Source organism: Streptococcus sp. HMSC34B10 (assembly GCF_001839505.1).
Lineage (GTDB): Bacteria > Bacillota > Bacilli > Lactobacillales > Streptococcaceae > Streptococcus > Streptococcus peroris.
Window position 1 is genome coordinate 251,546 of sequence record NZ_KV841556.1, and the last position, 57,671, is coordinate 309,216.

The 57,671-nt window shown below is 39.1% G+C and carries 58 protein-coding genes (2 of these 58 running past the window's edge); 54 read left to right on the top strand and 4 right to left on the bottom strand.

Going from position 1 to position 57,671, the window contains the following annotated elements; translation table 11 throughout:
• On the bottom strand, positions 1–128 hold the start of the coding sequence (locus HMPREF3237_RS06825; RefSeq protein ID WP_070889286.1) for an NAD(P)/FAD-dependent oxidoreductase. It extends 841 nt beyond the left edge of the window; 128 of the gene's 969 nt are visible here — the first part of the coding sequence; the start codon lies at positions 126–128; its stop codon lies off the left edge, out of view.
• A 134-nt stretch (positions 129–262) separates the two neighbouring features.
• Here HMPREF3237_RS06825 and cdaA point away from each other — a divergent pair, with 134 nt between their 5' ends.
• The 12 genes from cdaA (at position 263) to HMPREF3237_RS06885 (ending at position 11,491) form a co-directional block, all read left to right on the top strand.
• The gene (gene cdaA, locus HMPREF3237_RS06830) at positions 263–1,120 is read left to right on the top strand and encodes a diadenylate cyclase CdaA (protein WP_070889287.1); all 858 of its coding nucleotides are present in this window, start codon (positions 263–265) and stop codon (positions 1,118–1,120) included.
• A complete protein-coding gene (locus HMPREF3237_RS06835) occupies positions 1,107–1,892 on the top strand; it encodes a CdaR family protein (protein ID WP_070889288.1) in 786 nt (261 codons plus the stop codon). Before cdaA ends, HMPREF3237_RS06835 begins: the two co-directional genes overlap by 14 nt.
• Positions 1,893–1,912: 20 nt before the next feature.
• Entirely contained in the window at positions 1,913–3,262 is a 1,350-nt protein-coding gene (glmM, locus tag HMPREF3237_RS06840) for a phosphoglucosamine mutase (RefSeq protein ID WP_070889289.1), read from the top strand.
• A gap of 66 nt (positions 3,263–3,328) precedes the next feature.
• On the top strand, positions 3,329–3,703 hold the full coding sequence (locus tag HMPREF3237_RS06845) for a DUF1149 family protein (RefSeq protein ID WP_025168627.1): 375 nt from the start codon (positions 3,329–3,331) through the stop codon (positions 3,701–3,703).
• Positions 3,704–3,706: 3 nt separating this feature from the next.
• Positions 3,707–4,555: a DegV family protein gene (locus HMPREF3237_RS06850; RefSeq protein WP_070889290.1), complete on the top strand. Its 849-nt coding sequence runs from the start codon at positions 3,707–3,709 to the stop codon at positions 4,553–4,555.
• A 39-nt stretch (positions 4,556–4,594) separates the two neighbouring features.
• Positions 4,595–5,362 carry a 4-hydroxy-tetrahydrodipicolinate reductase gene (dapB, locus tag HMPREF3237_RS06855; protein WP_006145166.1) on the top strand — a complete coding sequence of 256 codons (768 nt, stop codon included), beginning with the start codon at positions 4,595–4,597 and terminating at the stop codon, positions 5,360–5,362.
• Complete coding sequence (locus HMPREF3237_RS06860) at positions 5,359–6,558, top strand: CCA tRNA nucleotidyltransferase (protein WP_083327689.1); 1,200 nt, start codon at positions 5,359–5,361, stop codon at positions 6,556–6,558. The genes dapB and HMPREF3237_RS06860 overlap by 4 nt, the downstream gene beginning before the upstream one ends.
• Entirely contained in the window at positions 6,555–8,423 is a 1,869-nt protein-coding gene (locus HMPREF3237_RS06865; protein ID WP_070889292.1) for an ABC-F family ATP-binding cassette domain-containing protein, read from the top strand. The genes HMPREF3237_RS06860 and HMPREF3237_RS06865 overlap by 4 nt, the downstream gene beginning before the upstream one ends.
• Positions 8,423–9,016: a hypothetical protein gene (locus tag HMPREF3237_RS06870; protein WP_070889293.1), complete on the top strand. Its 594-nt coding sequence runs from the start codon at positions 8,423–8,425 to the stop codon at positions 9,014–9,016. Before HMPREF3237_RS06865 ends, HMPREF3237_RS06870 begins: the two co-directional genes overlap by 1 nt.
• A gap of 141 nt (positions 9,017–9,157) precedes the next feature.
• Complete coding sequence (locus tag HMPREF3237_RS06875; protein ID WP_070889294.1) at positions 9,158–9,670, top strand: adenine phosphoribosyltransferase; 513 nt, start codon at positions 9,158–9,160, stop codon at positions 9,668–9,670.
• 193 nt (positions 9,671–9,863) lie between these two features.
• Positions 9,864–10,808: a homoserine O-acetyltransferase MetA gene (metA, locus tag HMPREF3237_RS06880; protein ID WP_070889295.1), complete on the top strand. Its 945-nt coding sequence runs from the start codon at positions 9,864–9,866 to the stop codon at positions 10,806–10,808.
• 8 nt (positions 10,809–10,816) lie between these two features.
• Positions 10,817–11,491 carry a DnaD domain-containing protein gene (locus HMPREF3237_RS06885; protein WP_070889296.1) on the top strand — a complete coding sequence of 225 codons (675 nt, stop codon included), beginning with the start codon at positions 10,817–10,819 and terminating at the stop codon, positions 11,489–11,491.
• A gap of 44 nt (positions 11,492–11,535) precedes the next feature.
• Here HMPREF3237_RS06885 and HMPREF3237_RS06890 read toward each other — a convergent pair whose 3' ends face one another.
• The gene (locus HMPREF3237_RS06890) at positions 11,536–12,987 is read right to left on the bottom strand and encodes an alpha-amylase (RefSeq protein ID WP_070889297.1); all 1,452 of its coding nucleotides are present in this window, start codon (positions 12,985–12,987) and stop codon (positions 11,536–11,538) included.
• Positions 12,988–13,232: 245 nt separating this feature from the next.
• On the opposite strand from HMPREF3237_RS06890, the gene HMPREF3237_RS06895 reads away from it, so the two are divergent.
• From HMPREF3237_RS06895 to HMPREF3237_RS06975, 17 genes are all read left to right on the top strand, one after another.
• Positions 13,233–14,396 (top strand): class I SAM-dependent rRNA methyltransferase, encoded by a 1,164-nt coding sequence (locus tag HMPREF3237_RS06895; protein ID WP_070889298.1) that lies wholly within the window; start codon positions 13,233–13,235, stop codon positions 14,394–14,396.
• Complete coding sequence (gene aroD / locus HMPREF3237_RS06900; protein WP_006145175.1) at positions 14,393–15,070, top strand: type I 3-dehydroquinate dehydratase; 678 nt, start codon at positions 14,393–14,395, stop codon at positions 15,068–15,070. Before HMPREF3237_RS06895 ends, aroD begins: the two co-directional genes overlap by 4 nt.
• Positions 15,060–15,914 carry a shikimate dehydrogenase gene (locus HMPREF3237_RS06905; protein WP_070889299.1) on the top strand — a complete coding sequence of 285 codons (855 nt, stop codon included), beginning with the start codon at positions 15,060–15,062 and terminating at the stop codon, positions 15,912–15,914. The genes aroD and HMPREF3237_RS06905 overlap by 11 nt, the downstream gene beginning before the upstream one ends.
• 16 nt (positions 15,915–15,930) lie before the next feature.
• On the top strand, positions 15,931–16,998 hold the full coding sequence (aroB, locus tag HMPREF3237_RS06910; RefSeq protein ID WP_070889300.1) for a 3-dehydroquinate synthase: 1,068 nt from the start codon (positions 15,931–15,933) through the stop codon (positions 16,996–16,998).
• Positions 16,999–17,007: 9 nt separating this feature from the next.
• A complete protein-coding gene (gene aroC / locus HMPREF3237_RS06915; RefSeq protein WP_070889301.1) occupies positions 17,008–18,174 on the top strand; it encodes a chorismate synthase in 1,167 nt (388 codons plus the stop codon).
• 9 nt (positions 18,175–18,183) lie between these two features.
• Positions 18,184–19,287, top strand: coding sequence for a prephenate dehydrogenase (locus HMPREF3237_RS06920; protein ID WP_070889302.1), 1,104 nt, complete (start codon positions 18,184–18,186; stop codon positions 19,285–19,287).
• 11 nt (positions 19,288–19,298) lie between these two features.
• Positions 19,299–19,904, top strand: a complete 606-nt coding sequence (locus HMPREF3237_RS06925) for a hypothetical protein (protein ID WP_006148060.1) — start codon at positions 19,299–19,301, stop codon at positions 19,902–19,904.
• A 51-nt stretch (positions 19,905–19,955) separates the two neighbouring features.
• The gene (locus HMPREF3237_RS06930; RefSeq protein WP_006145180.1) at positions 19,956–20,294 is read left to right on the top strand and encodes a YlbF/YmcA family competence regulator; all 339 of its coding nucleotides are present in this window, start codon (positions 19,956–19,958) and stop codon (positions 20,292–20,294) included.
• 89 nt (positions 20,295–20,383) lie between these two features.
• A complete protein-coding gene (aroA, locus tag HMPREF3237_RS06935; RefSeq protein ID WP_070889303.1) occupies positions 20,384–21,667 on the top strand; it encodes a 3-phosphoshikimate 1-carboxyvinyltransferase in 1,284 nt (427 codons plus the stop codon).
• Positions 21,660–22,136: a shikimate kinase gene (locus HMPREF3237_RS06940; RefSeq protein WP_006145182.1), complete on the top strand. Its 477-nt coding sequence runs from the start codon at positions 21,660–21,662 to the stop codon at positions 22,134–22,136. Before aroA ends, HMPREF3237_RS06940 begins: the two co-directional genes overlap by 8 nt.
• Positions 22,133–22,984 (top strand): prephenate dehydratase, encoded by an 852-nt coding sequence (pheA, locus tag HMPREF3237_RS06945; RefSeq protein WP_070889304.1) that lies wholly within the window; start codon positions 22,133–22,135, stop codon positions 22,982–22,984. The genes HMPREF3237_RS06940 and pheA overlap by 4 nt, the downstream gene beginning before the upstream one ends.
• The gene (locus HMPREF3237_RS06950; protein ID WP_070889305.1) at positions 22,977–24,296 is read left to right on the top strand and encodes an LCP family protein; all 1,320 of its coding nucleotides are present in this window, start codon (positions 22,977–22,979) and stop codon (positions 24,294–24,296) included. Before pheA ends, HMPREF3237_RS06950 begins: the two co-directional genes overlap by 8 nt.
• 140 nt (positions 24,297–24,436) lie before the next feature.
• Positions 24,437–25,273, top strand: coding sequence for a LicD family protein (locus HMPREF3237_RS06955; RefSeq protein WP_070889306.1), 837 nt, complete (start codon positions 24,437–24,439; stop codon positions 25,271–25,273).
• Entirely contained in the window at positions 25,270–26,241 is a 972-nt protein-coding gene (locus HMPREF3237_RS06960; RefSeq protein ID WP_070889307.1) for a glycosyltransferase family 2 protein, read from the top strand. Before HMPREF3237_RS06955 ends, HMPREF3237_RS06960 begins: the two co-directional genes overlap by 4 nt.
• A 20-nt stretch (positions 26,242–26,261) precedes the next feature.
• Entirely contained in the window at positions 26,262–28,415 is a 2,154-nt protein-coding gene (locus tag HMPREF3237_RS06965) for a LicD family protein (RefSeq protein WP_070889308.1), read from the top strand.
• 48 nt (positions 28,416–28,463) lie between these two features.
• Positions 28,464–29,276 carry a LicD family protein gene (locus HMPREF3237_RS06970; protein WP_070889309.1) on the top strand — a complete coding sequence of 271 codons (813 nt, stop codon included), beginning with the start codon at positions 28,464–28,466 and terminating at the stop codon, positions 29,274–29,276.
• A 36-nt stretch (positions 29,277–29,312) separates the two neighbouring features.
• Positions 29,313–31,862 carry an MBL fold metallo-hydrolase gene (locus HMPREF3237_RS06975; protein WP_070889310.1) on the top strand — a complete coding sequence of 850 codons (2,550 nt, stop codon included), beginning with the start codon at positions 29,313–29,315 and terminating at the stop codon, positions 31,860–31,862.
• 60 nt (positions 31,863–31,922) lie between these two features.
• Here HMPREF3237_RS06975 and HMPREF3237_RS06980 read toward each other — a convergent pair whose 3' ends face one another.
• The gene (locus HMPREF3237_RS06980) at positions 31,923–33,401 is read right to left on the bottom strand and encodes an oligosaccharide flippase family protein (RefSeq protein WP_070889311.1); all 1,479 of its coding nucleotides are present in this window, start codon (positions 33,399–33,401) and stop codon (positions 31,923–31,925) included.
• 124 nt (positions 33,402–33,525) lie between these two features.
• On the opposite strand from HMPREF3237_RS06980, the gene mecA reads away from it, so the two are divergent.
• From mecA to HMPREF3237_RS07020, 8 genes are all read left to right on the top strand, one after another.
• Positions 33,526–34,263: an adaptor protein MecA gene (gene mecA / locus HMPREF3237_RS06985; RefSeq protein WP_070889312.1), complete on the top strand. Its 738-nt coding sequence runs from the start codon at positions 33,526–33,528 to the stop codon at positions 34,261–34,263.
• Between the two features lie 145 nt (positions 34,264–34,408).
• A complete protein-coding gene (locus HMPREF3237_RS06990) occupies positions 34,409–34,972 on the top strand; it encodes a TIGR01440 family protein (RefSeq protein ID WP_070889313.1) in 564 nt (187 codons plus the stop codon).
• Positions 34,973–35,135: 163 nt separating this feature from the next.
• A complete protein-coding gene (locus HMPREF3237_RS06995; protein ID WP_070889314.1) occupies positions 35,136–35,696 on the top strand; it encodes a redoxin family protein in 561 nt (186 codons plus the stop codon).
• Positions 35,697–35,705: 9 nt separating this feature from the next.
• Positions 35,706–36,821, top strand: coding sequence for a peptide-methionine (R)-S-oxide reductase MsrB (msrB, locus tag HMPREF3237_RS07000; protein WP_070889315.1), 1,116 nt, complete (start codon positions 35,706–35,708; stop codon positions 36,819–36,821).
• 134 nt (positions 36,822–36,955) lie between these two features.
• Positions 36,956–37,573, top strand: coding sequence for an alpha/beta fold hydrolase (locus HMPREF3237_RS07005; RefSeq protein ID WP_070889316.1), 618 nt, complete (start codon positions 36,956–36,958; stop codon positions 37,571–37,573).
• 49 nt (positions 37,574–37,622) lie between these two features.
• Complete coding sequence (locus HMPREF3237_RS07010; RefSeq protein WP_083327691.1) at positions 37,623–38,435, top strand: excalibur calcium-binding domain-containing protein; 813 nt, start codon at positions 37,623–37,625, stop codon at positions 38,433–38,435.
• 102 nt (positions 38,436–38,537) lie between these two features.
• Positions 38,538–39,497: an ROK family glucokinase gene (locus HMPREF3237_RS07015; protein WP_070889317.1), complete on the top strand. Its 960-nt coding sequence runs from the start codon at positions 38,538–38,540 to the stop codon at positions 39,495–39,497.
• A 99-nt stretch (positions 39,498–39,596) separates the two neighbouring features.
• Entirely contained in the window at positions 39,597–40,436 is an 840-nt protein-coding gene (locus HMPREF3237_RS07020) for a thymidylate synthase (RefSeq protein ID WP_070889318.1), read from the top strand.
• Positions 40,437–40,479: 43 nt separating this feature from the next.
• On the opposite strand, the gene HMPREF3237_RS07025 is transcribed toward HMPREF3237_RS07020, so the two are convergent.
• Entirely contained in the window at positions 40,480–40,650 is a 171-nt protein-coding gene (locus HMPREF3237_RS07025) for a DUF3042 family protein (RefSeq protein ID WP_070889319.1), read from the bottom strand.
• Between the two features lie 123 nt (positions 40,651–40,773).
• On the opposite strand from HMPREF3237_RS07025, the gene miaA reads away from it, so the two are divergent.
• From miaA to HMPREF3237_RS07110, 17 genes are all read left to right on the top strand, one after another.
• Positions 40,774–41,658, top strand: coding sequence for a tRNA (adenosine(37)-N6)-dimethylallyltransferase MiaA (gene miaA, locus HMPREF3237_RS07030; RefSeq protein WP_070889320.1), 885 nt, complete (start codon positions 40,774–40,776; stop codon positions 41,656–41,658).
• Complete coding sequence (hflX, locus tag HMPREF3237_RS07035; RefSeq protein ID WP_070889321.1) at positions 41,651–42,889, top strand: GTPase HflX; 1,239 nt, start codon at positions 41,651–41,653, stop codon at positions 42,887–42,889. Before miaA ends, hflX begins: the two co-directional genes overlap by 8 nt.
• Entirely contained in the window at positions 42,882–43,505 is a 624-nt protein-coding gene (locus tag HMPREF3237_RS07040; RefSeq protein WP_070889322.1) for a cystathionine beta-lyase, read from the top strand. The genes hflX and HMPREF3237_RS07040 overlap by 8 nt, the downstream gene beginning before the upstream one ends.
• Positions 43,506–43,519: 14 nt before the next feature.
• Complete coding sequence (rnz, locus tag HMPREF3237_RS07045; protein WP_070889323.1) at positions 43,520–44,449, top strand: ribonuclease Z; 930 nt, start codon at positions 43,520–43,522, stop codon at positions 44,447–44,449.
• Positions 44,450–44,469: 20 nt separating this feature from the next.
• Positions 44,470–45,225 (top strand): SDR family NAD(P)-dependent oxidoreductase, encoded by a 756-nt coding sequence (locus HMPREF3237_RS07050; RefSeq protein WP_070889324.1) that lies wholly within the window; start codon positions 44,470–44,472, stop codon positions 45,223–45,225.
• 397 nt (positions 45,226–45,622) lie between these two features.
• Positions 45,623–45,952 carry a hypothetical protein gene (locus HMPREF3237_RS07055; RefSeq protein WP_006148097.1) on the top strand — a complete coding sequence of 110 codons (330 nt, stop codon included), beginning with the start codon at positions 45,623–45,625 and terminating at the stop codon, positions 45,950–45,952.
• A gap of 6 nt (positions 45,953–45,958) precedes the next feature.
• Positions 45,959–46,153 carry a helix-turn-helix transcriptional regulator gene (locus tag HMPREF3237_RS07060; protein ID WP_006150191.1) on the top strand — a complete coding sequence of 65 codons (195 nt, stop codon included), beginning with the start codon at positions 45,959–45,961 and terminating at the stop codon, positions 46,151–46,153.
• Positions 46,154–46,395: 242 nt separating this feature from the next.
• Positions 46,396–48,147 carry a glycoside hydrolase family 13 protein gene (locus HMPREF3237_RS07065; RefSeq protein ID WP_070889325.1) on the top strand — a complete coding sequence of 584 codons (1,752 nt, stop codon included), beginning with the start codon at positions 46,396–46,398 and terminating at the stop codon, positions 48,145–48,147.
• Between the two features lie 166 nt (positions 48,148–48,313).
• Positions 48,314–49,666: a UDP-N-acetylmuramoyl-L-alanine--D-glutamate ligase gene (gene murD, locus HMPREF3237_RS07070; RefSeq protein WP_070889326.1), complete on the top strand. Its 1,353-nt coding sequence runs from the start codon at positions 48,314–48,316 to the stop codon at positions 49,664–49,666.
• Position 49,667: 1 nt separating this feature from the next.
• On the top strand, positions 49,668–50,726 hold the full coding sequence (locus HMPREF3237_RS07075; protein ID WP_006145211.1) for a UDP-N-acetylglucosamine--N-acetylmuramyl-(pentapeptide) pyrophosphoryl-undecaprenol N-acetylglucosamine transferase: 1,059 nt from the start codon (positions 49,668–49,670) through the stop codon (positions 50,724–50,726).
• 9 nt (positions 50,727–50,735) lie between these two features.
• Positions 50,736–52,052 (top strand): cell division protein FtsQ/DivIB, encoded by a 1,317-nt coding sequence (locus HMPREF3237_RS07080; protein WP_070889327.1) that lies wholly within the window; start codon positions 50,736–50,738, stop codon positions 52,050–52,052.
• Between the two features lie 241 nt (positions 52,053–52,293).
• Complete coding sequence (pyrF, locus tag HMPREF3237_RS07085) at positions 52,294–52,989, top strand: orotidine-5'-phosphate decarboxylase (protein ID WP_070889328.1); 696 nt, start codon at positions 52,294–52,296, stop codon at positions 52,987–52,989.
• Positions 52,990–53,028: 39 nt separating this feature from the next.
• Positions 53,029–53,661, top strand: coding sequence for an orotate phosphoribosyltransferase (gene pyrE, locus HMPREF3237_RS07090; RefSeq protein ID WP_070889329.1), 633 nt, complete (start codon positions 53,029–53,031; stop codon positions 53,659–53,661).
• 351 nt (positions 53,662–54,012) lie between these two features.
• Positions 54,013–55,149, top strand: a complete 1,137-nt coding sequence (gene lctO, locus HMPREF3237_RS07095; RefSeq protein ID WP_070889330.1) for an L-lactate oxidase — start codon at positions 54,013–54,015, stop codon at positions 55,147–55,149.
• Between the two features lie 349 nt (positions 55,150–55,498).
• A complete protein-coding gene (locus tag HMPREF3237_RS07100) occupies positions 55,499–55,894 on the top strand; it encodes a CopY/TcrY family copper transport repressor (protein WP_024056337.1) in 396 nt (131 codons plus the stop codon).
• An 18-nt stretch (positions 55,895–55,912) separates the two neighbouring features.
• A complete protein-coding gene (locus HMPREF3237_RS07105) occupies positions 55,913–56,284 on the top strand; it encodes a cupredoxin domain-containing protein (RefSeq protein ID WP_024056338.1) in 372 nt (123 codons plus the stop codon).
• Between the two features lie 10 nt (positions 56,285–56,294).
• On the top strand, positions 56,295–57,671 hold the 5' portion of the coding sequence (locus HMPREF3237_RS07110) for a heavy metal translocating P-type ATPase (RefSeq protein ID WP_070889331.1). 846 nt of this gene lie beyond the right edge of the window; the window shows 1,377 of its 2,223 coding nt (coding positions 1–1,377); its start codon is at positions 56,295–56,297; its stop codon lies beyond the right edge, outside the window.

Here is a 57,671-nt window from a genome sequence, read left to right on the forward strand (position 1 = left end):
GGTTGACCGCCTAGTTGAGGGAGAGAATCAATGATTTGTACCTTTGCTTGACGAAGGTGAGCGTAAAAGGCTGCGAAAAGACCAACAGGTCCACCACCTACAATGGTGATATCATATAGTTCAGACATGGCTTCTCCTTAATTCATTTCTACCTTTTTATTCTATCATATTTTCTAGCAATTTAAAATCAAGTAGGGGAAGAAAAATTTCATAGAAAATGGTATAATGAAAAGAAGCATGTTTTATGGAGAGGAGTCTCGGGATGAATTTTCAGCAATTATCGAATCTTCAATATTGGTCTAGTTTATTTTCCAGTCCTTGGAGTATTGTGATAAATTTGATTGATATTCTAATCGTTACCTATATCTTATATCAATTTACAAAATCTATTGCAGGAACCAAGATTATGATTTTGGTTCGGGGCGTTTTAGTTTTTATTTTAGCTCAGATAGCAGCTAACTTTTTAGGGCTAACAACTATTTCTTGGTTGATTAATCAGTTAATTACATATGGAGTGATTGCAGCGGTTGTTATTTTCTCTCCAGAAATTCGGACAGGTTTGGAACGATTAGGTCGAGCAACTGATTTCTTCTCCACTACGCCAATGAGTTCAGAAGAACAGATGATACAGGCTTTTGTCAAATCGGTTGAGTATATGAGCCCTCGTAAAATTGGAGCGTTAGTGTCTGTCGAGCGTGTAAGAACACTGCAGGAGTACATCGTAACAGGAATTCCTTTGGACGCCAAGATTTCTGCCGAGCTATTGATTAATATCTTTATCCCGAATACTCCTCTTCATGACGGTGCAGTTATTATCAGTGGAGATCGGATAGCCGTAACCTCCGCCTATCTGCCACTGACTGAAAATACAGGGATTTCTAAAGAATTCGGGACTCGTCACCGTGCAGCCATTGGGCTATCCGAAGTTTCGGATGCCTTTACCTTCGTTGTATCAGAAGAGACAGGTGGCATTTCCATTACCTACAATGGTGTCTTTAAACATGATTTGAGTTTGGAAGAATTCGAGGATGAGTTACGTCGCATCCTGATACCAGTGGATTCACCAGAGCCAACGTTAAGAGAACGTATATTAGGAGGATGGAAAAATGAAAAGAAATAGTCTTTATATTATCTCCTCTTTCCTATTTGCATGCCTACTATTTGTCTATGCAACATCAATCAATTATCAAAATAATAATAGTGCTAGATCAACTAAAACAGAAACCTATACAAATACAGTAGTTAATGTACCAATTGATATTCAGTATGATAGTAACCAGTATTTCATAAGTGGTTTTAGTTCAGAAGTAACAGTATTTTTAACGGGTTCAAATCGGGTAGCCTTGGCCAGTGAAATGCAGGAAAGTACTCGTAAATTTAAAGTCAAAGCAGATTTGACGCAGGCTACAGAAGGAACGGTTGAAGTTCCTTTGACGATTGAAAATCTGCCGAGTGGTTTGACAGCTGTAGTATCACCACAAAAGATTAAAATAAAAATTGGTAAGAAGGTTACTAAAGATAATGTACCAGTTGTTCCTCAAATTGACTCTAGTCAAATTGATGAGCGAATTTTAATCGACCGTATTACTGTTTCCGATGGACGAGTTTCAGTAACCAGTGATACAGATACTCTATCTAAAATTGATCGCATTGTTGCAGTTTTACCAACCAGCGAAAAAATAAATGGAAATTATTCAGGCACAGTACCTCTACAAGCTGTGGATAAAAATGGGGCAGTTTTGCCAACAGTCATTACTCCTTTTGAAACCACTATGAAAGTAGTAACGAAACAAGTCAGATCAACAAATAGTACAACGACAACAAGTAATGCTTCGTCTACTGAGAACTCATCAACGACAGAAACGAAGCCTGATACTTCAAAGCAACATTAAACTAGAAAAGGAATAGTAAAATGGGTAAATATTTTGGAACAGATGGAGTCCGTGGAGAAGCAAACGTAGAATTAACGCCGGAATTGGCCTTTAAACTAGGGCGTTTCGGAGGTTATGTTCTTAGTCAACATGAGACGGAAGTACCTAAGGTTTTTGTTGGACGAGACACACGTATTTCAGGGGAAATGTTAGAGTCGGCTCTCATTGCTGGTCTTCTTTCAGTTGGGATTCACGTATATAAACTTGGTGTTCTTGCCACACCAGCGGTAGCTTACTTGGTAAAAACTGAGGGAGCAAGTGCTGGGGTTATGATTTCAGCTAGCCACAATCCAGCCCTTGATAATGGGATTAAATTCTTTGGTGGAGATGGTTTTAAACTGGACGATGATAAGGAAGCTGAAATAGAAGCTTTGCTTGATGCGAGTGAGGATACTCTTCCGCGCCCAAGCGCAGAAGGTCTAGGTACAGTTGTCGATTATCCAGAAGGATTACGCAAGTACGAAGCATACCTTGTTTCGACTGGAACATCTCTTGAAGGAATGAAGGTGATCTTGGATACTGCAAATGGTGCTGCTTCAACAAGTGCCCGCCAAATCTTTGCAGATTTAGGTGCTCAATTGACAGTTATCGGAGAAACACCAGATGGACTGAACATCAACTTCAATGTTGGTTCAACTCATCCTGAAACTCTGCAGGAACTTGTAAAAGAAAGTCAGTCTGCTGTTGGTTTGGCATTTGATGGTGACAGTGACCGTCTGATTGCAGTTGATGAAAACGGCGAAATTGTTGACGGTGATAAGATTATGTATATCATCGGGAAATACCTTTCAGAAAAAGGTCAATTAGCGCACAACACCATCGTAACAACAGTCATGTCTAATCTTGGTTTCCATAAAGCCTTGGATCGTGAAGGAATTAATAAAGTTGTTACTGCTGTTGGAGACCGTTATGTAGTTGAAGAAATGAGGAAATCTGGCTATAATCTTGGAGGAGAACAGTCAGGTCACGTTATCTTGATGGACTATAATACAACAGGGGATGGTCAGTTATCAGCAGTTCAATTGACTAAAATCATGCAAGAAACGGGTAAGAGCTTATCTCAGTTGGCTTCAGAAGTGACTATTTACCCACAAAAATTGGTCAATATCCGTGTGGAAAACAACATGAAAGAAAAAGCCATGGAAGTGCCAGCTATCAAGGAAATCATTGAAAAGATGGAAGAAGAAATGGCTGGCAACGGACGTATTTTAGTTCGTCCAAGTGGAACTGAACCACTCTTACGTGTCATGGCTGAGGCTCCAACAACTGAAGAGGTAGACTACTATGTTGATACCATTGCAGAAGTTGTGAAAGAAGAGATTGGGATCTAGGAAAGTTAGCAGAAAATAGGAAAATATGTTACAATGTCAAAGTAAATTGTAACCATGGAGAATGTGATGAATTTAAAACGTGAACAAGAATTTGTAAGTCAGTATCACTTTGATGCACGTAACTTTGAATGGGAAAATGAAAACGGAGTTCCTGAAACGAAAATTGACGTTAATTTTCAATTAATCCAACATGATCGAGAAAAGCAAGTGACTTCAATGGTCGTTGTTTTAACTTTTATGATTGTTTTTGATAAATTTGTTATCAGTGGAACGATTTCTCAAGTGAATCATGTAGAAGGGCGTATTGTCGAACAACCTTCTGACTTGAAACAAGAAGAAGTGGAACAACTTGGCCGTCCATGTTTGAATATGCTTAATCGTTTGACTTATGAAGTGACGGAAATTGCACTGGATTTACCAGGAATTAATTTGGAGTTTTAAAAAATGAAATTAGCGGTCATAACAGACTCATCTGCTTTTCTACAAGCGGAAACCTTGCGGAAAGAAGATTTATTTGTGCTAGACATTCCTGTGAATATCGACGGACAGGAGTATGTTGAAGGTGTAAATCTAACCGCTCAAGAATTTTATGAAAAAATGGCTCGTTCATCTGAGCTACCTAAAACAAGTCAACCAAGCATTGCTAAGTTGGATGAAATTTTATCGTCATTAAAAGAAAAAGGATATACCCATGTTTTGGGACTCTTCCTTTCTTCTGGAATCTCAGGATTCCACCAGAATATCCAGTATATGACGGATGAGTTTGAAGGTCTAACAATTGCTTTTCCTGATACTCGTATTACAAGTGCTCCTCTAGGGTTTATGGTGGAAAGTGTTTTTCAATGGGTTGAGTTGGGAAATGACTTCGAAACTATCTTAGCAAAATTAACAGAACAGATTGAGAACACTTCTGCCTTTATCATGGTAGATGATCTCAATCACCTTGTTAAAGGTGGTCGCTTATCAAATGGGGCAGCTATTTTAGGGAATCTTCTTAGTATTAAACCAATCTTATACTTCAATGACCAAGGTGTGATTGAAGTATATGAGAAAGTTCGTACAGAAAAGAAAGCAACCAAACGCTTGGTCGAAATTGTCAAAGAAGCAACAAGTAACGGAAACTACCGGATTACAGTGATTCATGGGAATGCCTCTCAAAAAGCAGCAGATTTGCGTCAGCTTTTGTTAGATAGTGGAGTAGCTACAGACATTTCGATTGCAACCTTCGGTAGTGTCATTGGGACTCACCTTGGAGAAGGAAGTATTGCTTTGGGTTATACCCCAATCGTCTAGCTTGTTCTTACAGGCTTTGTATCTTAGATAGGAGTAGAGATGAGTATAAGAGTCATTATTGCAGGTTTTAAGGGAAGAATGGGACAAGCTGCTTGTCAGATGGTCCTAGGTGATCCAGCACTTGATTTAGTTGCTGTTTTAGATCCTTTCGCTCAGGAAACTGAATGGCAGGGGATTCCTGTATTTAAAGATAAGACAGATTTAATTGGTTTTGATGCCGATGTCTGGGTAGATTTTACAACTCCTGCAGTTGCCTATGAAAATACCCACTTTGCTTTAGAGCAAGGTTTTGCTCCTGTTGTTGGGACAACAGGATTTACTAGTGAGCAAATAACCGAGTTGACAAACTTTTCTCGCGATAAAAATCTGGGAGGGTTGATAGCCCCAAACTTTGCTTTAGGTGCTGTCTTACTCATGCAATTTGCGGCACAGGCGGCTAAATACTTCCCAAATGTGGAAATTATTGAACTGCACCATGACAAGAAAAAAGATGCTCCTAGTGGAACAGCCATCAAGACTGCTGAGTTAATGGCTGAAGTTCGTGAGCCTATTCAACAAGGTGCAAGCGATGAGGAAGAACTCATTGCAGGTGCACGTGGAGCTAATTTTGATGGTATGCGAATCCATTCGGTCCGTTTACCTGGTTTGGTAGCCCATCAGGAAGTCATTTTTGGAAATCAAGGAGAAGGTTTGACTCTGCGTCATGACTCCTATGATCGTAGCTCCTTCATGACAGGAGTGAATTTGGGAATCAAAGAAGTTGTCAAGCGTCATGAGCTTGTCTATGGATTAGAACACTTATTATGAGATTAACACAAATGCCTTCTGAATTTCAGAAGGCTTTACCAGTATTAGAAAAAATTAAAGAAGCGGGTTTTGAGGCTTATTTTGTTGGTGGATCTGTTAGAGATGCACTCCTCAATCGTCCTATCCACGATGTGGACATTGCGACCTCTTCCTATCCTGAAGAAACCAAACAGATTTTTTCAAGAACGGTTGATATTGGTATCGAACACGGAACAGTTTTAGTCTTAGAAGGTGAAGAAGAGTATGAAGTGACAACCTTTCGGACAGAAGATGTTTATGTAGATTATCGTAGGCCTAGTGCAGTTTCTTTTGTTCGCTCGCTAGAAGAAGATCTCAAGCGTCGCGATTTTACAGTTAATGCCTTTGCTTTAGATGAGACAGGTGAAATCGTTGATTTATTTGATGGTCTAAAAGATTTAGAAAATCAAATATTGCGTGCAGTGGGTGTCGCTAGTGAACGTTTCAACGAAGACGCTCTACGCATCATGCGTGGATTTCGTTTCCAGGCCAGTCTTGGTTTTGAACTGGAGACAGAAACCTTTAAAGCGATGAAGGTCTTAACGCCGCTCTTAGAAAAAATATCGATCGAGCGTACTTTTGTTGAATTTGATAAACTTCTACTAGCTCCTTATTGGCGAGTAGGTTTATCTTCTATGATTGAGAGTCAAGCTTATGATTATCTTCCAGATATGGCTGGTAGTCAGGACAAGCTCCAGTCATTATTTGATTTAGAAGATAATTTCACTTTTGAATCTTCTGAACAAGCCTGGGCAGCACTTTTGTGGGCTTTAGAAGTGGAAGATGCTCAACAATTTTTGAAACATTGGAAAACTTCACGTCAATTTGCTAAGCAGGTACAGGATTTGCTAACTATTTTGTCTCTTCGTGAGGGAGGAGCATTGAGTAAACGTGATTGCTATCAATTCAATCTTGACTCGCTCTTGCAGGCTGAAAATCTCCGCAGAGCTCAAGGAAAGGAAATCAATCCACAAGCCATCATAGAAACCTACGAGAGCTTGACCATTCATGATAAGAAAGAGATGCAAATCAATGGTGGAATACTGATTAAGGAATACGGCTATCAGCCAGGTCCTGAATTGGGAGATGTGTTAGATGAAATTGAGTACGCTATTGTAGACGGAGTGTTGAAAAATGACCGTCAAGCCATCCATGACTACCTAAGGGGGAGAAAATGAGTGATTTTATCGTTGAAAAACTAAGTAAATCCGTTGGTGATAAGACTGTCTTTAAGGATATTTCCTTTATCATTCATACCTTGGATAGAATCGGTCTTATCGGTGTCAACGGAACCGGGAAAACAACCCTTTTAGATGTTCTTTCTGGTGTTTCAGGTTTTGATGGTGACGTAAGCCCTTTTTCAGCAAAAAACGATTATAAGATTGGCTACCTGACTCAGGACCCAGATTTTGATGATAGCAAGACTGTTTTGGATACTGTTCTATCAAGTGATTTGAAGGAAATCCAATTGATCCGTGAATACGAACTGATTATGCTTAACTATAATGAGGATAAGCAGTCACGTTTGGAACGTGTCATGGCGGAGATGGATTCTCTCCAAGCTTGGGAAATTGAGAGTCAGGTCAAAACAGTTCTCAGCAAGCTCGGCATTCAGGATTTAACAGCTCCAGTTGGAACTTTGTCTGGCGGTCTCCGTAGACGGGTTCAATTGGCACAAGTACTTCTGGGTAACCATGATCTTTTATTATTGGATGAGCCAACCAACCACTTAGACATAGCAACTATTGAGTGGCTAACCCTCTTTTTGAAAAATTCCAAGAAAACGGTTCTCTTTATCACCCATGACCGTTACTTCCTAGATGCTCTTTCTACGCGCATTTTTGAGTTGGATCGTGCAGGCTTGACAGAATATCAAGGAAATTACCAAGACTATGTTCGTCTCAAAGCAGAACAGGATGAGCGCGATGCAGCACTTCTTCATAAGAAAAAGCAACTCTATAAGCAAGAGTTGGACTGGATGCGCAGGCAACCACAAGCGCGTGCGACCAAGCAACAAGCTCGTATCAATCGATTCCATGATTTGAAAAAGGAAGTTTCAGACACGACTGCTGATACAGACTTGGCCATGAACTTTGAGACCAGTCGTATCGGTAAAAAGGTTATCGAGTTCAAGGATGTTTCCTTTGCCTATGACGACAAACCGATTCTGCAACATTTTAACCTTTTGGTGCAAGCTAAAGACCGTATTGGAATCGTTGGGGATAATGGTGTTGGGAAGTCAACCCTTCTCAATCTCATTGCAGGGATACTGAAACCAACTGAGGGCCAAGTTATCATTGGTGAAACAGTTCGCATCGCCTATTTCTCTCAGCAAATTGAGGGATTAGATGAAAGCAAGCGAGTTATTAATTACCTGCAGGAAGTGGCAGAAGAGGTTAAGACTAGCGGTGGTACTACGACATCTATTGCAGAATTACTAGAACAGTTCCTCTTTCCACGTTCAATGCATGGTACCTTGATTGAGAAACTGTCTGGTGGAGAGAAGAAACGTCTTTACCTTCTCAAACTACTCCTAGAAAAGCCCAATGTTCTTCTCTTGGACGAGCCGACCAATGACCTAGACATTGCGACCTTGACGGTCTTGGAGAATTTCTTGCAAGGTTTTGCTGGGCCTGTTTTAACAGTCAGTCACGACCGTTATTTTCTTGATAAGGTAGCGACTAAGATTCTTGCCTTTGAGAATGAGACTATTCGTCCTTTCTTTGGCCATTATACCGACTACTTAGATGAAAAGGCCTTTGAAGCAGAAGCTGCAAGTCAAGTCCAAAAGGCTGACAAGGAAAAAGTCGCCAAAGTCCGTGAAGAAAAGAAACGGATGACTTACCAAGAAAAGCAGGAGTGGGCAAGCATTGAAGGAGATATCGAAGTCTTGGAAAATCGTATCACGGCCATTGAAGAAGAGATGCAGGCTAATGGTTCTGACTTTGGTAAATTAGCTACACTTCAAAAAGAGCTAGATGAGAAGAATGAAACCTTGCTTGAAAAATATGAACGCTATGAATATTTAAGTGAGTTGGTATAATGGAAGAAACAATTATTAAATGGAGTGGTAAGAAAGTCATCTGGAATACCGTTTTCGTTCTCGTTTACGGCATTTTTCTCTTATGGATATTACTTTTTATAGTGACGCATTTAGTGCAAGTCTCTATCTTAATGGTTATCTTGCTACTTTTAATGATTCTGTTAATCTTAACTGTTGGATGTATCGTTTACCAACGCATTCAAATTTTGCGTTCAGATAGAGAATATCTGAGATGCACAGTTAAGGGATTCTTCTATAAGCCAAACCCTTATAAAGCAAGTAAATTTTACGACTGGAAAGATGTAGAAGAATTCGCTTTTCGGAGAATTTCAGGAGGAAGAAGATCGAGGGATTTTTATCGGATTGAGGTGTCTTTTTATGACAAAGACCTCGTAAAAATAAAATCTTTATGGACTCACTTGCGAAATAAATTTACAACTGTTAAACCTTCTATAGACTTGATAATTCCCATCTATTTGCTTGATGTAAGACTACCAGAGAGAGTATTTGAAACGATGACATACTATGAGCGAGAGTGGCGCATCGAACAAAATCGCGGACGAAATCAAAGCTCGAAAAGCAAAAAGAAGTAAAGATTTCATTGAGAGAGTGAACCGCCGAAATTAATGAAGGACTGAGGGGCTTTGGAACGATATTCCAAGGCTTCTTTCTATTTTGCTTTTCTAGGAAATATGGTATAATAAGGAGTAAAAATTTTAAAAGAAAGAAACGCTATGAACTTAAAAGATTACATTGCAAGTATTGAAAATTATCCACAAGAAGGAATTACATTCCGTGATATCAGCCCTTTGATGGCTAACGGAAATGCCTACAGCTACGCTGTTCGTGAAATTGTTCAATATGCTACTGACAAAAAGATCGATATGATCGTAGGGCCAGAAGCGCGTGGATTTATCGTTGGATGTCCAGTCGCTTTTGAGTTGGGAATTGGTTTTGCACCTGTACGTAAACCAGGAAAATTACCACGTGAAGTGATTTCAGCTGACTACGAAAAAGAATATGGTGTTGATACTTTGACCATGCACGCAGATGCTATCAAACCAGGTCAACGTGTTCTGATCGTAGATGACCTTTTGGCAACAGGTGGTACTGTTAAAGCAACGATTGAAATGGTTGAAAAATTAGGTGGTATCGTAGCTGGATGTGCCTTCTTGATTGAGCTTGATGAGCTTAAAGGCCGTGAAGCTATCGGAGATTACGACTATAAAGTACTCATGCATTATTAATGAAAAACAGTCCTTAGGGCTGTTTTCTCTTCATCTGCTATAAAAAAAGGCTATATCTAGTTAGAGAAAAACTATAATTGAAAACTATATCTTCTTACAGTATAATAAAAGGAAGGACTACCGTCAGCTGATTTTTTTATTTGGTGACTTCATGTTCATTTGAGCCAAGTATTGTTAGAGTAAGGAGATTTCCATGCCGATTCGAATTGATAAAAAATTACCAGCAGTTGAGATTTTACGAACGGAAAATATTTTCGTCATGGATGACCAGCGAGCGGCTCATCAGGATATTCGACCACTGAAAATTTTGATTTTAAACTTAATGCCACAGAAGATGGTTACAGAGGCTCAGCTTTTGCGACACTTGGCAAATACGCCACTACAGTTAGATATTGACTTTTTATATATGGAAAGTCACCAGTCGAAAACAACCCGTTCTGAGCATATGGAGACTTTTTATAAGACCTTCTCAGAAATCAAAGGTGATTATTTCGACGGATTGATTATCACAGGAGCTCCAGTTGAGCATCTTCCTTTCGAAGAAGTGGACTATTGGGAAGAATTTACCCAAGTAATCGATTGGTCTAAGACTCATGTTTTTTCAACACTACATATTTGTTGGGGTGCTCAAGCAGGCCTTTACTATCGATATGGTGTAGATAAACACCAGATGGTCCAAAAGCTTTCTGGAATTTATCCTCAGGATGTTTTAAAAGAAGGTCATCTTTTGTTGAGAGGATTTGATGATCTATACGTATCTCCTCATTCTCGTCATACAGAAGTCCTCAAAGAGGATATCTTGAATAAAACCAATTTAGAAATCTTGGCTTCAGGAAAAGAGGTGGGGATTTCTATCCTTGCAAGTCGCGATTTGAGAGAGGTTTATAGCTTTGGGCATTTGGAGTATGATCGTGATACGCTTGCGAAAGAATATTTTAGAGATCTAAATGTTGGTTTAGATCCACATATACCAGAAAATTATTTCAAAAATGATGATATTCATGAGCTTCCATGCATGCGTTGGAGTTCGTCTGCAGCCCTTTTTTTCAGTAACTGGGTCAATTATGCAGTTTATCAAGAAACGCCTTTTGAGTGGAAAAGTGCGGAAGAAGATGTGTCACATTTTGGATATTTATAAGAGGAATTATGACATATTTAGATGCTTTTAAATCAGGAAACTTAGTCTTACCGAGTGACTTGCTCTTACATTACAATCAACTATTCACGTCAAGCGATGATTTCTTAGTTTGGCAATTCTTTTACCTACAAAATACAACGGCTTTGGGTGAATTGTCCCCCAGTCAAATCGCTGAAAAAATTGGCAAAGAGGTCACTGAAGTCAATCAGGCTATTTCGCGATTGACTGATAAAGGCTTACTCCAATATCGCACGATTGAACTCAATGGAGAAATTGAAGTTATTTTCGACGCAACCCTTGCCTTGGAATGCCTAGACCAACTTTTTGAAAAACAAGCTCCAAACCAGGCACAACTTGCTCCAAATGATTTAAAGAGATTGGTAGATACTTTTCAGCAGGAACTAGGTCGTCTCTTGAGTCCCTTTGAAATTGAAGATTTGGAAAAGAGTTTAAAGGAAGACGGAACGAGTGCCGATGTGATAAAAGAAGCTCTACGTGAAGCTGTTTTGAATGGAAAACCAAACTGGAAATATATCCAAGCAATCCTACGAAACTGGCGACATGAGGGCATCCAGAGTGTAGCCCAGGTAGAGGCAAAACGTCAGGAAAGAGAAGCAACCAATCCTCAAAATGTTCAAGTTTCATCTGATTTTAAGAATGCCATGGATTTATGGAAGGACTAATATTTAAATTAAAAAAACTTGCCATCAGGCAAGTTTTTGTGCTTTTAATGAGTAAGTCCCCAAACACTGACTGATCGTTCAGCAACTGGGAAGTCACCGTATCCTTCAGTATTAATAGTGACTTGGCCTGAATGATTGCCAAGTAAATCAACAAAAGTTTGGTCAGCCCACTCTTGACCAACAAACATGGTTTTGTAATTCTCTTGAGCATTTGAGATAAGGATGGCAAGAGGTGATTGATTGTCTGCGCCTGAACGGACCCAACCGATACAATGTGGGTCATCAAAGTAGTCAGTCTGCTCTCCATAAGCTAAATCTTTTCGGATAGCTAGCAGACGGTCAAGAACTTCTTTAAAATCTTGCTGGGCAAATTGACCAGTGATACCGTAGTAGTCTCCATAAAAGACACATGGAAGGCCCTGTTCACGCAAAAGAATAAGAGCATAGGCTGCTGGTTTAAACCATTCTTCTACAGTAGATTCTAAAGCTTGACCTCGCTGAGTATCATGATTTTCAACAAAAGTCACAGCTCGTTCTGGATTGATTTGAACCAGACTATCATCAAATATAGTAGTCAAATCATAGTCAGCTCCAGCCTGACTTGCTTCAAAGAGGTTCATATGAAGGCGGACATCGACAAGGTCAAAGCGTTCTTCAATCTTTTCAAGATAATCTAGATTAGCTTCCTTATCTGGATTCCAGAATTCCCCAAAGACATAGAAGTCTTGCCCATACTTTTCTTTCATATCGCGAATGAAATTGCGCATAAAGAATGAGTCAATGTGCTTAACAGCATCTAAGCGGAAACCAGTTACACCAGTCGTTTCGATGAACCAATCAGCCCAATCGTAGATATTTTGTATCACTTCTGGATGCTTAAAATCTAGGTCGGCATACATGAGGTAGTCATAGTTACCATTTTCATTATCAACTAATTCTTCGTTGGCCCAGCCTTTGTTATCACCCTGAATCAGATAGATGCCAGACTTACGACGCTTGGCATCATAGTCAGTTCCCGTGAAATGGTACCAATGCCAGTGGAAATCGTTGTAAGTGTTTTGGCGGCCATCGAAAGTAAAGTTTGTCCAACCATTGATAGTGAAAGGGTCTCCTAGTTCAATCGTTCTATCTTCTGGATCAACTTCGATGACTTGGAAAGATTCCAAACGGTCTGCAGCTGCCTTATGATTGAGCACCACATCGGCCATGGGTTGGATCCCGTGAGATTTAAGTGTTTGAATAGCCTGAAGATAGTCTTCTTTGAAACCGTACTTGGTACGCACAGTTCCTTTTTGGTCGAATTCTCCGAGGTCAAAAAGGTCATAGACACCATAACCGACATCTCTTTCGTTGGTAGCTTTAAAGGCAGGTGGCATCCAGACGTGGCTAATTCCTAGATTTGCAAGGTGCTCAGCACTATCGGTAAGTCGCGTCCAGTGTTGTCCATCGTGGGGAAGGTACCACTCAAAATATTGCATTAGGGTTTGATTTTTCATAGAAAGTCCTCATACTTAAGAATTTGAGAATCATTTTACCACAAAGCCAAGGAATACGCAAACGTTTGCGCTATAAAATATACTCTAGACATTTTATGTCCATTTTTTACAAAAACCTTTTTAAAATTCGGAAGAGAGATACTATCTGATGGAAAAGAGTGATAAATAGTTTCAATTCCTATGGAATCAATGGAGAATCACTTTCTATTTTGTGAATTTTCAACAAATTTGATATAATTGTATCTATGAATAAAGTATTCGTCAGTCGGCGTGTCGAAAAAAAGCTCCGCAAAGGTCAGGTTCTTTTGGAAGAAGTTGATTTTCAAGACTTATCTGAAACTGATCAGGAAGTTGAACTTTTCAGCCAAAACAAAGAGTTTTTAGGGAAGGCTTATTTATCCCGACAAAATAAGGGGATTGGTTGGTTTGTAACCAACCAGAAAGTTTCTTTTAATCAAACCTTCTTTGAAAGCTTGTTTGAAAAAGCTAAACAAAAACGTTCTTCCTACTATCAAGATGAGTTGACAACTGCCTTTCGTTTGTTTAATCAAGAAGGCGATGGATTTGGTGGAATGACGCTGGATCTCTATGGAGATTATGTTGTCTTTTCTTGGTATAACTCCTATATCTTTGGAATTCGCCAAGAGATCATTGCAGCCTTCTCTCAGGTATTCCCGGAAGTCTTAGGTGCCTATGAAAAGATTCGCTTTAAAGGTCTAGACTATGAATCTGCCCATATCTATGGTCAAGAAGCAGCTGAATATTTCACTGTTCTCGAGAATGGAGTCTTGTACCAAGTCTTTATGAATGACGGCCTTATGACAGGGATTTTCTTGGATCAGCATGAAGTTCGTGGGAGCTTAGTTGATGGTTTAGCAATGGGGAAATCCTTGCTCAATATGTTTTCCTATACAGCAGCTTTCTCAGTCGCTGCAGCTATGGGGGGAGCTAGTGAAACAACCTCTGTAGACTTAGCAAAACGTTCAAGAGAACTATCAGAAGCTCATTTTCATGCCAACGGTTTGAGTCTAGACAATCATCGATTACTTGTCATGGATGTCTTTGAATACTTTAAATATGCTAAAAGAAAAGGTTTGAGCTATGATGTGATTGTTCTGGATCCGCCTAGCTTTGCCCGAAATAAAAAACAAACATTCTCTGTAGCTAAGGATTATCACAAGTTGATTTCCCAAAGCCTAGAGATTTTAAACCCAGGTGGAATCATTATCGCTAGTACCAATGCGGCTAATGTTTCCCGTCAAAAATTCACAGAACAAATCGACAAAGGATTTGCAGGTAGAAAGTATCAAGTTCTTCATAAATATGGACTTCCAGCAGACTTTGTCTACAATGAAAAAGATGAAAGTAGTAATTACCTCAAAGTGATTACCATGAAGGTTAGTAAATGAGATTAATTGTTTCTGTAATGCCAAGAAGTTTAGAGGAGGCTCAGGCTATTGATGTTATGCGGTATCATGATGCCGATATCATTGAGTGGCGAGCAGACTTTTTACCCAAGGAAGCTATTTTGCAGGTAGCGCCAGCTATTTTTGAAAAATTCGCTGGTCGTGAGCTTGTTTTTACCTTGCGTACTCGTGCTGAGGGTGGTCAAATTGAGCTCTCTTCAGAAGAATATGTTCAAATTATCAAGGAAGTAGCCCAGCTTTATCAACCAGATTATATTGATTTTGAATATTTTAGCTACAAAGATGTTTTTGAGGAAATGTTGGATTTTCCAAACCTTGTCTTGAGCTACCATAATTTCCAAGAAACACCTGAAAATCTGATGGAAATCTTGTCTGAGTTGACAAGTTTAAACCCTAAAGTTGTGAAAATCGCGGTTATGGCTCATACAGAACAAGATGTATTGGATTTGATGAACTTTACACGAGGATTTAAAACATTGAATCCTGAACAAGAATATGTAACAGTTTCTATGGGAAAAGTGGGCAAGGTCTCACGTATTACTTCGGATGTAACGGGTTCTAGTTGGTCTTTTGCAAGTCTGGACGAAGCCAGTGCTCCAGGGCAAATTTCTCTATCTAGTATGCAAAAAATTCGGGAGCTTTTAAATGAAGATTGATGGCTACACACGTTTAGCAGCTGTAGTCGCAAATCCCATCAAACATTCCATTTCTCCCTTCATTCACAATAGCGCTTTTGAAGCAACCAATACCAACGGTGTTTATCTAGCTTGGGAAGTAGAAGCTACTGATTTGGCAGAAACGGTTGCCAATATTCGTCGCTATCAGATGTTTGGAATCAATCTTTCTATGCCCTACAAGGAGCAAGTGATTCCTTATCTGGATCAGTTAAGCGAAGAAGCTCGTTTGATTGGTGCGGTCAATACAGTGGTGAATCGAGAAGGAACTTTAATCGGATATAACACAGATGGCAAGGGATTCTTTAAGAGCTTGCCTTCTTTTAAAATATCAGGGAAAAGAATGGTTTTGTTAGGAGCAGGCGGCGCAGCCAAGGCAATTTTGACACAGGCAATCTTGGATGGAGTCAGTCAGATTTCCGTCTTTGTACGCTCAGCCTCTCTTGAAAAAACAAGACCATATCTAAAAAAATTACAAATTGAAACAGGATTCAAAGTAGATTTATTTGCTTTAGAAGATAGTCAAAAGCTTCAAGATAGCATCACTCAAGCTGATCTCTTGGTAAATGCGACCAGTGTGGGTATGGATGGAACATCTCAGCCAATCCCAACAGGTATTGTTTTACCAAAGCAGCTTTTGGTAGCAGATGTCATTTATCAACCCTTTGAGACACCATTTCTAAATTGGGCAAGAAGTCAGGGTAATCACGCTTTTAATGGCTTAGGTATGTTGCTCTACCAAGCTGCAGAGGCATTTGAACTATGGACAGGAAAGGAAATGCCAATGGATGAAATTTTGCAGTCCTTAAGCGAAAAGTATCAGTAAAGAAAAGGAGACTACCATGAAAATTAAAGTAGACCTTCCTCATCATCCCTATGATATTTGGATTGAAAAAGGGTGTTTGTCTCAAGCAGGTCAATGGTTGCGAGAATTATGGCAACCTCAAAAAATCGTTATTATCACGGATAACCGTGTAGCTTCTCTTTATGCAGAAAGGGTCAAGTTGAGCTTAGAGGATGCTGGTTTTCAAGTGACTGTATTTGCTTTTCTAGAGGGTGAAGAGCGAAAAAATTTAACAACAGTTCAAAAAGCATATGAATTCTTAGTCAAACAGGATTTGACTCGTAGCGATGGTATTGTGGCTCTAGGTGGCGGTGTAGTTGGTGATTTGGCTGGCTTTGTAGCCTCAACCTATATGCGAGGTATTCACTTTGCCCAAATTCCGACCAGTTTGACGGCTCAGGTGGACTCTTCAATTGGTGGTAAGACAGGGGTGAATACACCTTTTGCTAAGAATATGGTAGGAACTTTTGCTCAACCAGATGGTGTTTTGATTGACCCAACCGTTCTTGAAACCTTAGGGAAGAGAGAATTGATTGAAGGAATGGGTGAAGTCATCAAGTATGGATTAATCGAAGATCCAGAACTTTGGGACCTATTATCTGAAATGGATGGTTCCGTAGAAAGTATTTTAGAGCATTCAGAAAGTTTGATTGAGCATTCTTGTCAGGTGAAGCGCAAGATGGTAGTTGAGGACGAGTTGGACAATGGCATTCGTTTATATCTCAACTTTGGTCACACAATTGGCCATGCTATTGAAGCAACTGCTGGTTACGGAAAAGTCATGCACGGTGAGGCAGTAGCTATGGGAATGGTTCAGGTCTCTAAGGTGGCAGAAGAAAAAGGACTCATGCCAGCTGGAATAACTCAGTCTATCCGAGAGATGTGTCAGAAGTTTGGTCTTCCAGTTGAGTATGAAAACTGGGATCTTGATAAGCTCTATCAGGCTTTGACTCATGACAAAAAAGCACGTGGGAATACCTTGAAGTTAGTCTTGGTACCAGAGCTTGGTTCAGCAACGATTCACCCCGTTTCTCTCGAAGAAATGAAAGATTACTTGGTAAAATAAGGAGAGTGTATGAGATATTTAACAGCGGGAGAATCACATGGCCCTCGTCTGACAGCAATTATTGAAGGAATTCCCGCAGGTCTTCCTTTAACTGCAGAAGATATCAATGAGGATCTTAAACGTCGCCAAGGTGGTTATGGTCGTGGTGGACGCATGAAGATTGAGAGCGATCAGGTCGTCTTTACTTCTGGCGTTCGCCATGGTAAGACGACGGGGGCTCCTATTACCATGGATGTCATTAATAAAGACCATCAAAAATGGCTAGATATCATGTCTGCCGAGGATATTGATGACAAACTTAAAAGTAAACGAAAAATTACACATCCTCGCCCAGGTCACGCAGACTTGGTTGGGGGCATCAAATACCGCTTTGATGATTTGAGAAATTCCCTGGAACGTTCATCTGCCCGTGAAACGACTATGCGGGTAGCAGTTGGGGCTGTGGCTAAACGCCTATTGGCTGAGCTTAATATTGAAGTTGCCAACCATGTTGTTGTCTTTGGTGGTAAGGAAATCGATGTTCCAGAAAACTTAACAGTCGCAGAGATTAAGAAACTGGCTGCCCAGTCAGAAGTTTCTATCGTTAACCAAGAGCGTGAGCAGGAAATCAAGGACTATATTGACCAAATTAAACGTGACGGAGATACCATCGGTGGTGTTGTTGAAACGGTTGTAGGTGGTGTACCAGTAGGACTTGGTTCATACGTCCAATGGGATCGAAAACTAGATGCTAGACTAGCTCAAGCGGTTGTCTCAATCAATGCCTTTAAGGGCGTAGAGTTTGGACTTGGTTTTAAGGCAGGTTATCTCACGGGTAGCCAAGTCATGGATGAAATCCTTTGGTCACAAGAAGACGGCTATACTCGTCGTACTAATAATCTTGGAGGTTTCGAAGGTGGGATGACCAATGGTCAACCAATTGTTGTCCGTGGGGTTATGAAACCAATTCCGACTCTTTATAAGCCATTGATGAGTGTTGATATCGAAACTCATGAGCCTTATAAAGCAACAGTGGAGAGAAGTGATCCAACCGCTCTTCCAGCAGCAGGTGTAGTCATGGAAGCAGTCGTAGCAACGGTCTTAGCTCAAGAAATCCTTGAGAAATTCTCTTCTGATAATTTGGAAGAACTAAAAGAAGCTGTTGCAAAACATCGGGAATATACAAAGAATTATTAAGGAGTTCTTATGGCAAAAACCATCTATATCGCAGGTCTGGGTTTGATTGGTGCTTCCATGGCGCTTGGAATCAAGCGGGATCATCCTGATTATGAAATTTTAGGATACAATCGCAGTCAAGCTTCTAGAGATATTGCCTTGGAGCGAGGAATGATTGATCGTGCGACGGATGATTTTGCCAGTTTTGCTCCACTTGCGGATATTATTATTTTGACACTTCCTATCCAGCAGACTCTTGATTTTATCAAGAAGTTGGCAACCTTGAATTTAAAAAAAGGAGTTCTTGTCTCGGATGCTGGATCGACCAAGTCAGCTATCGTGGCTACAGCAGAGAAGTATTTTACTAATAAGTCTGTTCGCTTTGTTGGAGCGCATCCTATGGCAGGGAGCCACAAGACAGGAGCGGCGTCTGCCGATGTCAACCTTTTTGAAAATGCCTACTATATCTTTACGCCTTCAAGTCTGACGACACCAGATACGCTTGAAGAAATGAAAGACTTGCTGTCAGGTCTTCATGCTCGTTTCATTGAAATTGATGCTGAAGAACATGACCGAGTGACGTCTCAGATTAGTCATTTTCCACATATTTTAGCATCAGGTTTGATGGGGCAAACTGCAAGTTATGCTGAAGAGCATGAAATGGCGCGGCGCTTTGCGGCCGGTGGATTTCGAGATATGACTCGGATTGCTGAAAGTGAGCCTGGTATGTGGACTTCTATCCTCTTATCAAATCGAGAGACCATTATGGAACGCATCGAGGATTTCAAGGGGCGTTTGGACGAGATTGAGCAAGCTATCAGCAAGGGTGATGAAAACCAAATTTGGAACTTTTTTAATCAAGCGCGTGAGCAACGTCAAGCTATGGAAATCCATAAACGTGGAGGAGTAGATAGCTCATATGATCTCTATATAGACGTTCCCGATGAGGAAGATGTGATTTTACGCATCTTGGAACTGCTACGAGGGACTTCCTTGGTCAATATCCATGTAAATGAAGATAATCGAGAGGATGTGCACGGGATTCTGCAAATTTCCTTTAAGAATGCTCAGGATTTAAAACGTGCTGAGCGCTTAATTACAGAAAATACAGATTACACAGTCGTTATCAAATAAGGAGGACAATCATGTCAAATAGGGGAATTAAATCTGTATTAGGTATTATCTTTATAACTGTCATGTTACTTAGTGGATGTGCTATTAAAAATGGCCATAAAAAAAGTTCAGATGTTAATGTTGATACGACAACTGTCAAGGTTGATGAGACAACAGAGAGTTCAAAAAATGAATCAAGTGTTGAGAAAAAGACTCCTAAATTTGCAGATGATAAAGTTGTAAATGATTTTATCAATAACTATAACGACATTTCTAATAGTCCATTAGAAAATATCAAAAAAGGAAATATAAAAATAAAATACTTCGCAACAAGCTACGGTTATTACTTGGAACTTTTACATGCAAATGATACTGATAAAATTAATGTAACAATTAATCAAACAAATGAAAATAGTTCATCGGGTGTAGCAGGGATGAAAGAAGTATTTCATGATATTGTTAAATCGATTGAATCATCCTTATCTGATGATGATATAAATAACTTTTTTGATAAACTTATATCAAATGAAATAAAAACAGGTTCTAATTTAGGAACTTTGAAGATAGACTATATACCAGATAAGGAATTAAGCAATGGACATTCAAGAGGTCATATAAAAGTAATTGCACAACAATAAAAATTACAGAGTGACTAGTAATTTTATAAGAAAAGAATAAGGAGGACAATCATGTCAAATATTTATGATAGTGCAAATGCACTCAGTCGTGGGCTACGTGAGTTGCCTGAATACAAGGCTGTTAAAGAAGCTAGAGATGCCATCCAAGCAGATGCAGAAGCTAGCAAAATTTTTGCGGATTATATTGCTTTTCAGCAAGAACTTCAAACGCTGGCACAAACAGGACAAATGCCTGATGCTTCATTCCAAGAAAAAATGGAAAGCTTTGGTAAGCAGATTCAAGGGAACTCTCTTTTGTCAGCATTCTTTGCCAAACAACAACAACTTTCTATTTACCTATCTGATATCGAAAAGATTGTATTTGAGCCAATTTCAGAACTTTTAAAATAAGAATTTACCTCATAAAGTCAGGAATTTTTAAGAAATTTCTGACTTTTTATGATAAAATAAGAAAAAGTATTGCAAGTATGAGGTCCTGTATGAAATTAAAAACAAACATTGACCATTTGAATGGTAGTATTCGAGTACCAGGGGATAAGTCCATCAGTCATCGCTCTATCATTTTTGGGAGTTTGGCTGAGGGTGAGACTAAAGTTTATGATATCTTGCGTGGTGAAGATGTCTTGTCAACCATGCAGGTATTTCGTGACCTCGGCGTAGAGATTGAGGACAAAGACGGTGCCGTTACCATTCAAGGTGTTGGGCTGGATGGATTGAAAGCCCCTCAGAAAGCTCTGGATATGGGGAATTCTGGGACCTCTATTCGTTTAATTTCAGGCATCCTTGCTGGTACAGACTTTGAAGTAGAAATGTTTGGAGATGACAGTCTTTCTAAACGCCCTATGGACCGTGTGACTCTTCCTTTGAAAAAAATGGGAGTCAGCATTTCAGGTCAAACAGAGCGAGACTTGCCACCGTTGCACTTAAAGGGTACAAAAAACTTAAAACCTATTCATTATGAATTGCCAATCGCCTCTGCTCAAGTCAAGTCAGCCTTGATTTTTGCGGCTTTGCAGGCTCAAGGACAGTCAGTCATCATTGAGAAAGAGTGCACTCGTAACCACACAGAAGATATGCTGCGTCAATTTGGTGGAGACTTAAGTGTCGATGGTAAGAAAATCACTGTTCAAGGGCCACAGAAACTTAGTGGACAAACGGTTGTCGTACCAGGAGATATTTCTAGTGCAGCCTTTTGGTTAGTAGCAGGTTTGATTGTGCCAAATTCTCGAGTTGTACTTAAGAATGTCGGTATTAACGAAACTCGTACAGGGATTATTGATGTTATCCGAGCTATGGGCGGGAAATTAGAGATTACTGATATGGATCCAATTGCTAAATCTGCAACCTTGACTGTCGAGACTTCAGAACTAAACAGGATAGAAATTGGTGGAGCCCTGATTCCACGTTTAATTGATGAATTGCCGATTATCGCGCTCCTTGCTACCCAAGCTCAAGGTCAAACAGTTATCAAAGATGCAGAAGAACTCAAGGTAAAAGAAACGGACCGCATTCAAGTTGTCGCAGATGCTTTAAATAGCATGGGAGCAACTATTACTCCTACAGCAGACGGCATGATTATCAAAGGGAAATCTGTCCTTCATGGAGCCAGAGTCAACACCTTTGGAGACCACCGTATCGGTATGATGACAGCCATTGCAGCTCTCTTAGTTGCAGATGGAGAGGTCGAATTGGACCGTGCAGAAGCTATTAACACAAGCTACCCAAGCTTCTTTGATGATTTGGAGACTTTGATTCATGGCTAAGGTTTTACTAGGTTTTATGGGTTCAGGAAAAACTACTATTGCTAGAAAGCTGGATTCTGACTTCGTAGATATGGATGCCTTGCTGAAAGAACGTCTGGGGATGTCGATTGCTCGTTTCTTTGAAGAAAATGGAGAGGCAGCCTTCCGCCAGCTAGAAGAAGAAGTCCTAGCTGAACTGCTGAAGACAGATCAAGTTATTTCTACAGGCGGAGGAATAGTTATTTCGCCACGCAATCGTGTCTTGCTCAAGAAAAATCCAGACAACATCTACCTAAAAGCGGATTTTGAGACCCTGTACCAGCGAATTTCAGCTGATAAAGGCAATCAACGCCCGCTATTTCTAAACAATAGCAAGGAAGATTTGGCTGCGATTTTTAATCAAAGACAGGCCTGGTATGAGGAAGTAGCAAGTCAGATTGTAGATGTATCAAGATTAAGCCCAGAGGAAATTATAGAGGAATTGACATGAAAATTGCCTATCTAGGTCCCAAAGGATCTTTTTCGCACCATGTGGTGCAAACGGCTTTTCCTCATGAGGAGCTAGAGCCTTTTTCAAATATTACAGACGTTATCAAGGCCTATGAACAAGGTTTGGTAGACTATTCAGTAGTGCCAGTTGAAAATTCCATTGAAGGTAGTGTTCATGAAACCTTGGACTATCTTTTCCATCAGGCTCGCATTCAAGCTGTGGCTGAGATTGTGCAGCCAATTCATCAACAGCTGATGGCAGTACCAGGACAGTCTAAATTCAAGAAAATATTTTCTCATCCACAGGCATTGGCTCAAGGTAAGAAATTTATCGATGAACATTTTCCAGATGCTCAATTAGAAGTCACTGCAAGTACTGCCTACGCTGCGCGCTATGTTTCTGAGCATCCTAATCAACCATTTGCGGCCATTGCCCCAAAAAGTTCTGCTGAGGAATATGGACTAGAATTGGTCGCTCAAGATATTCAGGAAATGGAAGCTAATTTCACTCGTTTCTGGGTTTTGGGACCTAACTTACCCCAAATCCCTTTGGATGCAGATACTGAAAAGATGAGTTTAGCCTTGACCTTGCCAGATAATCTTCCAGGAGCATTATATAAGGCGCTTTCCACCTTTGCCTGGCGCGGTATTGACCTGACTAAGATTGAGAGTCGTCCGCTCAAAACAGCCTTAGGTGAGTATTTCTTTATTATTGATGTAGATTATTCAGAAAAAGAATTGGTGCATTTTGCACAAAAAGAATTAGAAGCCATTGGAATTCACTATAAAACATTGGGGGCCTATCCCATCTATATGATAAAAGATCAAGGAAGGAGAGCATATGAGTAAAGAAAATCCTCTCAGCCATCACGAAAAACTACGTTATGACTATCTCTTAAAAAATATCTACTATCTAAATGATAAAGAAAAGAGAGAGTTTGCTTTTTTACAAGATAAGTTAGAAGGTAAACGAGAAGAGAGTTCAGCTGCTGAAGAAAAAGAAGAAATTCAAGAATATACTAACTCTAACACAGGCCTTCCAAGTTATACAAATCGTAGTCGTGCCAATCGACGTACTGGTCAACTTCAACCAAAAGCTAAAATTCAAGATAAAAAGAAACCTAAGACAAAAAGAGTTTTTCATTTTAAGCGGATCCTTGCTTGGCTAGGAATGATTTTGCTTGTCGCAGCATTAGGAATGCTTTTCATGTTCTTGAAAGGGTTCCAATCAGCGAATCCGAACAGCTCAAATGGGGTAAAAGATGCTAAAGCCGCTCAGGTTGAAGTCTTCAATGGACAGGATACACGAGACGGAGTGAATATTCTTATTTTGGGAACGGATGGCCGTATTGGACAGAATAGTGCCGAAACTCGGACAGATTCCATCATGGTTCTTAATGTTAGTGGTAAAGATAAAAAGCTTAAACTAGTTAGCTTTATGCGGGATAACCTCGTTTATATTGATGGTTATAGCCAAGTCATTAACGGCCAAAAACAAGCTGACCATAAATTAAACTTGGCCTACGAATTGGGTGAACAAGAAGGAAAAAAAGGGGCTGAGATGGTACGTAAAGTCCTTAAAGATAATTTTGATTTAGATATCAAATATTATGCCCTTGTAGATTTCCAAGCCTTTGCGACTGCAATTGACACGCTTTTCCCAGATGGTGTTACGATTGATGCTCAATTTTCAACATTAAACGGAGCTCCAGTGACAGCTGCAGAAGTTGGAGATGATTTGCATGAAAAAGATGGTGAATCACCTACCCAAATCATTCGTAGTGGTACACAGCAGATGAACGGCTCAACTCTTCTAAATTATGCTCGTTTTCGTGATGATGACGAAGGAGATTATGGGCGTACACGTAGACAGCAACAAGTCATGACAGCTGTTTTACAGCAGATTAAGGATCCTACAAAACTTTTTACAGGTTCAGAAGCGCTAGGGAAAGTATTTGGTATGACCTCTACAAACCTTCCATATACCTTCTTATTGACCAATGGATTATCCGTCCTTGAAGGAGGTCAAAATGGTATTGAAAAACTAACAATACCAGAGCTTGGAGACTGGGTAGACGATTACGATGTCTATGGAGGCCAAGCTCTTCGAGTGAATCAAAAAGCCTACCAGAACAAGTTAGCCCAAATGGGATTTAGATAATAAGTAGCAAATCAGTCAAAGCTTGAAGCATCAAAAAATGGGTGCCTCGAGCTTTGATTTTTAACATTATCAGATGGATTTTTTGACCATTTTTTGGTATAATAAAACGATGTAATTCTATTGAAGAGGAAGAAACTGAGATGAGTGATTTAAAGGCAATTCAAGCTCGTAGCCTAGAGATGGCTGAATACTTTGTCGCCTTTTGTAAAGAACATGATTTACTCTGTTATTTGTGTGGTGGCGGAGCTATTGGGGCTTTACGACATAAGGGTTTTATCCCTTGGGATGATGATTTAGACTTCTTTATGCCACGCAAGGATTATGAAAAATTAGCAGAGCTATGGCCTCGTTATGCGGACGAGCGTTACTTCCTCTCAAAAAGTTCTATAGACTTTGTCGACCGTAATCTCTTTATCACTATTCGAGATAAGGAAACAACATGCATCAAGCCATATCAACAAGATTTGGACCTTCCACACGGATTGGCTCTTGACGTTCTTCCTTTGGACTACTACCCTAAAAATCCAGCAGATCGCAAGAAACAGGTCCGTTGGGCTTTGATTTATTCCCTCTTTTGTGCACAAACCATTCCAGAAAAGCATGGAGCTCTCATGAAATGGGGAAGTACCATTTTATTAGGATTAACTCCTAAAGCCCTTCGTTATCGTATTTGGAAAAAGGCTGAGAAAGAAATGACCAAGTATGGACTAGCTGAAAGTGATGGCATTACAGAATTATGTTCAGGGCCTGGCTATATGAAAAATAAATATCCAATCCAAGCTTTTGAAGATAACATTTTCCTACCATTCGAAGGAACAGAAATGCCAATTCCAGTTGGATATGATGCCTATCTTAGCACAGCTTTTGGTGATTATATGACACCACCGCCGGCAGAAAAGCAAGTGCCACATCATGATGCGCTTATTGCTGATATGGACAAGAGTTATACAGAGTACAAGGGAGAGTACGGTGTATGATAGGAGAAAAAATTAGTGTGATTGTTCCAGTTTATAATGTAGAATCTTATCTGGAACGTTGCGTGGAGTCAATTTTAAAACAGACCTATACAAACTTAGAAATTCTACTTATAGATGATGGTTCAACAGATAATAGTGGGAAATTATGTGATCAGCTAGCACTTACAAATAAACAAATTAGAGCTTTTCATATAAAGAATGCTGGTGTTTCAAATGCAAGAAACTTTGGTATTGAACAATCAACAGGAGATTGGTTGACTTTTATTGATAGTGATGATTTTGTTACGGAAGATTGTTTGGAAACCTTAATTGGTGCAAAAACTGAGGATAATTTTGTAGGTTTTATAATTGGTCGTGTTTGTCATATAAAAAACGGTCAAGTGACCAATTTACCAGAATTTTCGAAGAAAAAAGAATTATGGTCAACTGAACAGACCATGAAAGAATTTTTAACAACGACAAGAACATCGTTCTTTCCAGTTGCAAAATTGTTTAAAAGGGAGCTTCTTTCAGAGTTTTATTTTAATACAGACTATCATTTAGCTGAAGATGCTCTATTTTTAACAGAAGTTTTACTTCAAACGGGATGTAATAGTGTATTTGTTGATAAACCAATCTACTATTATGATCACCGTGAAGGAAGCGCAACGACTACAGTCAATAATCATGTTTTTGATACCATAGAAGTCTATAAAATTATTATTTCTAAAGTTTTTCAAAGATTCCCTCAATTACGAATCGAATTAGTGGATAGAGAAGCATGGTCTTATATCACAGTTTACGATAAATTAATCTTTACAAAAAATATGGAATATCAAACAGAAAAAAATGAAATAAGAAGATGGATAGTTGATCATAAAATTGAAATACTAAGAGATCCTTATTTTACTATTCTTCGAAAAATAGCTATTTTATCACTCGTTATATCACCATGGATTTATAGGAAAATTGTTGCATTAAGTAAGTAATGTCATTAAAGGAGTTGAAGATGAACCTTTCAAAAGTGGATACATACTTTGAAAAATTAAAATTTTGGATTTCATATCTATTTATTTTTATTTCAATTTTAAGTATGAGTTCATTAGTATATAAAATCGCTAATCCTATTTATAAAGGGTTATCAGCGATTGTTGTCATTCTTATTTGTTTGACTTTGTTTATCAATCGGTATCGGATAGAAGTAGATAGAAAATTTTTAAACTTGTTTGGAATTTTAGCTGGGAGTCATTTTTTAGCTGCAATAGCTAATCGTTCAGGACACCTAGTTGGAAATATAGTAGAAATTTTATTCATGGTAACCTATATTTTACTATTTGTAGTGTTAACATCGAAACAACTAATCAAATTACTCAACTGGATTGCAATAACAGTTCAACTAGTGTCCTTCTCATCTGCTATATTTGGTTTTGGGCTCTTAGTAAGTAGATTTCTTATTCTGTTTAAAGTTGGGGAACAATCTTACTATTATGGTGTGATGAATGGACGAATTTGGGGAGTTGTCAATCCAAATGCGGGAGCTATTTTCTCATATATCAGTATTATTTTTGCCTTGTATCTAATTCATAAAGGGAATAAATATTCGGTTTATTTGAAAACGAATACTGTGATTCAATTAATTTATTTTGCAGTCATGCAAAGTCGAGGAGCTCTGTTATCTCTACTATTAATGTTATGCCTGTATAATTTGTTTATCATGAGGGGGAGTATAGGGAAAAAATTACTTTCTTTTACGATAATTGCAATACTGGTTACTAGTTTTAATATTGGCTTTAGTTATGCAACATCTTTTTATATTTCATCTGCAAATACTACAGTTTTTGATTTAAATAAAGGTAAAGCATATTCTGAAAGTGAGTCCATAACTGCTAAGAAAACCGGTGAACTTCATTTGATTGAAACTACACCAAGTGGTCGTAATTATATTTGGAAGAATGCTATCAAGATGGGGAATAAAAAACCAATTTTTGGCTATGGTGTTCGTAATGTTCCCGATCATTATAAAGATTATTTTAGCAAATTTGAAATTCAGAATTCACTTATTGGGGGTAACTTTCATAATATATTTATTACCATTTATGTAAGTTCTGGATTATTAGGCCTCATCTCTTTTATATTCTTAATTGGCTATGTTAGCACACGATTTTTAACTTATCTGGTAAAATCAAAGAAAACTTTTGAAAAGCTCATTATGATTCTATTTTTTGGTATCTTATTTGGCCAATTATTTGAAAGCCAGATTATGTATTCAACGAATTTTATCAATATCATTTTCTGGTTAGTAATTGGATATGGTTTGATGATCTGTAAGCGTGAAGAAAATCTTCAGTACCAAGAGATTACAGATATTACTGAAATTCAACAGCTAGAATTGGGAATTATGCAGTATATTCATGATGTTTGTCAAAAAATTGATGTGAAATATTTCTTGTCCTATGGTAGTTTAATTGGAGCAGTTCGTCATAAAGGGTTTATTCCATGGGATGATGATATGGATATTTGTATGCTTCGTGATGATTATGAAAAATTACAAGATTATTTGGTTGAACATCCAGATGAACGCTATGAAGTCATGTCCTATAAAAATAACTTAAATTACGTTTATCCTTTTATGAAAGTTCAAGATAACCATACTTACTTAGTAGAAGAAGATGTTAGAATTGATCCAGATATGGGAATTTATGTTGATATTTTTCCAGTAGATGGATACGAGGACGATCAAGCGTTTAAGGATAAAATGACTAAAATCATAAAAAAACGTCAATTAAGTTGTTACACATTTAAAGGAATAACCAATACTAAAAGTCTTGTAAATTCTATCATCCGTTATATTTCTATTGTTATCTTTTACTTTACGAATACAAATAAGTATGTTGCTCAGATAGATGAATTGGCTCAATCTAGAAAAGTGAAAGATTATGAATGGGTAGACTATGTTGTTTATAAAGATATGAATAAACCCGTTTGGAAACGTGAGTGGTTAAAAGATGTTGAAACTGGCAATTTTGCAGGTAAGGAATTTATGATTCCAAAGCATTATCATGAAATTCTAACTTCAGATTATGGTGACTACATGCAGTTACCTCCAGTAGAGCAGAGAATATCTCACCATGATTTCAAATTATGGAAGATTATAGGGAAGTAATAGAGTTTTGTTAAAATAAAAAGAAGTAAAGATTAGGAGTGACAAATAATGTCAGAAAGAATCTTAAACCTTGAAGAAATCAAGCAAATTGAGCTTGGAATTCTAGAATACTTACACGAAGTTTGTGAAAAACACGAAATTAAATATTTTATTGATTTCGGTACTTTATTGGGGGCTGTACGTCACAAAGGATTTATTCCTTGGGATGATGATACAGATATCTCGTTAGCTAGAGATGAATTTGAAAAATTATACACAGTTTTAAAAAATGAGAATCATCCCTATTATAAGTTGATTTCATTTAGAGAAACTAAGGGCTATCCGTATAGCTATATGCGTGTTTATGATATTCGAACACGTAGAGATGCTAACCTTATAGATTCAAGCGTTGTACTGGGAACTTGTGTGGATGTATTTCCGTATGATGGTTTAGTTACAAACGAACAGGATCGTAAGAAAATGAAACTGTATAAACAGTTTATACGTCTGTCGTCTTTGAATTTTAAGGGAATTAAATCTGAAAATGGTGGAATTAAAAATCTCCCTCGCTATCTTGCATCAATCATTTTTAGATTTACATCGCCTCAATTGTGGAATCAAAAGCTTGAGAAAATTGCTTTAAAATATAATGTAAACGAAGCAACGGACTTAGTATGTTCTACATATGACTCCTATTATCCAGCAGGGATCAAAACAGAATGGTTATATGACACTATTGATATGCCATATGAAAATTTGATGCTAAAAGTTCCAAGAAATTATCATGAGATACTTGTTTATGAGTTTGGTAAAAACTACATGACTCCACCACCTGTTGATAAACAAGTTCCAGGTACTGATAAAAATTATTGGATTGAATAAATTATTTTGATTATTAACAAAGAAGGGATATGTTTAGTGAAGAAAATAAGAAAATCACTACTATTTAGTTTTTTATTGCTAACTGTTTCAGTCATTCAATCACAACCAGTAAAGGCGGACAGTAATTTAGTTGATTACGGAAATCGTATCCATTTTATCAACACAAAGGCTGGATCAGGGAGTGACGCCATTCTTTTAGAAAGTCATGGTCATTATGCTCTAATTGATATGGGAGAAGATTATGATTTTCCAGACGGAACTGACCCACGTTATCCACTTCGTTGGGGAATTTCAATGAGAAATTATCAGGTTTTGGAGGATCGCTTAATTCGCCATCTAGACCAGGTTGGTGTAAAAAAACTAGATTTTATTCTGGGAACTCATGTACATAGTGACCATATCGGGGGAGCTGATGAGATTCTCAATCGTTATAAAGTAGACAAATTTTATTTGAAAAAATATTCGGATGATCGTATTTCAAGCAGTTGGGGATTGTGGGATAACCTTTTCAACTATAATAATGCTCTTTTAGCTGCCAAAAATAGAGGCGTTACACTTGTGCAGAATATAACGGATTCGGATAGTCATTTTCAATTTGGGGATATGAATATCCAACTTTACAATTATAAAAATGAGTATGATCCCGATGGTAAATTGAAAAAAGTCAGTGATGATAATTCCAATTCTATTGTTGCAGTAGTATCTGTAGCTGGTAAAAAAATCTATTTAGGGGGAGATTTGGACAATGCTGAGGGTGCAGAAGACAAACTAGGACCTGTTATAGGAAAAGTTGACATGATGAAATGGAATCATCATTATGATGGAACTATTTCAAATACTATTGGTTTCTTAGATCATCTTTCACCAAGTATCATTGTTCGAACAACGAGTGCAGATATTAACCGTGCTTCAACAACTGATTACCTTAAAAAGAAACATATCGAAGAGATTCGAGCATCAAGTAAAACACAAGATGCAACTGTTTTTGATATAAGTAATCAAGGATTCACGAATGTATCAAATTCTTTCCCAAATATTCCTAATGTAGAACCGAAGTGGTATCAAGAAGACGGATACTGGAAATATCGTCTTTCAGATGATGAAATGGCTATTGGCTGGAAAGAGATTGACGGCTCTTTCTATTTCTTTAATGGAAAAGGTCAAATGCAAGCTGGTAGATGGCTTCGTGTAAATGACGGATGGACTCCATATACTGATGGCAGCAACTGGTATTATCTTAATGAAGATGGGAAAATGCAAGTTGGTGGCTGGTTCTATCATGATAATTCTTGGTACTATATCCAATCAAACGGAGAAAGACGTTATGATGAATTAGCTGAAATTGGTGGCAAGAAGTATTTATTTGATAAAGATGGGAAAATGCTCACCGGCTTACAAACTTTTAAAGGTAAAAAGATGTTCTTTGCAAGTAGTGGAGAACTACAAACAGAAGGTACAGCTTCTGGTTGGCAGAAACTTGGGTCAAACTGGTACTATTATGATGAGGATGGAATTCGTGTAGTTGGTCTAAAACAAATCAATGGAGTAAGTTACTACTTTGATAACAACGGAATCATGCAGACCGGTTGGAAGTGGTTAGACAATCATTATCGTTACTTCGCGTCTAGTGGAGCTATGAAAACTGGCTGGGTCAAAGATAAAGACACCTGGTATTATCTAGATAAAGAAGGTATCATGCTAACAGGCTTCCAAGAAATAAATGGTTCGCGCTATTACTTGAATGCAAGCGGTGCCATGCAGACTGGTTGGAAGTGGCTCGATAACCATTATTACTACTTCGAAAGTAGTGGAGCCATGAAGACAGGTTGGCTCAAAGATAAGGAACTCTGGTACTACCTAGATAAAGAAGGTGTGATGTTAACAGGTCTTCAAGAGATTGATGGTTCCCGTTATTACCTTAACACAAGCGGAGCTATGCAAACTGGTTGGAAGTGGCTCGATAATCATTATTACTACTTCGCAACTAGCGGAGCTATGAAGACAGGTTGGTTCAAAGATAAAGGGCTTTGGTACTATCTCAAACCTGAGGACGGTGTGATGTTAACAGGTCTTCAAGAGATTGATGGTTCCCGTTATTACCTTAACATAAGCGGAGCTATGGAGACAGGCTGGAAATTGCTAGATAACCAATATTACTACTTTGCAGAAAGTGGGGCCATGAAGACAGGTTGGTTCAAAGATAAAGGACTTTGGTACTATCTTAAACCTGAGGATGGTGTCATGGCAACAGGTCTTCTAGATGTCGATGGCACTCGTTATTATCTCAATGCAAGTGGAGCTATGGAAACTGGCTGGAAACAACTGAATGGTAACTGGTACTATTTCCAAACAGATGGTTCTCTCTTAAGAAATAGTATAACACCTGATGGTTACAAGGTTAATGTGGATGGAATTTGGGCATCTGCTTTTAATGAGGAAACCACGCAAGAACAGAAAGAAGTGGCGAATCAAGAAACGACAGAGGTTACAACAAACCAACCTAAGGAAGAAAAAAATTCTTCAGAGATTGGTAAGAAAGATCAATCTACTAAACCAAAAACACAAACAAGTGAAGACAAGAATTAAATTTTTAAGTTCTTCTAGAGATTAAAACACCTATAAAGCTTAAGCTTTATAGGTGTTTTGTTAACTTCGTTTGATTTTAGCACGAACTAGATCAAGTGCATAGTGAAGTGTTTTATCCTTAATTACAAAGAGAGCAAAAGCATAATAGATAGCACATCCGGCAATTGTAGCTACTACCATACTGAGCATAGCCATATTCACTGTGTATGAATGAACTTGGAAGAGAATTTTACAGATATAGTAAATTGGAATAAAGCCTAGTGACACAATTGTGTAGCGAGCTAATGTTCCAAAAATTTCTTTCAAATCCAAGAGTTTATGTTTCTGAATAAAGCGTATCTCAAGTAGAACCACGATTGCCTCGGCAATAATCGTTGTTCCAATATAATATTCTGGAGTAAAAATATTGTTGAAAAGGAGTAGAGAGTTAAGAATTACATTGGCGCCACCTCCAATAAAATAAAAGGCAGTCAAACGATTTTCATGGTCATTGATAAAGATAATTTGCTTTCCAAGGATTAATTCGATGGCCCAGATAATGGTTCGAAAGGCAAATACACTTGTTACAATTCCTGCTTCTAAGTATTTCTCAGAAGAGTAGATAACAGTGGCATAAGTTCCTAAAACCATAATCCCGATACTAGTCGGAATTATGAGGAAATAGAAGAGAGCTGCACCTTGGTTTACCAGATTTTTGTATGAAGTGTAATCTTTTTTTCCTAAGTAGTAACCAAGTCGAGGAATGCTAACATTGATAGCTCCACTGAGGACACTAGCAATCAGCATTACGATACTGGAGGCGATAGTGTAGTAGGAGATGTAATTCTCATCCGGTCCTTTGGTAATGAACATACGGTCTAGCAAGGTGTAGAGCATATTGGCATTTGCTAGAAGCAGCATGGTCATTAGAGGCTTAGATGCTTTGATGAGTTCAATGGCTTCAATCTTGACAAAGGAAACCTCTCGTTTAATCCATAGGAAGCTAAGTAGATAGTTGATAATAGTTGTCGCACTCATGATTGTAGCATAGGGAACAATATCATCAGGTGTCTTAACGAAAGCAAAGATAGCAATCAACATTCCAATACGAATAACCAGTGTTTTATAGAGGATAAAAGAATAGTTCTCATAGGCTTCATTCATCCACTCGATGTTTAGGAATTGGAAAAGAGCTTGGATTCCAAGGATATAATAGAGGATTTTTAGATTAACAATGCTAGTATCAAAATGAATAAAGAGGAAATAGATAGCTGTTGTTACAACTGAAGTAATGAGCGAAATATAGAACAACTTAGAAAAGACATAATTAATCTTATTTTTGTCATCCTTTACTTTACTGATTGCTCGAATTCCATAATTGTAAATCCCAAAGGCAGCAAGTGGAATAACAAAACTTGCCCAGGTATTAGCAGTATTAAAGTACCCATAGTTTGATTTACTCAGAATCCGAGTTAGATAGGGATTGGTAATTAACGGAAAAACGATGTTCAGAACATTTACTAATAAACTCGCCAGAGCGTTAAGTTTTATATTTTTCATGAAACTTTCTTTCTTATATTCTAAAATAGATACTAGTATTATATCATATTCTGACGCCATTCTTTTGATAAAATCTGTTAAATCTTGTATAATAGATAGAACTGAAAGTATGAGGTTACGAACTATGAAAATGAAACAAATCAGTGATACCACATTAAAAATCACTATGTCTTTAGAAGATTTGATGGATCGTGGAATGGAAATCGCAGACTTTCTCGTTCCACAGGAAAAAACAGAAGAGTTTTTCTATGCGATTTTGGATGAGCTAGAGATGCCAGATAGCTTCTTGGATACAGGCATGCTTAGTTTCCGAGTGACACCTAAACCTGACAAAGTTGATGTCTTTGTAACTAAGTCTAAGATTGATCAGAACTTGGATTTTGAGGATTTGGCAGACCTTCCTGATATGGATGAATTGGCAAAAATGTCGCCAGATGAGTTTTTGAAAACTTTGGAGAAGACTATGGCAGAGAAAACCAAGGATGATATTGAAGCTATTCAATCATTAGAGCAGGTCGAAAAAGAAGAGGAGGAAGCGACTGACGAGATTCCTGATGTAGAAGAAGAAAAAAGAGAACCATACATCTACTATATTTTACGCTTTGATAACTTGGCTAGTTTAGTATCTTTTGCAAAAACAGTTGATTACCAAATGGAGACTTCAGAACTTTACAAAATGAATGATCAGTATTATCTTACAGTTTTGGTTGATGTAGAAGAACAACCAAGTCTTTATCCAGCTTGGTTGTTAGCTCGCATGCGTGAATTCGCTGATGATAGTGATATCAGCCGTTCAGTTCTCCAAGAATACGGTCAGATCATTATCAATCACGATGCTGTTCAAGGCCTTCAAAAAGTATAAAGGTAGATACAAATGAGACAGGGATAAAAACTCTCTGTCTTTTTTTATTAAAAAATAGAAGAGTCAATGGGACGTAGGCCCATGTCCCTAGCTTGCTAAAATAGCGAAAAAACGATATCATAGAAGGGAGTAAGCGAGGTAAAGTATGGACCAAGAACATTTACAAAAAGAAGTAGAAGAAATCCTAGAAGATGTATTAGCAAAAGCTTCTCTCCATGAGGGAACTCTCTTTGTTTTGGGCTTATCTTCCAGTGAGGTGATTGGAGGACATATTGGGAAAGCTTCCAGTCAAGAAATTGGAGAATTTATTGTTCAAAAAATCTTAGAAATCTTATCGGAGAGAGGGATTCATCTAGCGGTTCAGGGATGTGAGCATGTCAACAGAGCATTAGTAGTAGAACGAGAGGTCGCAATTAAATATAATCTTGAAATTGTGAGTGTTTTACCGACCCTGCATGCTGGAGGTTCTGGTCAATTGGCTGCTTTTCGCTATATGAAAGATCCAGTAGAGGTTGAATTTATCAAAGCTGATGCAGGCCTAGATATTGGGGATACAGCCATTGGCATGCATATCAAGCATGTTCAAGTACCTATTCGTCCAGTTTTGAAGTCAATCGGTCATGCCCATGTAACTGCTCTCGCTAGTCGTCCAAAACTCATCGGAGGGGCGCGTGCACAATATCCTCAAGATTCTATCAGAAAAATATAGATAAAAAGTTGAAAGCTCTCATCTGCTAAGTAGGTGGGAGTTTTGTGTTATCATGAAGCTTCATAATTTTACAAACAGATTTTAAGTATTTTTAGTAGGGAAGGTATATAATAGTGTTGTAAACGCCTACATATTCATATAATGAATGAGAAAGGAAATGAAGATGAAAAAATGGCAAGCATTAGTATTGTTCAGTGCGAGTTTAGTCTGTCTATCGGCTTGTAAAAATCAGATGACGAGCGAGGCTGATAAACAAAATGGAGATAGAAGTACGCAAATTAGCTCTCAAACTGCAAAAAAGGGAGAAGAAGTTGCAGACTTTGAACTTTTGGGAATTGATGGGAAAACGTATCATTTATCTGATTACAAGGGTAGAAAGGTTTATCTAAAATTTTGGGCTTCCTGGTGTTCTATCTGTCTAGCTAGTCTTCCTGATACAGATGAACTTGCAAAAGAAGCTGACAGTGACTATGTTGTTTTAACAGTCGTTTCACCAGGAAAAAAAGGCGAGCAGTCAGAAGAAGCCTTCAAGAAATGGTATCAAGGCTTGGACTATAAAAATCTTCCTGTCCTTCTAGACCCTTCGGGTAAACTTTTGGAAAGTTACGGAGTTCGTTCTTATCCGACTCAGGCCTTTATCGATAAAGAAGGGAAGTTGGTTCAGACCCAGCCAGGCTTTATGGACAAGGAAACTATTTTACAGACCTTAAAGAGTATAGATTAGAGGCTCAGCATGAATGATAAATTAAAAACAATTGTATTCATAGGAATCATCATTTGCATTATTATCGGAATTTTATTTCTTTTGGGAAAAAGAAATGCCAGCTACACAGATACCGCTCAAATCAAGAAGGCAGCAGTTAGTCAGGGTCAAAAAGCTAAGAAAAAAGCTGAACCAAGTAAAGATGCTGACTTACATGATATCTATCTAGCTGGAGGCTGTTTCTGGGGTGTGGAAGAGTACTTTTCTCGAGTAGCTGGTGTGACAGATGCGGTCTCTGGCTATGCAAATGGGAGAGGAGAAACAACCAAGTATGAGCTGATTGGACAAACTGGTCATGCTGAGACCGTTCATGTGACCTATGATGCCAATCAAATCTCTTTAAAAGAAATCTTGCTCCATTATTTCCGCATTATCAATCCAATCAGTAAGAATAAGCAGGGAAATGATGTAGGGTCCCAGTATCGGACAGGAGTCTACTATACAGATGAGAAAGATTTAGAAGTTATCAATCAAGTTTTTGACCAAGTTGCTAAAAATTATGATCAACCTCTAGCTGTTGAAAAGGAAGCCTTAAGAAATTTTATCGTGGCTGAGGACTACCACCAGGATTATCTCAAGAAGAATCCTAACGGCTATTGCCATATCAATGTCAATCAAGTAGCCTATCCGGTTATTGATGCAAGTAAATATCCAAAACCGAGTGATGATGAATTGAAAAAACTTCTGTCTCCAGAGGAGTATGCCGTGACTCAAAACAGTCAAACAGAACGTGCCTTTTCAAATCGTTACTGGGATAAATTTGAAGCTGGTCTTTATGTGGATGTGGCAACTGGTGAACCTCTCTTTTCTTCGAAGGATAAATTTGAGTCGGGTTGTGGTTGGCCGAGCTTTACCCAGCCTATCAGTCCAGACGTTGCGACTTACATGGAAGATAAGTCTTTCAATATGGACAGAATAGAAGTCAGAAGCCGAACGGGGAATTCTCACCTAGGTCATGTCTTTACAGACGGACCACAGGACAAGGGAGGTCTTCGCTATTGTATCAACAGTCTGTCTATCCGTTTTATTCCAAAGGATCAAATGGAAGAAAAAGGTTACGGTTATTTGTTGGATTATGTTGAGTGAGTTCCGCCCATCATATCAGTAAAAAGCTAGAACTCCTATAAGTGTTCTAGCTTTTATGGTATACTTAGGGTATACAGATAAAATTAGTGATTGATATCAAAGGTATAGATGAATGAACAATAGAGGAGACAGAGATGAAATTGATATTTTTGCATGGCTTAGGTCAGTCAGCTGACAGTTGGAAAGAAGTTCAGGCCATACTGGTAGATTATCCCTCAGAATCTTTAGAGTTATTCCCTTCTGGAGTTTCTACTTACAAAGAAGCTAAGGCACGTATCTATCAGCATCTATCTAAGGAGAAAGAACCTTTTATCTTAGTCGGCTTATCTCTAGGTGCTGCACTTGCACTGGAGCTTTCAAGTTACGATTTGCCAAATCTTCAAGGCATGGTCCTATCAGGTTGTCCGCTTAAACTTTCAGGAAATATTCCCTATTTCATTCAGTTAATGATTTTTAAACTACTTCCAAAAAAGGTATTTGAAAAACAAGGGGCAGACAAGAGTCTTTTAGTTGGAGTGAGTGAGGAGTTGAAAACACTTGATTTAACAGACATAGCTCAATATTGTCCCTATCCTACTTTATTAATTTGTGGTAGTGAAGACAAGCCTAATCTTAAATCTATGAGACGTCTGCATCAATTGATGCCAGAAGCGCAGTTTCAAATCATCCCTAATGGGCCTCACGTCTTGAACAGCCATAATCCAAAAGAGTTTGCGGAAAAGGTTAGACGTTTTCTTGAATTGCAGAAATAAGTTTGATAAAATAGTATTGAGATTGATATTATAATTTTAGGAGAAAATCATGAACAAACGTCATTTATTAAAACTTGGTCTAGCTTCTTTACCTGCCCTAGCTTTGTTTTTACGTCCAGTTGTGGCAGATGAAAGTATCCATTTTTCAAGCTGTAAGGAAGCTTGGGAGAATGGTTATGCAGATATTCATAAGGGAGAACCAGGGTATTCTGCTACTCTAGATAAAGATCATGATGGGATTGCCTGTGAATCAAAGAATGCGCCTAAGGGTGTTTTAAAAGAGAAAAAGTCGAGTACATCTCAAACTAACACCAATGTAGCACCTGAAAGTGGCTGGGTTCATCAGAATGGATCTTGGTACTATTTTTCTGAAAATGGGAAACCAGTAACGAATACTTGGCAGGGTGCTTACTACCTCAAATCAGATGGAAGAATGGCTGAGAATGAGTGGGTATACGATAACTATTACCAAGCCTGGTATTACCTTAAATCAGATGGATCTTATGCACGTAATGCTTGGCAGGGAAGTTACTATCTCAAATCAGATGGTAAGATGGCTCATAGTGAATGGATTTATGATTCTTACTACAAAGCCTGGTATTACCTCAAATCAGATGGATCTTATGCGCATAATACTTGGCAAGGTGCATACTACCTCAAGTCAAATGGTAAAATGGCTCAGAGTGAATGGGTTTATGATTCTTCTTACCAATCTTGGTACTATCTCAAATCAGATGGATCTTATGCTCGTAATGCATGGCAAGGAAACTACTACCTCAAATCAGATGGTAAAATGGCAAAAAATGAGCGAGTTGATGGCGGGCGCTACTATGTAGATGCCTCTGGTTTGTGGAAACCATAGAATAGAAAAAATTTGGGCAATCAATGCAAACCTTTGCACTAATTGGTAGATTTTGTTATACTAGTACTGTAAGCATTTTCAATTGAGAATAAGGAGAAAAAGATGAGTCAAAAGATTATTGGGATTGACCTTGGTGGAACTTCTATCAAGTTCGCTATTTTAACACTAGAAGGAGAAATCCAAGAAAAATGGTCTATTAAGACCAACATTTTGGATGAAGGAAGTCATATTGTAGATGATATGATTGAATCTATTCAACACCGTTTGGGCTTGCTTGGTTTATCTGCTGCAGATTTTCAAGGAATTGGAATGGGTTCGCCTGGTGTGGTTGATCGCGAGAAAGGAACTGTTATTGGTGCCTATAACCTCAACTGGAAAACTCTTCAACCAGTAAAAGAGAAAATTGAAAAAGCTCTTGGTATTCCATTCTTCATTGACAATGACGCCAACGTGGCAGCTCTTGGTGAACGTTGGATGGGTGCTGGTGATAACCAACCAGACGTTGTCTTTATGACACTTGGTACTGGAGTTGGTGGCGGTATTGTGGCAGAAGGAAAACTTCTTCACGGTGTTGCTGGTGCTGCAGGTGAACTTGGGCATATTACTGTTGATTTTGATCAACCAATCGCATGTACGTGTGGTAAAAAAGGATGCTTGGAAACAGTAGCTTCTGCAACAGGGATTGTCAACTTGACTCGTCGTTATGCAGATGAGTATGAAGGCGATGCCGACTTGAAACGCTTGATTGATAACGGAGAAGAAGTAACTGCTAAAACTGTCTTTGATTTGGCAAAAGAAGGAGATGAACTTGCCCTTATTGTCTATCGTAATTTCTCTCGCTATTTGGGAATTGCGTGTGCAAATATCGGATCTATTCTCAATCCTTCAACGATTGTCATTGGAGGAGGAGTATCAGCCGCAGGAGACTTCTTACTACAAGGTGTTCAAAAAGTTTATGACGAAAATAGTTTCCCACAAGTACGTACTTCAACGAAATTAGCACTTGCAACTCTAGGAAATGACGCTGGAGTGATTGGTGCTGCGTCACTTGTCTTGCAATAAGAATCAAAAAGGAGAAAATCACTATCATAAGACTAGTGATTTTCCTCCTTTCTTTTTTTATGCTATACTAGTTAGGAATAAATGCTGAGGAGAGAGTAAATGACAAAAGCAGATACGATTTTTAAAGAAAATATTGAGCGAATTCTCAATGAAGGTGTCTTTTCAGAACAGGCTCGTCCTAAGTACAAGGACGGAACAGTTGCCAACTCTAAGTATGTAACTGGTGCTTTTGCGGAGTATGATTTGTCTAAGGGTGAATTTCCAATCACGACCTTAAGACCTATTCCTATCAAATCAGCCATCAAGGAAGTGCTCTGGATTTATCAAGATCAGACCAATAGCTTAGAAGTACTAAATGACAAGTACAATGTTCACTATTGGAATGATTGGGAAGTAGGAGATACAGGGACAATCGGTGAGCGTTATGGTGCCGTGGTTAAAAAACACGATATCATCAACAAAATCCTCAAACAGTTGGAAGCCAATCCTTGGAATCGTCGCAATATCATCTCACTTTGGGATTACCAAGCCTTCGAAGAAACAGATGGACTTCTTCCATGCGCCTTTCAGACCATGTTTGATGTCCGTCGAGTAGATGGGGAAATTTACCTGGATGCAACCTTGACTCAGCGTTCTAATGATATGCTGGTGGCTCACCACATCAATGCCATGCAGTATGTGGCTCTTCAAATGATGATTGCTAAGCACTTTGGTTGGAAGGTTGGGAAGTTCTTCTACTTTATCAACAACCTCCATATCTACGACAATCAGTTTGAGCAAGCTCAGGAATTGCTCCGTCGTGAACCTTCAAATTGCCAACCACGTTTAGTCTTGAATGTACCAGACAAGACCAACTTCTTTGATATTAAAGCAGAGGATTTTGAGTTGGTTGATTATGATCCTGTCAAACCTCAGTTGAAATTTGACTTGGCTATTTAAGAACATAAAAAGAAGTTGGGAAAATCCCAACTTCTTTTGTTGATTAACGTGATACGCGACGACGAGCCGCTTTCTTACGGTTTTCAGCGATGAAAGCTGCTTTTTCTTCTTCTGGTTCGATCACTTTCTTTTTGAATGCATAAACTGCACCTGCAACTGCAGCAACAGTTCCTGCGACACCTGTTACGAGACCTTTAGCAAATCCTTTAGCCATGAGTCTTCCTCCTTTTATCTTATCCATCAGGCAGTTGTCCCTTGAAAGGTAGCATTTTTCTGCCTGACCTTTTTGTGTTATAATAATAGTAACGAAAAAATGGGAATTTTTCAAGGAAAAAATATGAAATCAAAGATAATTGTGATTGTTGGTCCAACAGCTGTTGGAAAGACTGCTCTCGCTATTGAAGTTGCCCAGCGTTTTAATGGTGAAGTAGTTAGTGGAGATAGCCAACAAGTCTACCGAGGACTGGATATTGGAACAGCCAAGGCAAGTCCGGAGGAGCAGGCAACTGTCCCTCATCATTTGATTGATGTTAGAGATGTAACCGAGTCATACTCGGCTTTTGATTTTGTTTCAGAGGCTAAGGTAGCGATTGAGAATATTCAAAATCGAGGAAAGCTTGCTATTATCGCTGGTGGGACAGGACTTTATATCCAGAGTCTGCTAGAAGGATATCACCTAGGTGGGGAGACACCTCATGAGGATATTTTAGCCTATCGTGCTAGTTTAGAACCTTTTTCAGATGAGGAGTTAGCCCAACTACTAGAGCAAGCAAGTCTTGAAGTTCCCCAGTTTAATCGTCGCCGTGCTATGCGTGCCTTGGAAATTGCCCATTTTGCTCAAGATTTGGAAAATCAGGAGAGCCCTTATGAAGCGCTGATTATTTGCTTGGATGATGAGCGTAGTCAATTGTATGAACGGATTAACCATCGTGTGGATTTGATGTTTGAAGCTGGACTTTTGGATGAAGCCAAGCGGCTGTTTGACCATTATCCAGATGTGCAGGCTGCTAAAGGGATTGGCTACAAGGAACTATTTCCTTATTTTCGAGGGGAGCAGAGCTTGGAGGAGGCTAGGGATAGTCTCAAGCAGGCGACCCGTCGATTTGCCAAGCGTCAGCTGACTTGGTTCCGTAATCGCATGCAGGTAACCTTTTATCAGATAGGAGAATCTGGTGTGAAAGATCGTATTTTTAGCCAGATAGAGGAGTTCTTAGATGATTGAAACGGAGAAAAAAGAGGAACGTGTCCTGCTGATTGGTGTTGAACTGCAGGGCATGGATAACTTTGACCTTTCCATGGAAGAACTGGCTAGTTTAGCCAAAACAGCTGGGGCGGTCGTAGTCGATAGCTACAGACAAAAACGTGAAAAATATGACTCTAAGACCTTTGTTGGTTCTGGTAAGTTGGAAGAGATTGCTCTCATGGTGGACGCAGAGGAAATCACGACAGTCATCGTCAACAACCGTCTAACGCCACGACAAAATGTCAATTTAGAGGAAGTTCTCGGTGTCAAGGTTATTGACCGTATGCAGTTGATTTTGGATATCTTTGCTATGCGAGCTCGAAGTCACGAAGGGAAGCTCCAAGTGCATTTGGCGCAGCTCAAGTACCTCTTACCTCGCTTGGTTGGTCAGGGGATTATGCTCAGCCGTCAGGCAGGGGGAATTGGTTCCCGTGGTCCAGGTGAAAGCCAGCTGGAGCTTAACCGTCGTAGTGTTCGAAATCAAATAACGGATATTGAACGTCAACTCAAGGTGGTGGAGAAAAATCGGGCGACAGTTCGAGAAAAACGTCTCGAGTCAAGTACCTTTAAGATTGGTTTGATTGGCTACACCAATGCTGGAAAGTCAACTATTATGAACACCCTAACCAGTAAGACTCAGTATGAGGCAGATGAACTCTTCGCGACCTTGGATGCGACAACTAAAAGCTTTCATCTAGGGGGCAATCTTCAAGTTACTCTGACTGATACTGTTGGGTTTATCCAAGACTTGCCGACAGAGTTGGTGTCGAGTTTTAAATCAACCCTTGAAGAAAGCAAGCATGTAGATCTCTTAGTTCATGTTATTGATGCTAGCAATCCTTACCATGAGGAGCATGAAAAAACAGTTCTTTCTATCATGAAAGATTTGGATATGGAGGATATTCCTCGCTTGACCCTTTATAATAAAGCAGATTTGGTGGAAGACTTTACGCCTACTCAAACGCCATATGCTCTGATTTCTGCTAAATCTAAGGATAGTCGAGAACAGTTGCAGGCTTTATTGCTAGATAAGATCAAGGAAATTTTTGAACCCTTTACGCTACGCGTGCCTTTTTCTAAATCCTACAAGATTCATGATTTGGAAAGTGTTGCGATTCTTGAAGAACGGGACTATCAAGATGACGGCGAAGTCATTAGAGGATACATTTCTGAGAAAAATAAATGGAGATTAGAAGAATTTTATGACTGATATCAAAACTTTGGCACTCAAGTATGGTGGATATACGAGTCTAGACAAGGTTTATCTAGACCAGCTTTTAGCTGGTAGGTCTGAAGAGGAGCAACTAGCTCTCATCACACCTCCACCAAGCGTGGTTAATGCCTACTTTGCAGAGCTTTACCAGAAAAAGAGCCCTCAAGCTGCGACCAATTACTTTGCGGAGCTAACTCAAGAGCTAAATCTTTTTAATGCTGAACCAAGTTTTACCTTAGAAATCAAGCCCTTTATTCGCCTCAATCTATCTGGTAAATCCTTTGGATTTTGCTACGAGAAAGAAGGACTTGGTAGGATTTTCTCAGAACATGAAGAAACAATTTCGGACGATTTACTCTTTGAAATTGCACAAATTTTCCCTCACCAGCTGGTTTTTGAGGAGTCTGGAAAGATTTATATGAAGACTGTCGGAGATGAGGAAGTTGTTAGTGTGGAAAATCTTACAGCTTTGACAGATTTGGAAAGCTTGGCTGATGGTCGCAAGCGTCTCAAAGGCTATAGTCAAGAAGATTTACTACAAGAGGCTAAAGCCTATACTGGTAAGCTTTATTATCGCTCAGAAAACCGCACTGCTATGTTATATATTGATTAATTAGAAAGTATCGAATGGATATTCAATTTTTAGGAACAGGGGCTGGTCAGCCCTCTAAAGCCCGCAACGTTTCAAGCCTAGCCCTGAAACTCTTGGATGAGATTAACGAAGTATGGCTCTTTGATTGTGGAGAAGGAACGCAAAATCGCATTCTGGAGACTACGATTCGACCACGGAAGGTCAGCAAAATCTTTATCACTCACTTGCATGGAGATCATATCTTTGGTTTGCCTGGATTTCTTTCTAGCCGTGCCTTTCAAGCAAATGAAGAGCAGACAGATTTAGAAATCTATGGACCTCAAGGTATCAAATCTTTCGTCTTGACTAGCATTCGTGTGTCAGGTTCTCGTTTACCTTACCGTATTCATTTTCATGAGTTTGACCAAGACTCTCTAGGGAAAATTCTTGAAACAGATAAATTCACGGTTTATGCAGAGGAGTTGGACCATACTATTTTCTGTGTCGGCTACCGTGTCGTGCAAAAGGACCTAGATGGCACTCTGGATGCTAAAAAATTAAAGGCTGCCGGCGTACCATTTGGACCGCTTTTTGGTAAAATCAAAAACGGTCAGGATATAGTCCTAGAAGACGGCACCGAGATTAAGGCAGCAGACTATATCTCAGCGCCACGTCCAGGTAAGATTATCACTATCTTAGGTGACACTCGAAAAACCAATGCCAGTGTGCGTCTGGCTGTCAATGCAGATGTCCTTGTCCATGAGTCCACTTATGGTAAAGGTGATGAGAAAATTGCCCGCAATCATGGTCACTCAACCAATATGCAGGCTGCCCAAGTAGCGACAGAAGCGGGAGCCAAACGACTCTTGCTCAACCATATCAGCGCCCGTTTTCTTTCAAAGGACATTAGCCAGCTTAAGAAAGATGCTGCAACGATTTTTGAAAATGTACATGTGGTCAAAGACTTGGAAGAAGTGGAAATCTAGAAGATTGAGAAAGGATAAGTATGTCTACGATTCTCATTACAGGAGCTAGTGGTGGCCTAGCTCAAGAAATGGTCAAACTCTTGCCAAATGATCAACTGATCTTGCTAGGTAGAAACAAGGAAAAATTAGCTCAACTATACGGAAATCATCCACAGGCTGAATTGATTGAAATTGATATTACCGACGCTCAAGCTTTAGAAGAACTAGTTGCTGAACTCTATCAGCGTTATGGTAAGATTGATGTCTTAATTAACAACGCTGGATATGGGATTTTTGAAGATTTTGACAAGATTTCTGATCAAGATATTCATCAAATGTTTGAGGTCAACACCTTTGCTCTCATGAATCTATCCCGTTTGATTGCGGCTGGTATGAAGGAGATTCGAAAAGGTCATATCATCAATATCGTTAGCATGGCAGGTCTGATAGCTACTGGCAAGTCTAGCCTTTACTCTGCGACCAAGTTTGCGGCCATTGGTTTTTCAAATGCTTTGCGCCTTGAACTCATGCCCTATGGTGTCTATGTGACAACTGTTAATCCAGGACCTATCCGTACAGGATTTTTCGACCAGGCAGACCCGGATGGGATTTATCTCAAGTCGGTTGATCGTTTCCTACTCGAGCCAGATACAGTAGCTAGAAAGATTGTCAAAACCATAGGAAAAAACAAACGGGAAATCAATCTTCCTCTCTTACTGAATCTAGCCCATAAGTTTTATACCCTCTTTCCCAAGTTAGCAGATAAGTTGGCTGGGGAAACCTTTAACTATAAGTAAAAATGCTATTCCCTTGAGGAATGGCTTTTTATTTTTTTCGGTTGCTAATTTGTAGAAAAATACCACATGATAAACAGGCAGTTTATAACGATTAAGCCCATTTAAGGTATAAATAGAGATAGGAAAGCAGAAAAGAGAGGATAAACTTCAAGTCTAACATAACTAAAAGTATATCTATAGCGGAAGCTTATGAAGTCAAGATAAAATAGGATTAAAAGAACTTGCCCTTTGTCAGATTGATTAGACTGTAAATTGGAGTTAGGAATATTCTTAGAATAGATGAAGAAAATAAAAAAATTAAAAATGTTAAAACATCTTGACATTTTATCGATTTAGAGTATAATAAGAAATGTAAAGAGCTCTTGACATTATTACAAAAATTTGGAGGAACAAAGCCATGAAAAAGATGGATGAAATGGACAGAGATATTCAGTTGCGTTCTGAGGAGTGGGGCTATAAAACAGCGCTTTTGGGTTTATGTGCATGGACAGGATTTAATATCTATCAAGCACTTGTTGGTGGTGGCAAACTTGAAATGCTTCCTTGCTTAATTTTGATCTTATCTGTAAGTGTGCAAGGATTTGCTCAAACCGCAATGAAACGTAATATGATTGCTGGTGATGAAGAGTATAAAGAACCAAATAAACTTGTTCAAGGAGTAATTTTGATGGTTGTTATCCTTATCGTAGTATTGGCTCTTGGCGTTTATTTTTTTCAGAAAGACTAATGCTGTATGAAAAATAATATCAAACAGTTAAGAAAGTCTGAGGGACTACGTCAGGAAGATATGGCAAGAATATTAGGCGTTAGTCGACAAACCATTATTGCTATCGAGAATGACAAGTACAATCCTACACTTGAACTAGCAATGAAAATTGCAAGGTTGCTACGACTACATGTTGAAGAAATTTTCATTTTAGAAGATTAAAGATATCAGATAGCATTTATTCTAATCATCTGATTCGTAATGATGAGAGAGTTTTCCGGTTCATGGAAACTCTCTTTTTAAAGCTCAAAAAGAGTCTACTCAATTTTACCTTTGTCTATCTTATATATCTATCGTAAAACTGGTATAAAATTTGCAAATAAACAGCTAAAATAGTATACTAGAACTAGCAATTATGAAAACGTTTGCGCAAGAACTGTAGTAGATTATTTAGGAGACACAATATGGAATTAACGGCCATTTATCATAGACCAGAATCAGAGTATGCTTATCTTTACAAAGAAGGTCAGCTACATATCCGAATCAGAACCAAGAAGGATGATGTCCAGAAGGTTATCTTACATTATGGAGATCCCTTTATTTTCATTGAGGATAAGTATGAAGCTAAGAAAGAAATGACTAAAGTAACCTCAGATGCCCTATTTGACTATTGGCAGGTTACAGTCTCTGTTGATTTTGCACGGATTCAATATCTCTTTGAGCTCCTTGATGAGAAAGGTCAGGGTGTTTTTTACGGTGATAAGGGGTGTGTAGAACATACTCAAGAAAACTTAGACGCTGAAGGAAATGGTTTCAAGCTTCCATACATTCACGAAATTGATGGTTGTCAGGTTCCTAGTTGGGTTTCAAATACCGTATGGTATCAGATTTTCCCAGAACGCTTTGCTAATGGCAATCCTAATTTGACCCCAGATGGAGCTCGAGAGTGGGATGCAGAGATTGCGCCTAACAGGGATGATTTTTTTGGTGGAGATTTACAAGGAATTATCGACCATCTAGACTATCTTAAAGACTTAGGAATCACAGGACTTTATCTATGTCCGATTTTCGAAGCGACGACCAATCACAAGTATGATACGACGGATTATTTTGAAATCGACCGTCACTTTGGAGACAAGGAAGTCTTCGCTAATCTCGTCGAGGAAGCCCACAAACGTGGCATCAAGATCATGCTAGATGCGGTGTTTAATCATATCGGCTACCAGTCGACTCAATGGCAGGATGTCCTAAAAAATGGAGAAAAGTCAGTTTATAAAGATTGGTTCCATATCCAAGAATTTCCAGTTACTGAGGATAAACTTCAGAATCCAAGAGAACTCCCTTATCATACCTTTGCCTTTGCTAGCTACATGCCTAAGTTGAATACAGCTAATCCGGAGGTTAGGGACTATCTTCTCAGTGTTGCTACTTACTGGATTGAAAATTTTGATATTGATGCTTGGCGCTTGGACGTTGCCAATGAAATTGACCATCAGTTCTGGAGAGATTTCAGAAAGGCAGTTCTCGCTAAAAAACCTGATTTGTATATCTTAGGTGAAATCTGGCATACCTCACAACCTTGGCTAAAAGGGGATGAGTTCCATGCAGTTATGAACTACCCACTTTCTGAAAGTATCAAGGACTATTTCTTGCGTCAGCATAAAAAGACGGGGCAATTTATTTCAGAAATCAACAGCCAGTCTATGTACTACAAGCAACAAATCTTAGAAGTGATGTTTAATCTTCTGGATTCTCACGATACCGAACGTATCCTCACAACTGCCAATAGAAATATCCAGCATGTCAAGGCAGCCCTAGCCTTCCTCTGTCTGCAAAGAGGTACCCCTTGTATCTATTATGGGACAGAGCTGGCACTAATAGGTGGACCAGACCCTGATTGTCGACGTGTTATGCCTTGGGACCGTGTATCTGAGGAAAATGACATGCTGAACTTCATGAAGCAATTAATCCAAGTTCGTAAGGAAGTGGCAAGCATTATTCAGCATGGAAATTATCACTTAGAAGAAGTGAAACCAGATGTTCTTGCCTTGAGCTGGAACTACCAAGGAAAAGAAGTTCAAGCGATTTTTAATCAGTCTAAAAAGGATTTTGTCTTGGACAGAGATTCTGTTGATTTGGCAAGTCATTGTCAAACAAAAGATGGTCAACAAATCATCCTGCCAGATGGATTTGTGGTTTCTGTAGATTTAATGTAAGGATTCTTGAGTATTTATCACTTATCATCTTCATAATACTAGCTACTACAGTTGACACTTGTAAAAACAGTATTTGATAAATAAAAAACAATGTAGAAAGCCCTTTGTGGCTTTTTTATTTTCATAAAAATGGTAAAATAGTAAGAGTAGAAATGGAGTTCTGGATATGAAACGAATCGATCAATTTAAAAATAAAAAAGTCCTTGTTCTTGGTTTGGCAAAATCGGGCGAGTCTGCAGCCCGTCTGTTAGATAAACTCGGTGCCATTGTGACGGTCAACGACAGCAAACCTTTCGAAGAAAACCCTGCTGCTCAAGGATTGTTGGAAGAAGGGATCAAAGTAGTGACAGGTGGACATCCCTTAGAATTGTTGGATGAAGACTTTGCATTGATGGTCAAGAACCCAGGAATCCCTTACAGTAATCCTATGATTAAAAAAGCTCTTGATAAGGGAATGCCAGTCTGGACAGAGGTTGAATTGGCTTACTTGATTTCAGAAGCACCTATTGTAGGAATTACAGGTTCAAATGGGAAGACAACCACCACAACTATGATTGGTCAGGTCTTGACTGCAGCAGGACAAAATGGTCTCTTGTCTGGAAATATTGGCTATCCTGCTAGCCATGTTGCCCAAACTGCGACAGATAAGGATACCTTGGTGATGGAACTGTCTTCTTTCCAATTGATGGGTATTGAGTCTTTCCATCCTGAGATAGCAGTTATTACCAACCTGATGCCGACACATATCGACTACCATGGTTCATTTGAAGCCTATGTAGCTGCCAAGTGGAATATTCAAAAAAATATGACTGCAGCAGATCACTTGGTTTTGAATTTTAATCAAGATTTGGCAAAAGAATTAGCAGAAAAAACACAAGCAACAGTTGTCCCATTTTCAACACTTGAAAAAGTTGACGGTGCCTACCTTGAAAATGGTCTTCTCTACTTCCGTGGGGAAGCAGTCATGGCAGCTGATGAGATTGGTGTCCCAGGTAGCCACAATGTGGAAAATGCACTCGCAACTATCGCCGTAGCTAAAATTCGTGGTGTAGATAACGAAACAATTAAAGAAACCTTGTCTGCCTTTGGAGGGGTCAAACACCGCCTTCAATATGCCGATGAAATCAATGGGGTAAAATTTTATAACGATAGTAAGTCAACCAACATCCTTGCTACTCAAAAAGCTTTATCAGGATTTGATAATAGTAAGGTCATCTTGATTGCCGGTGGACTGGATCGTGGAAATGAATTTGATGAATTGGTGCCAGATATTAAAGGACTCAAGAAAATGGTCATCCTAGGTCAGTCTGCAGAACGTGTCAAACGAGCAGCGGACAAGGCAGGGGTTGAATATGTTGATGCGACAGATATTGCCGATGCAACACGTAAGGCTTATCACCTAGCAGGAACAGGAGATATCGTGCTTTTAAGTCCAGCTAATGCTAGCTGGGATATGTATCCAAACTTTGAGGTACGTGGAGATCTCTTCCTTAAGACAGTAGCGGAGTTGAAGGGCTAGTATGAAAAAAATTGTATTTACAGGTGGAGGGACAGTCGGACACGTCACTCTCAATCTTTTGTTAATGCCTAAGTTTATCGATGATGGTTGGGAAGTCCACTATATCGGAGATAAGCATGGGATCGAACACCAAGAAATTCTTAAATCTGGCTTGGATGTGACCTTTCATTCGATAGCAACGGGGAAATTGCGTCGTTATTTTTCATGGCAAAATATGGTTGACGTTTTTAAGGTAGCTTTTGGAATACTTCAATCTCTCTTTATCATGCTACGACTTCGTCCACAGGCTCTCTTTTCTAAGGGAGGATTTGTATCGGTTCCACCAGTGATTGCTGCGCGAGTATGCAGAGTACCAGTTTTTATCCATGAGTCAGACCTCTCCATGGGCTTAGCTAATAAAATTGCCTACAAGTTTGCGACCAAGATGTACTCTACTTTCGAGCAAGCGTCTAGTCTCACTAAGGTAGAACATGTAGGAGCTGTGACCAAGGTTTCTGGATCTACAACGGAAGAACCAGAGGAAATGATAGATATCCGAACTTGTTTCAACGCCAAACTGCCAACACTTCTTTTTGTCGGTGGTTCTGCTGGAGCTCGTGTCTTTAACCAATTAGTTACAGACCACAAGGAAGAGTTGACCAGTCACTATAATATCGTTAACCTGACAGGGGATGCTAGTTTAAATGAATTAACTACTAACCTTTATCGTGTAGATTATGTGACGGAACTCTATCAACCACTCATGAATCTGGCTGATGTTGTCATCACTCGTGGTGGTGCCAACACCATCTTTGAACTCCTTGCTATGGCTAAATTGCATGTCATTGTGCCACTGGGGCGTGAAGCTAGCCGTGGAGATCAGATTGAAAATGCAGCTTACTTCGTGAAAAAGGGCTATGCTGAGGAGTTGCAAGAGAGTGATTTGACCTTGTCTAGTTTAGAAGAAAAAGTAAATCAACTCTTGACCAACAAAGAGATTTACCAAAACACAATGAAGAATTCTCATGAATTAAAATCTGTGGCAGATTTTTATGAGCTTCTAAAAAAAGATTTATCATAAGGAAAATTGATGTCAAAAGATAAAAAGAATCAGGGCGCTCAAGGCAAAGAATTGTCAGAGTGGCAAAAACGAAATCAAGAATATCTTCAAAAGAAAGCTGAAGAAGAGGCGAAACGTGCCGAAGAAGAAGCTCGAGAAAGAGAAGAACAAGCGGCAAAGTCTACTTCTGAAAATACTCAAGAATTGTCAGAATGGCAAAAACAGAACAAAGAGTATTTGACTAAAAAAGCAGAAGAAGAATCTGCAATTTCTGAAGAAGTGGACGAAGAAACCGAAAAAACGGAAGAGGATGATTCGGATGCTAGTGCTGAGGTTTCAGATGAAAAGGTTGAAGAGAAGGACACAGAAGAAACAAAAGCATCTCAAGAAGAATCTAAGAGTCAAGACGAAGTAGAAACTGAAAAGATTGAGGAAGAGACCAAGGAAACTACAGAGAACACAACTAAAAATAAACCCCAGAAAGCTCCTATCTCATCTGTACATATCTGGCGAGCAGTTTCAGTTCTCGTCCCAAGTTTTTTAATCTTGTTCTTGTCTATTTATCTGCTAACTCCTCTATCTACTCTGAAACATATTGAAGTGACAGGAACAGATCATACAAGTGCAGACCAAGTCAAAGAAGCTTCTGGGATTAAGGATAGTGACTATACGATCAGCTTGCTCTTAAATAAAGATAAGCATGCAGAAATGGTCAAATCAAACCACTGGATTGAATCAGCTAAGATCGTGTATCAATTCCCAGTTCACTTTACCATTGAAGTCAAAGAATATGAAATTGTCGCCTATTCAGTTTCAGGAGATAACTATTATCCAATCTTATCTAGCGGAAGTATTGAATCAACAGCCGTTACTGCTGCTAACTTACCTGAAAAGTATATATCTGTTCTCTTTAACGATGAGGAACAGATAAAAACTTTAATTTCTCAGCTAAATGATGTGAGTCCAGAAATCAAGCAAGAGATTGAGAAGATTGAACTTGCACCAAGTAAGGTAACAAGCGATCTTCTTAAGATAACCATGAATGACTCAGATGAAATTTTGGTTCCTCTATCAGAACTAGGGAAGAAATTACCCTACTATAGTAAAATTAAGCCACAGTTAACAGTTCCTAGTGGGATTGATATGGAAGTTGGTATTTATAGCTATAGCTTGGCAGATAAAGCTCTAGAAGAAGCCAGAATCAAAGCCCAAGAAGAGGAAAAGAAGAAAAAAGAAGAAGAGGAAAAGAAAAAACAGGAAGAAGAAAAGCAAACACAAACTGAGCAAGGAAATCGAGGACAAACAACACAAACGACTCAAACCACTCAAACAAGGCAGAGTCGTTAAGTATCAAACAATATTATTCAGTTTGATAATTGATCCTCTTTTTGACGAAGACAGTTACTTGTTTTTACTTGACAAGTCCCGCTTTAAATAATAGAATAGTAAAAAACCTTTAAAGCAGTCCAGAGAGGCAGCTAAGGTTAGACGGTGAAAGGGTAAATTCTACCCATTTTTCGTGGAACCTTGCTGTAGGCAGGTTCCTTTTTTCATGCTCTCTAGCTAACAAAGGTAAAAGGAGAAAAGTATGCGCGAATCTCGTCCGGTTATTGCTCTTGATTTTCCAAGTTTTAAAGAAGTCAAGGAATTTTTAGCTCTATTTCCAGCAGAAGAAAAACTCTATGTTAAAGTTGGAATGGAGCTCTATTACGCTACAGGTCCGGAGATTGTTTCTTATTTGAAAGGCTTGGGACATAGCGTCTTTCTGGATCTCAAACTCCATGATATACCTAATACAGTCAAGTCAGCCATGAAGGTTTTGTCTCATCTGGGCGTTGATATGACCAATGTTCATGCGGCAGGTGGTGTAGAGATGATGAAGGCTGCGCGTGAAGGCCTTGGCAAAGAAGCGAAATTGATTGCTGTTACCCAGTTGACTTCAACCTCTGAAGAGCAAATGAGAGACTTTCAAAATATTCAAACCAGTCTTCAAGAATCGGTTATTCACTATGCAAAGAAAACTGCTGAAGCGGGATTAGATGGAGTAGTTTGCTCGGCTCAAGAAGTAAAACTCATCAAAGAAGCTACCAACCAAAACTTTATCTGCCTGACACCGGGAATTCGTCCAGCAGGAGCCGCTGTTGGAGACCAAAAACGTGTCATGACACCAGCAGATGCTTATCAAATCGGTAGTGACTACATCGTTGTCGGACGCCCAATCACTCAGGCAACTGATCCAGTAGCAGCTTATCATGCTATCAAGGATGAATGGAACCAAGACTAAAATTAAAGAATTAGATTATAAAAACAAAAGGAGAAAACCATGACACTTGCTAAAGACATTGCTAGCCATCTATTGAAAATTCAAGCCGTTTATCTCAAACCAGAAGAACCTTTCACATGGGCATCAGGTATCAAGTCACCGATTTATACAGATAACCGTGTGACCCTTGCTTATCCAGAAACTCGTACCTTGATTGAAAATGGTTTTGTGGAAGCTATTAAAGCAGAATTCCCAGAGGTAGAAGTGATTGCAGGAACAGCCACAGCAGGAATTCCTCACGGTGCCATCATTGCTGACAAGATGAATCTGCCATTTGCTTATATCCGTAGCAAACCAAAAGATCATGGTGCTGGAAACCAAATCGAAGGCCGTGTAGCTCAAGGGCAAAAAATGGTCGTTGTTGAAGATTTGATTTCAACTGGTGGTTCGGTTCTTGAAGCCGTAGCAGCTGCTAAACGTGAAGGAGCAGATGTGCTTGGTGTCGTGGCTATCTTCAGCTATCAATTACCAAAAGCAGATAAAAACTTTGCGGATGCTGGTGTCAAACTAGTGACTCTTTCAAACTACAGTGAGCTCATTCACCTAGCACAAGAAGAAGGCTATATCACACCAGAAGGGCTCGATCTCCTAAAACGTTTCAAAGAAGACCAAGAAAATTGGCAAAAAGCTTAATCTATTGAAATTACAAAGCTTTAAACTCCGATTTTAACTGAAATATTATATCTAAAATCATAACCATCCGCTTAACGGGTGGTTATGATTTGTTTTAAAAAGAAATTCATTTTTAAAAAATTTTAGTGTAGATATTAATGATACTAGCTTACAGGAGGAAGTTATTCATTATCAAAAACTATTGGCATTTATTCATCTAGGAATAATATGTATTTTTATCATAATGATAGAAATTATTTACCATGTCTGTAGGATGAAATTTCCAGGCAAATGTTTTGAAAAGATCATGAAAAAGAGTTAAGATGTTTATGTAAGAATAAGTAAACGCTTACTCAACAAGGAGGATATTTTATGTCATATAAAACAAGCAATGCAGAAGGACCTGTAGATTTCATTAACACCTACGATTTGGAGCCTATGGCGCAACAAGTTATTCCAAAGGCAGCATTTGGTTATATCGCTAGTGGAGCGGAAGATACCTTTACTTTACGGGAGAACATCCGTGCCTTTAACCACAAACTCATCGTTCCGCATACGCTTTGTGATGTGGAAAATCCAAGTACAGAGATTGAATTTGCAGGTGAAAAACTATCTTCACCAATCATTATGGCTCCTGTTGCGGCTCATAAATTAGCAAATGAACAAGGGGAAGTAGCTACTGCACGTGGTGTGCATGAATTTGGTTCTCTCTATACAACCAGCTCATACTCAACAGTAGATCTGCCAGAAATTACGCAAGCCCTTCAAGGAACACCACATTGGTTCCAATTTTACTTTAGTAAAGATGATGGGATTAACCGCCATATCATGGATCGTGTTAAAGCTGAAGGGTATAAGGCAATTGTCTTGACTGCAGACGCAACCGTGGGGGGCAATCGTGAAGTTGATAAACGTAATGGTTTCGTCTTCCCAGTTGGGATGCCAATCGTAGAAGAATACCTACCTGAAGGTGCTGGTAAGTCAATGGACTTTGTTTATAAATCAGCTAAACAACGTCTCTCTCCACGAGATGTAGAATTCATCGCTGAATACTCAGGTCTACCCGTTTACGTTAAAGGTCCTCAATGCCGTGAAGATGTTGAACGTTCTCTTGCTGCAGGTGCATCTGGTATCTGGGTAACCAACCACGGTGGACGTCAAATCGATGGTGGCCCAGCCGCCTTTGACTCACTTCAAGAAGTAGCAGAAGCAGTTGACAAACGTGTACCAATTGTCTTTGACTCTGGTATTCGTCGTGGTCAACATGTCTTTAAAGCCTTGGCTTCAGGAGCTGACTTGGTAGCTATTGGGCGTCCTGTTATTTATGGTTTGGCTCTTGGTGGTAGTGTTGGTGTCCGTCAAGTATTTGAGCACTTGAATGCAGAATTGAAGACAGTCATGCAGTTATCTGGAACACAAACTATTGAAGATGTGAAACACTTCAAACTTCGTCACAATCCATACAATCCAACTTTCCCAGTTGATCCTCGTGACTTAAAATTGTATTGATAAAGTAGAAAACCTCCACTCCAAGTGGAGGTTTTTGAGTTATGTCTTTGTAAACATGAAAGAGAGTTTAAAAAGTGAACTTAACGAGTATATAAGAAAAAATTTTAATACATTTTAAATTATTTTAAAATTTTTAGGAAATTTAGTTGACAAATGTAGATTTTAGGAGTATAGTAATAATTGTGATTGACAAATGTAGATTTTGGAGGAGATGATTATGCAGATGTTTTGGTAAATTTGTAATGAGGAGAAAAAAGCAGAATGTATTAACTTTATAGTTGACAAATGTAAATTTTCAGAGTATACTCATATTTATAATTTACAAATGTAGATTTAGAAAGGAGAAGCCATGCAAATTTCCAATGCGGAATGGCGCATCATGAAAATTATCTGGATGGAAGGCAAGCAGACCAGCAGGGATTTGATCGCCGTCTTGTCCGAGCGCTTTGACTGGTCCAAGTCGACCATCAAGACCCTCTTGACGCGCTTGGTTGAAAAGGGCTGTCTGACCAGAGAAAAATCTGGCAAAGCCTTTGTCTACTCGGCTTTGTTGAAGCAGGACCAGAGTTTAGACTTGGTGGTTGAGGAGGTGAAAGACAAGGTTTGCTCAAAAAGAATTGTCCAGGTGCTTGAAAACTTGATTCAGGAGAGTGACTTTACGCTTGCAGATCTTAATCAGCTGCAGCAGGTCCTCGAAGAAAAGAAAGCAGAGGCTGTCGCAACAGTCCGCTGCAATTGTATGTAATAGAAAGAAGGAAATTCCATGTTTGGATTGTTAATTAGTATTGTTTGTTTACTTTTGGTTGCTTTTATTGCTTGGTGGTTCTTTGCAGAGCATGAAAAGGTAAGCGGCCACGCTCGTCAGAAATCAGGTTATCAAGAAATTGAAGTCGAAGTCATGGGGGGCTATTCGCCTGAAACCATTGTCCTGAAAAAAAATGTTCCAGCCCGGATCATCTTTAATCGCAAGGATCCATCTTCATGTCTGGCTCAAGTGATCTTTCCAGATTTTGGCGTTCATGAAGATTTGCCTTTAGGTGAAAAACATGTCATTGAAATTACGCCAGAAAAAGCGGGCGAATATGGGTATTCATGTGGAATGAACATGATGCATGGTCAAATGATTGTGGAATAAAGGAGTAGGTATGGTAGAAAAACAAAAAGCAGTTGTGGAAAACGGAGTGCAAAAGATCCGTATTACAGCAGAAAAGGGCTATAGTCCCAAAGAATTTCAACTTCAAAAAGGGATCCCTGCTGAAATCACCTTCCATCGGGTCAATCCTTCCGGCTGTTACAAGGAAATTTTGTTTGAAGATCAGGGGATTTTAGAGCCTTTGGAAGTCGGTGTGGATAAGGTGATATCCTTTACCCCGACAGAAACAGGGGACTTCGAGTTTTCATGTGGAATGAAGATGCAAAAGGGTTCCTACACGGTTGTGGAAAAACGCCGTCGTGTCTTAGGTTTACTGGGTCGCTTTTGGATTACTAGTATCTTTACTCTTCCTTTATTGATCTTGATGATCGGGATGATGGCAGGATTTGTATCCCATTCAGTCAGTCACTGGGGGACTTTTCTAGCGACAACACCGATCATGTTGGTAGCAGGAGTTCCTTTTATCAAGAGTGCCTGGGCCTCATTTAAGAAGCACCATTCCAATATGGATACCTTGGTAGCTCTTGGAACCCTGGTAGCCTATGTCTATAGTGTATTTGCCCTTTTTACTGGTCAGCCAGTATACTTTGAGGCTGCGGGTTTTATCATCTTCTTTATCCTCTTAGGACAAGTCTTTGAGGAACGGATGCGTAACAATGCCTCCGAGGCTGTGGAAAAGTTGTTGGATTTGCAGGCAAAAACGGCTCAAGTTCTCCGTGATGGGAACTATGTCGAGGTGGCGGCAGAAGATATCCAAATTGATGACTTGATTCGGGTCCGTCCTGGGGAAAAGATTGCGGTTGATGGGACGATTGTAGAAGGAAGTACGACCATTGATGAGTCGATGGTGACAGGTGAAAGCTTGCCTGTAGAAAAATCAGTTGGTGATGCAGTTATCGGCTCCACTATCAACAGCAATGGGACCATTCTCTTTAAGGCTGAAAAAGTCGGTAGTGAGACCCTCTTATCTCAAATTGTGGACTTTGTCAAAATGGCCCAATCCAGTCGTGCTCCCATTCAAGATTTGACGGATAAGATTTCAGGTATCTTTGTTCCAGTGGTGACGATTTTGGCCATTGCGACTTTCTGGGTTTGGTCCGTGCTTCTGGGCGCGTCGCTTCAAGAGGCCATGCTCTATGCAGTCTCTGTCCTCATTATTGCCTGTCCTTGTGCCCTTGGTTTAGCAACCCCAACAGCCCTGATGGTCGGAACCGGCCGTAGTGCCAAGATGGGGGTTCTGATTAAAAATGGAACAGTTCTTCAAGAAGTGCAAAAGATTCAAACCGTTGTGTTTGATAAGACAGGGACTATTACCATTGGCCAACCACTTGTAACCGATGTTGTAGGAGATGAAGCGCGTGTCTTGACA

Excerpts from the sequence above, each read along its gene's own strand:
- miaA (WP_070889320.1), top strand. The coding sequence starts at position 40,774 with ATGAAATCAAAGATAATTGTGATTGTTGGTCCAACAGCTGTTGGAAAG.
- HMPREF3237_RS06895 (WP_070889298.1), top strand. The coding sequence starts at position 13,233 with ATGAATAAAGTATTCGTCAGTCGGCGTGTCGAAAAAAAGCTCCGCAAA.
- HMPREF3237_RS06995 (WP_070889314.1), top strand. The coding sequence starts at position 35,136 with ATGAAAAAATGGCAAGCATTAGTATTGTTCAGTGCGAGTTTAGTCTGT.
- msrB (WP_070889315.1), top strand. The coding sequence starts at position 35,706 with ATGAATGATAAATTAAAAACAATTGTATTCATAGGAATCATCATTTGC.
- glmM (WP_070889289.1), top strand. The coding sequence starts at position 1,913 with ATGGGTAAATATTTTGGAACAGATGGAGTCCGTGGAGAAGCAAACGTA.
- HMPREF3237_RS07010 (WP_083327691.1), top strand. The coding sequence starts at position 37,623 with ATGAACAAACGTCATTTATTAAAACTTGGTCTAGCTTCTTTACCTGCC.
- HMPREF3237_RS06875 (WP_070889294.1), top strand. The coding sequence starts at position 9,158 with ATGAACTTAAAAGATTACATTGCAAGTATTGAAAATTATCCACAAGAA.
- HMPREF3237_RS06980 (WP_070889311.1), bottom strand. The coding sequence starts at position 33,401 with ATGAAAAATATAAAACTTAACGCTCTGGCGAGTTTATTAGTAAATGTT.
- HMPREF3237_RS07050 (WP_070889324.1), top strand. The coding sequence starts at position 44,470 with ATGTCTACGATTCTCATTACAGGAGCTAGTGGTGGCCTAGCTCAAGAA.
- aroC (WP_070889301.1), top strand. The coding sequence starts at position 17,008 with ATGAGATATTTAACAGCGGGAGAATCACATGGCCCTCGTCTGACAGCA.
- HMPREF3237_RS07075 (WP_006145211.1), top strand. The coding sequence starts at position 49,668 with ATGAAAAAAATTGTATTTACAGGTGGAGGGACAGTCGGACACGTCACT.
- HMPREF3237_RS06965 (WP_070889308.1), top strand. The coding sequence starts at position 26,262 with ATGAACCTTTCAAAAGTGGATACATACTTTGAAAAATTAAAATTTTGG.
- HMPREF3237_RS07020 (WP_070889318.1), top strand. The coding sequence starts at position 39,597 with ATGACAAAAGCAGATACGATTTTTAAAGAAAATATTGAGCGAATTCTC.
- HMPREF3237_RS07015 (WP_070889317.1), top strand. The coding sequence starts at position 38,538 with ATGAGTCAAAAGATTATTGGGATTGACCTTGGTGGAACTTCTATCAAG.
- HMPREF3237_RS07065 (WP_070889325.1), top strand. The coding sequence starts at position 46,396 with ATGGAATTAACGGCCATTTATCATAGACCAGAATCAGAGTATGCTTAT.
- mecA (WP_070889312.1), top strand. The coding sequence starts at position 33,526 with ATGAAAATGAAACAAATCAGTGATACCACATTAAAAATCACTATGTCT.
- cdaA (WP_070889287.1), top strand. The coding sequence starts at position 263 with ATGAATTTTCAGCAATTATCGAATCTTCAATATTGGTCTAGTTTATTT.
- HMPREF3237_RS06990 (WP_070889313.1), top strand. The coding sequence starts at position 34,409 with ATGGACCAAGAACATTTACAAAAAGAAGTAGAAGAAATCCTAGAAGAT.
- hflX (WP_070889321.1), top strand. The coding sequence starts at position 41,651 with ATGATTGAAACGGAGAAAAAAGAGGAACGTGTCCTGCTGATTGGTGTT.
- HMPREF3237_RS06835 (WP_070889288.1), top strand. The coding sequence starts at position 1,107 with ATGAAAAGAAATAGTCTTTATATTATCTCCTCTTTCCTATTTGCATGC.
- HMPREF3237_RS06920 (WP_070889302.1), top strand. The coding sequence starts at position 18,184 with ATGGCAAAAACCATCTATATCGCAGGTCTGGGTTTGATTGGTGCTTCC.
- HMPREF3237_RS06905 (WP_070889299.1), top strand. The coding sequence starts at position 15,060 with ATGAAGATTGATGGCTACACACGTTTAGCAGCTGTAGTCGCAAATCCC.
- HMPREF3237_RS06930 (WP_006145180.1), top strand. The coding sequence starts at position 19,956 with ATGTCAAATATTTATGATAGTGCAAATGCACTCAGTCGTGGGCTACGT.
- HMPREF3237_RS06870 (WP_070889293.1), top strand. The coding sequence starts at position 8,423 with ATGGAAGAAACAATTATTAAATGGAGTGGTAAGAAAGTCATCTGGAAT.
- HMPREF3237_RS07025 (WP_070889319.1), bottom strand. The coding sequence starts at position 40,650 with ATGGCTAAAGGATTTGCTAAAGGTCTCGTAACAGGTGTCGCAGGAACT.
- HMPREF3237_RS06940 (WP_006145182.1), top strand. The coding sequence starts at position 21,660 with ATGGCTAAGGTTTTACTAGGTTTTATGGGTTCAGGAAAAACTACTATT.
- HMPREF3237_RS07060 (WP_006150191.1), top strand. The coding sequence starts at position 45,959 with ATGAAAAATAATATCAAACAGTTAAGAAAGTCTGAGGGACTACGTCAG.
- aroB (WP_070889300.1), top strand. The coding sequence starts at position 15,931 with ATGAAAATTAAAGTAGACCTTCCTCATCATCCCTATGATATTTGGATT.
- HMPREF3237_RS06860 (WP_083327689.1), top strand. The coding sequence starts at position 5,359 with ATGAGATTAACACAAATGCCTTCTGAATTTCAGAAGGCTTTACCAGTA.
- HMPREF3237_RS07040 (WP_070889322.1), top strand. The coding sequence starts at position 42,882 with ATGACTGATATCAAAACTTTGGCACTCAAGTATGGTGGATATACGAGT.
- HMPREF3237_RS06850 (WP_070889290.1), top strand. The coding sequence starts at position 3,707 with ATGAAATTAGCGGTCATAACAGACTCATCTGCTTTTCTACAAGCGGAA.
- lctO (WP_070889330.1), top strand. The coding sequence starts at position 54,013 with ATGTCATATAAAACAAGCAATGCAGAAGGACCTGTAGATTTCATTAAC.
- HMPREF3237_RS06845 (WP_025168627.1), top strand. The coding sequence starts at position 3,329 with ATGAATTTAAAACGTGAACAAGAATTTGTAAGTCAGTATCACTTTGAT.
- murD (WP_070889326.1), top strand. The coding sequence starts at position 48,314 with ATGAAACGAATCGATCAATTTAAAAATAAAAAAGTCCTTGTTCTTGGT.
- HMPREF3237_RS06885 (WP_070889296.1), top strand. The coding sequence starts at position 10,817 with ATGACATATTTAGATGCTTTTAAATCAGGAAACTTAGTCTTACCGAGT.
- HMPREF3237_RS07005 (WP_070889316.1), top strand. The coding sequence starts at position 36,956 with ATGAAATTGATATTTTTGCATGGCTTAGGTCAGTCAGCTGACAGTTGG.
- pyrF (WP_070889328.1), top strand. The coding sequence starts at position 52,294 with ATGCGCGAATCTCGTCCGGTTATTGCTCTTGATTTTCCAAGTTTTAAA.
- HMPREF3237_RS06950 (WP_070889305.1), top strand. The coding sequence starts at position 22,977 with ATGAGTAAAGAAAATCCTCTCAGCCATCACGAAAAACTACGTTATGAC.
- HMPREF3237_RS07105 (WP_024056338.1), top strand. The coding sequence starts at position 55,913 with ATGTTTGGATTGTTAATTAGTATTGTTTGTTTACTTTTGGTTGCTTTT.
- HMPREF3237_RS06955 (WP_070889306.1), top strand. The coding sequence starts at position 24,437 with ATGAGTGATTTAAAGGCAATTCAAGCTCGTAGCCTAGAGATGGCTGAA.
- HMPREF3237_RS07100 (WP_024056337.1), top strand. The coding sequence starts at position 55,499 with ATGCAAATTTCCAATGCGGAATGGCGCATCATGAAAATTATCTGGATG.
- dapB (WP_006145166.1), top strand. The coding sequence starts at position 4,595 with ATGAGTATAAGAGTCATTATTGCAGGTTTTAAGGGAAGAATGGGACAA.
- HMPREF3237_RS06970 (WP_070889309.1), top strand. The coding sequence starts at position 28,464 with ATGTCAGAAAGAATCTTAAACCTTGAAGAAATCAAGCAAATTGAGCTT.
- aroA (WP_070889303.1), top strand. The coding sequence starts at position 20,384 with ATGAAATTAAAAACAAACATTGACCATTTGAATGGTAGTATTCGAGTA.
- HMPREF3237_RS06890 (WP_070889297.1), bottom strand. The coding sequence starts at position 12,987 with ATGAAAAATCAAACCCTAATGCAATATTTTGAGTGGTACCTTCCCCAC.
- HMPREF3237_RS06925 (WP_006148060.1), top strand. The coding sequence starts at position 19,299 with ATGTCAAATAGGGGAATTAAATCTGTATTAGGTATTATCTTTATAACT.
- aroD (WP_006145175.1), top strand. The coding sequence starts at position 14,393 with ATGAGATTAATTGTTTCTGTAATGCCAAGAAGTTTAGAGGAGGCTCAG.
- pyrE (WP_070889329.1), top strand. The coding sequence starts at position 53,029 with ATGACACTTGCTAAAGACATTGCTAGCCATCTATTGAAAATTCAAGCC.
- pheA (WP_070889304.1), top strand. The coding sequence starts at position 22,133 with ATGAAAATTGCCTATCTAGGTCCCAAAGGATCTTTTTCGCACCATGTG.
- HMPREF3237_RS06865 (WP_070889292.1), top strand. The coding sequence starts at position 6,555 with ATGAGTGATTTTATCGTTGAAAAACTAAGTAAATCCGTTGGTGATAAG.
- rnz (WP_070889323.1), top strand. The coding sequence starts at position 43,520 with ATGGATATTCAATTTTTAGGAACAGGGGCTGGTCAGCCCTCTAAAGCC.
- HMPREF3237_RS06960 (WP_070889307.1), top strand. The coding sequence starts at position 25,270 with ATGATAGGAGAAAAAATTAGTGTGATTGTTCCAGTTTATAATGTAGAA.
- HMPREF3237_RS07080 (WP_070889327.1), top strand. The coding sequence starts at position 50,736 with ATGTCAAAAGATAAAAAGAATCAGGGCGCTCAAGGCAAAGAATTGTCA.
- metA (WP_070889295.1), top strand. The coding sequence starts at position 9,864 with ATGCCGATTCGAATTGATAAAAAATTACCAGCAGTTGAGATTTTACGA.
- HMPREF3237_RS07055 (WP_006148097.1), top strand. The coding sequence starts at position 45,623 with ATGAAAAAGATGGATGAAATGGACAGAGATATTCAGTTGCGTTCTGAG.